This is a genomic window from Pedococcus ginsenosidimutans (genome assembly GCF_039544395.1).
In the GTDB taxonomy this organism is placed as follows: domain Bacteria; phylum Actinomycetota; class Actinomycetes; order Actinomycetales; family Dermatophilaceae; genus Pedococcus; species Pedococcus ginsenosidimutans.
Window position 1 is genome coordinate 336,605 of sequence record NZ_BAABLO010000001.1, and the last position, 56,971, is coordinate 393,575.

Genomic DNA, 56,971 nt, shown 5'->3' on the forward strand with positions numbered 1-56,971 from the left:
TGGACACCACCACGGTGAGGTCGAGGGTGCGCTTGGTCGAGCCGTTGGTCCCGGTGACCGTGAACCCGTCACTGCCGACCGGGGTCGTGGCGGAGGTGGTGACGACCAGGGTCGACGAGACCGCCGAGCCGGTCGTGACCTCGACCGTGGCGGGGGTGAGGGTGGCCGTGGCACCGGCGGCGAGCCCGGTCACGCTGAGGGCGACCGTCCCGGTGAACCCCGACACGGGGGTGACGCTGAGGGCGTAGGTCGCCGGCTGCCCGCGCTGGACCGAGACGCTGAGCGGCTGGGAGGTGACGGTGTAGTCCTTGACCTTCGCGGCCACGACCTTGGCCCGGCCGAAGCCGGTCGTGGCGCCCGCTCCCGCGCCCGGCCACCGGCCGACCGCGACGGCGGCGACCAGCGCGCACAGAGCCAGCAGGGCAGCCGCCCTGGTGATGACTCGAGTGCTCATGAGGTTGCTCCGTTGCAGTCGGCCGGCGCACCGGCATGGGGGTCAGGCGAGGGTCACGCTCGGAATCAGCTGGCGTCGTAGGCCAGGTGCACCGTGGCGCCCTTGCACCCGTCCTGGTTCGCCGCCGTGTTGTTGAAGCCGAGCGTGGCGCCCGAGAAGGTGGTGGAGCCGCCCTTGGCCAGCTCGGCCGCGCCGACCGTCATGATCGGGTTGGACAGCGTGTAGTCGGACGCGTCACACGTGCCGGCCGGGGCGTCGAGCGCCTTCGTGACGGAGGCGATGCTGACGACGACCTGCGACACCATGGCCTTGCTGTCGGCGTTGTTCGTGACGGTGGCGGTGATCGCGGTGGCATCGATGCCGGGCGCCATGCCCGACGGCGCCGACGCCTGGGTGACGGTCAGGTTGGGAGCGCCAGTCGAGGTGGAGGCGGTGCCGCTGCCCATGCCCGTGGAGGACCAGTAGGCGAAGGCGGCGGTGCCGGAGCCGATGAGGACCAGGGCGGTGGCGCTGGCGGCGATCTTCTGACGACGAGAGAGGTGAGCCATGGTGTGTCCTTGTCTGGGTGGTGCCGATGTGGTGGGCGATCCGGCGGCCGACGAGGTCGTCGGTGCGGTCGCGGATCACCATCCGGTGGGACACACCACCGCGACAGGGACATGCGGGGCACCCCGTACGTTCGAGGACAGAAGATCAGCCGTGACGTAGGAACCGTCACCCTTGTGCTGTACGCCACTTGGTGGAGCCGCATCTCCACCACCTGCATGAGACCGGGCTCCGCCCGGCAGCGGGCTCAGTGGTGGACGGCGACCAGTACGCAGGTGCAGGCGACCGCCGAGAGGAGCAGCACGGCCGCAGGTGCGAGCGTCATGCGCAGCACCTCACCCGTACGCCGCGCGGCGCCCACTGCGCTCAGGCCCAGCAGGATCACCACCGGTGCCAGGGAGTTGCCGATGTTCCCCCCGGCGAGCTGGCCGGCCAGCAGGTCGGCCGGCGGCTCCCCGATGAGGTGGGCGACATCGGCCTGGAGCGAGGAGAACAGGGCGTTGGAGCTCGTGGTCGAGCCGGTGATGAACGACCCCAGGGCGCCGACGAGCGGCGCGATGGCCGGGTAGGCGCTCCCCGTCGCCACCGCGGCACCCTGCGCCACCGTGCGGACCATGCCGCTGTCGACGAGCACCCCGGCGACGGAGGCCAGCAGCACCACGGACGGCGAGGACTTCCAGGCCTGCTTGAGTGCCCCGCGCCACACCGGCCCCCAGGCGCCCCGCCTCCAGATGCCCCGGGTCGCCCAGACCGCCACGCTCCCGGCGCAGGCGATGAGCAGGAAGGTCCCCGGGTGCCCCAGCAGGGCGATCGGGTTGTAGACCGGGACCGCGTCGTTGACCGTCCCCTGGTGGGTGATGGTCCGGGGGAAGGACGGGCCGATGAGCAGGTGGCCCTTGGCCCACGACCGCAGCGCAGGTGGCAGGAAGACCGCCAGGGCGACGATGCCGAGCAGGGCGTAGGGCACCGCGGCAGCCCGGGCGCGCATGCGGGTGTACTCCGCGTCCTCCGCGGCCGTCGTGTCCGTGGCCGCCGCGTCCTCCGTGGCCGCCTCGGCCGTCCGGGCGGAGAACCGCCGCAGGACGAACACGACCGCCACACCCGACGCCCCGGCACAGAGGGCAGCGATCCCGGGCTCGAGCCGCGCGGCCCCGGCCTGGACCAGCGCCATCACCGGGCCCGCGGTGGCGAGCAGCCGCCACCCGCTGCGCAACCCGGCGAGCCCCCCGTCCATCAGCGCCACCAGCACCCCGGAGAGCACGCAGTTGACGCCGAGGAGCACTGCCGCCGAGGCGGCGTACGCGGCCCGGCCGGGGCTGTCGAGGTGCGCGGTGAGCGCGCCCATGTAGAAGGACGACCCCATCGAGCCGAAGCCCACCGCCCAGTGGTAGCCGACGAGCGGCAGGGCGACGGCCCGGGCCTTGCCGATGCCGAGGGCCACCAGCAGCGGTGCGGCGACGGCGATCGGGGTGCCGAACCCGGACACCCCCTGGATGAACGACGGCAGCACCCACGCCAGGAGCAGGACGTTCTCGGTGCGTCGCGGGAGCATCGTCGACAGCGCCTGGCCGAGCGCCTTCATCCCGACATGGGTGGCCAGGTGGTGCATGAGCAGTGCCGGCCAGATCACGTAGAGGATCCACAGCCCCACCCAGGCGCCCTTGCCGAGCCCGACCGCCACCGTGAGCCCGCCGGCACCGAACGCGAGGGCGGCCACGGCGACGCTGTAGGCGACGGTCACCGAGGCGTTGACGATCGTCGAGAACCGACCCCACAGGACGAGGGCGAGCAGCAGCACGACCGGGCTGACCGCGAGCGCCCACGTCAGGGGCGGCACGGCGGCGAGCGACTCGGCCTGTGCTGCGAGGGACGGCGAGGTCAGTGGCATAGATTGTCTTTCGTATACGGTCGGGATGGGAAAGCGTCGGCCGGCGAGCGAGGGAGACCGCGATGGCCACCGGGATGGGGCACACCATCGGGAGCCAGCACCTGGCCCTACGCGAGCAGGTGCTCGCCGAGCTGCGACGCAGGATCGTCGACGGCGACTACCCGCCGGGGCAGCGGCTCACGGAGGAGCGCCTCGCGGCGGACTTCGGGGTCTCACGCAACCCGGTGCGGGAGGCGCTGCGGATCGTCGAGGCCGACGGGCTCGTCACGATGATGCCCCGCCGCGGTGCGGTCGTGGCGACGCCCGACGCGTCGACCGTGGCCGACCTGTTCGCCGTGCGGTCCAGCCTCGAGACGGTGGCTGCCCGGATGGCTGCCGAACGCGTCACCCCGCAGGACGTCACCGCGCTGCGGTCACTGCTCGACGACGCGCGGCGCGCGACCGAGCAGGACGACCTGTCCCGCGTCGCCCAGCTCAACAGCGACCTGCACCTGCGGGTCATCGAGATCAGCGGAAACCGTTGGCTCTCCTCGATCTCCGCCGCGCTGTACCTGCACGTGCACTGGATCTTCCGCATCGGTGCAGCACACCGGGCGCCCCACTCGTGGCAGGAGCACATCCGGCTCGTCGACGCGATCGAGGCGGCCGACCCCGACGAGGCCGAGGCAGCCGCCCACGCCCACGTCGCGGCAGCAGCCCAGGCCGCGCTCGACAACCTCGACGCCGGCTGAGGCTCAGCGACCCACGGCATAGCCCTGCATCCCTCGGGGGTTCGCCCCGGCGCGCAGGAGCCCGGTGTCGGCGTCGCGGGTCACGGCACACAGCCGACCGAGGCTCCACGGGTCCGACACGCGCACGGTGTGGCCGCGCGACTCCAGCCCGGCGATGACGTCCCCGCCCAGCCGGTCCTCGGCGACGATGACGCCGGGCTCGCTCTGGCGGGGGAAGAACGAGCCGGGGAAGCTCGTGGTGTGCCAGGACGGGGCGTCGATGGCCTCCTGGAGCTCCTGCCCGCCCACGAGGTGGCGCAGGAGGAAGACGAGCTGCCACTGGTCCTGCTGGTCCCCGCCGGGTGAGCCGCACGCCATGTAGGGAACGCCGTCGCGCAGCACGAGGGTCGGGGTCAGCGTCGTCCGAGGACGGCGACCGGGGGCGAGCGAGGACGCCAGCCCCTCCTCCAGCCAGAACATCTGCATCCGGCTGCCGAGGCAGAAGCCCAGCTCCGGGATCGTCGGCGAGCTCTGCAGCCAGCCACCGCTCGGGGTCGCCGAGACCATGTTCCCCCAGCGGTCGACCACGTCCACGTGGCAGGTGTCGCCGCGCGTCGCCCCGGTGGGGGCGACGGTCGGCTCGCCCGTCGTGGCGTCGCCCTTCGCCTGCGGGGCACCTGCCCCTCTGACGTATGCCGCGACGGCGGGTTCGCGTCCGTCCGGGCTCCCGGGACGCAGGTCGAGCGACGCGGTCTCGCCGACGAGCCTGGCCCGCTCGGCTGAATACTCCTGCGAGAGAAGGGTTTCCAGCGGCACGTCCACGTCGCCGTACCAGGCCTCGCGGTCGGCGAACGAGAGCTTGAGCACCTCTGCGGCCGCGTGGATGCCGGCGACGGTCGAGGGGTCGAGGACCGCGGGGTCGTCGAGCGCGTCGAGGGTGCGCAGGGTCTGGAGCAGCGCGGGCCCCTGGCCCCAGGCGCGGGTCTTGGCGATGGTGTGCCCGTGGAACTCGATCGTCGCCGGTTCCTCCCACGTGGCGCTGAACGCGGCCAGGTCTGCGCCGGTGATGAGGCCGCCGTGCGCCTCGCCGCTGGAGTCGCGGAACGCCTTGCGGGAGAACGCATCCACGGCCTCTGCGACGAATCCCTCACCCCAGGCCCTGCGGGCGCCGTCGATCTGCGCCTCGCGGCTCACCCCGGCTGCCCGGCCCTCGGCGACGAGCCGCTCGAGCGTGTCGGCCCACGTCGGGTTCCTGAAGAGGGCGCCGGGCTCGGGGGCCTTGCCGTTCGCGAGCCACAGGTCGGCGGAGGTGTGCCAGTCCTCCTCGAAGAGGTCGCGCACCGTCTCCACCGTCGAGCTCACCCGGGCCAGGAGGGGGTGCCCGTGGCGGGCGTAGCCGATGGCCGGCGCCAGGACGTCCTCGAGCGAGCGGGTGCCGTGGTCGCGGAGCATGAGCAGCCAGGCGTCGACGGCGCCGGGGACGGCTGCAGCCAGCGGGCCCGACCCGGGCACCAGGTCGAGGCCCTCGGAGCGGTAGTGCTCGATCGTCGCCCCTGCGGGCGCGGGCCCCTGGCCGCACAGCACGCGCGGCGTGGGGTCGTCGGCGGTCGCGATGACGGCCGGCATGTCGCCACCGGGACCGTTGAGGTGCGGCTCGACGACGTGGAGCACGAAGCCGGCACACACCGCCGCGTCGAAGGCGTTGCCGCCCAGCTCCAGCTCGCGCATGGCCGCCTGCGAGGCGATCCAGTGGGTCGAGGAGACCATGCCGAACGTGCCCTCGAGGGTCGGCCTGGTGGTGAAGCTCATGCGGGACGTCCTGTCGTCGTGGCTGTCTTGCGGATGTCGGGACCGGTGCCATCGTCCTCGACGAGGTGGCACGCCACCGTCGCACCCCCGACCTCACGGAGCGCAGGCACCTCCTCGGCACAGCGGGGTACGGCGACGGGGCACCGGGTGTGGAAGCGGCACCCCGAGGGCGGGTCCATTGCCGACGGGAGGTCGTCGCCGAGCAGGACCGGGGTCCGCGCGCGCTGCTTCGCGGGGTCGGCCACCGGAGCCGCCGCGAGCAGGGCCTGGGTGTAGGGGTGGCGGGGGCGGGCGAAGACCTCCTCGCGGGTCCCCTGCTCGACGAGCTGGCCGAGGTACATCACCGCGATGTCGTCGGCGAGGTACTCCACGGCCGACAGGTCGTGGGTGATGAACAGGCACGCGAAGCCGATGTCGCGCTGCAGGTCGGCGAGCAGGTTGAGCACCGACGCCTGCACCGACACGTCCAGCGCGCTGGTCGGTTCGTCAGCCACCAGGAGGGTCGGCTCCGACATCAGGGCCCTGGCGATGCTCACCCGCTGGCGCTGGCCGCCGGACAGCTCGTGGGGGTAGCGCTTGGCCACCTCGGGCCGCAGGCCGACACGTCGCAGCCCATCAGTCACCCGTTGTGCACGGTCCTGTCGCGAGAGTCGGGACCCCTGCAGCCGCAACGGCTCTGCGACGACGTCACCCACGAGCATCCTCGGGTCGAGCGACCCTGCGGGGTCCTGGAAGACGATCGACACGTCGCGGCGGTGCCGGCGCATCTGCGACCGGGACAGGTGCGTGACGTCGGTGCCGGCGAGGCGCACCACTCCCCCGGTCGGCTCGACGAGCCGCACGATGCAGCGACCGACCGTCGACTTGCCCGAGCCGCTCTCGCCGACGAGGGCGGTCACCTGGCCGCGCCGGATCTGCAGGCTCACGCCGTCCACGGCGCGGACGGGTCCGTAGTGCATGGCGAGGTCCTCGAGCTCGAGGACCACCGGCTCTCCCTGCACCTGCTCCGGCACGTCGGGGTGGGGCGCGTCGTGGGTCGGGACGGTGCTCATGCGCGGTCCTCCGGGGTCTGGCGGGGGGTGTCCCCGCGCGGGTGCCAGCAGGCCACCACGTGCTCGAAGCCGTCCGGCCGGCCCTGCACCCGGGCTGCCTCCAGCGCCGGCGCGGAGGTGGTGCACCGCTCCGTCGCCGCCGGGCAGCGGTCGGCGAAGGTGCAGGCGTCGGGCTGTTCCGAGAGCACCGGCACCAGGCCGGGGATCTCCTGCAGGCGGTGCGTGCCCGCGTGCCGCCCGGGCGTGGGCGACGCCGACAGGAGCCCCGATGTGTAGTGGTGCTGTGGCCTGGCGAAGAGCTCGTCGACGCCGGCCCGCTCGACGACGCGACCGGCGTACATGACCACCACCCGGTCGGCGACGTCGGCGATGACGCCGAGGTCGTGGGTGATGACCAGGATGCTGGTCCCGAACCGGTCGCGCAGGCCACGGAGCACGTCGAGGATGCCGGCCTGCACCGTGACGTCGAGGGCTGTGGTCGGCTCGTCGGCGACGAGCACCTTGGGCTGGCAGGCGACCGCCATGGCGATCATGACGCGCTGGCGCATGCCCCCCGACAGCTGGTGGGGGTAGTGCTTCACGCGCTCCCGCGGGGACGGGATGCCGACGACCCCGAGCAGCTCGACGGCGCGCTCGAGCGCGTCCTTGCGGGACAGCTTCTCGTGGACCTGGAGCACCTCGGTGATCTGGCGCCCCACGGTCAGGACGGGGTTCAGCGAGGACATCGGCTCCTGGAAGATGTAGGCGATGTCGCGTCCCCGGGCGGCGCGCAGGACGTTCGGCCTGGCACCGACGAGCTCGGTGCCGAGCAGGCGGACCGAGCCCTCGATCCGGGCGCTGCGCGGCAGCAGGCCGGCCAGGCTCATCGCGGTCACGGACTTCCCGCAGCCGGACTCGCCCACGATGCCGACGATCTCGCCGGGCGCCAGGGTCAGGTCGACGCCGTCGACGGCCGAGACGGTCCCGGACTCGGTGGCGAACCTGACCCCCAGACCGGCGACCTCCAGGACGGGAGCCGTCCCGGTGTCCTGGGTGGGGGTGGTGGCGGTGGCGGTCATCGTCGGCTCGCCTTCGGGTCGAGGGCGTCGCGCAGGCTGTCGCCGAACACGTTGAACGCCAGGGCCAGCAGCATGATCGCGAGGCCGGGCAGGACGGCTGCCCACGGGGCGCGGGCGGCGAACTGCTGGGCGTTGGCGAGCATGGTCCCGAGGCTCGGTGACGGTGGCTGGATACCCAGCCCGAGGAAGGACAGCACGGCCTCGCCGAGGATCGCGGCGGGGATGGCCACGGTGGCCTGCACGAGGACCACGGACGTCGCGTTGGGGAGGATGTGGCGACGCAGCACCCACAGGTCGCTGGCGCCGTCCACCACGGCGGCGGCGACGAAGTCGAGTCCCTTGAGCCGCAACGCATCCGACCGCACGACCCGGATGACACCGGGGATCTGCGCGATGCCGATGGCGACCGCGGCGTTGCCGAGGCTCGCCCCGCGGATGGCCGCGAAGCCGACCGCGAGGATGAGGAACGGGAAGGCCAGCAGCAGGTCGGTCAGCCGGGAGATGACGGCGTCGGCGGCCCGGAAGTAGCCGGCGGCGAGGCCGAGCGGCACACCGATGACGAGCGCCGTGAACACGGCCAGCGCGGCCACCTCCAGCGAGGCCCGGCTCCCGAGGATGATGCGCGACAGCACGTCGCGCCCGAGGTCGTCGGTCCCCAGCAGGTGCCCGGCGGTACCGGGCGGCGCCAGGGTGTTGGCGAAGTCGGTCTGCTCGGGGGCGTACGGCGCGATCCACGGGGCGAGGACCGCGACCACGATCGCGACGGCCAGGACGGCGAAGCTCACCACCGCCAGGGGGTTGCGGCGCAGGCGGCGCAGGACGCGCGACCCCTGCGAGGCCTCGGCACCCGGCGTGGCGACGGGGTCCGGGCCCGCGGGTGGGGCCGCGGGCGGCAGGGCGGTGTCGACGCTCATGAGGCCTCCCCGGTGACGCGGACCCGCGGGTCGATCACGGAGTAGAGCAGGTCGACCGCGAAGTTGATGACGATGTAGGCGGTCGCCGTCACCAGGACCACGGCCTGGATGACGGGGTAGTCGCGCTGGAACACGGCGTCGATCGTCATCTTCCCGAAGCCGGGCAGCCCGAAGATCTGCTCGGTGACGACGGCACCGGAGATCAGGCCGCCGAGCTGGAGGCCGACGATGGTGACAACGACGATGAGGCTGTTGCGCAGCGCGTGGCGGCGCACGACGACGCGGGGGCGCAGCCCCTTGGCCTCGGCGGTGCGCACGTAGTCGGTCGACAGCGAGTCGAGCATCGACGACCGGGTCTGCCGCATGATCACCGCCGACAGCCCGGTGCCGAGGATCAGCGCCGGCAGGATCACGTGGTGCAGGTTGCCCACCGGGTCCTCGCCGAGCGGCACGAACCCCGAGGCGGGGAACAGGCCGGTGGCCACGGACAGGTAGAGGATCGCGACGAGTCCCAGCCAGAAGTGGGGCACCGACAGGCCGAGGAGCGCGAACGCGTTCGCCACCCACTCGGCCGGCCGGCCGCGCCGTACCGCTGCCACGACACCGGCACCCACACCGAGCACCACGGCGATCGCGATGGCGAGCAGGGAGAGCTCGAGGGTCACCGGCAACGCGGTCCGCAGCATGTCGTTGACGCTCTGGCCGGTGCGCACCGAGGTGCCCAGGTCGCCCCGCACGGCGTTGCTCACGAAGTGCCAGAACTGCAGCGGCAGGGGCTGGTCGAGGCCGTAGCGCTCCCGGATGGCGGCCAGGGCCTCCGGGGTCTGGTCCTCACCCGCGAGGGCGAGGGCCGGGTCCCCGGGGAGGGCCCGGACACCGAGGAACACGACCACGGTGGCGAGGACCAGGGTCACCAGCGACTGCCAGGCCCTGTTGAGCAGGTAGCTGCGCACAGCGGCTACTTGGCCATCCCGGCGAAGCCGAGCCGGACCACGCCGTCGGGGAAGACCTGGACGCCCTTGACCGACGTCGAGACCCCGGTGAGGTTGCGCTGGCGGTAGAGGTAGATCAGCGGGTCGTCCTGGTGCAGCTTGTCGATGACCTGCCCGTAGAGGTCCTTGCGCTCGGCCAGGTCATTGGACTCGCGCGCCTTGTCGAGCAGCCCGTCGACGGTCTTGTCGCTGTAGCCGGCGACGTTCTGGCTGCCGCCCGTGCCGACGAAGTTGGTGATGTTGGCGTCCGGGTCGATGCGGCCCGACCAGCCGAGCTGCAGCAGCGAGAACTCACCCCGGTCCTGCTGGTCGAGCAGCGAGGCGTACTCCACCGGCTTGATCTGCAGGTCGAAGCCACCCTCCTTGACCATCGACTGCAGGGCCTGGGCCAGGCGCAGGCTGTCGGGGTTGTTGGAGGTGATCATCTCGATCTTGAGCGGCGTGGTGACGCCGGCCTCCTTGAGCAGCTGCTTCGCCTTGGCGGGGTCGTGCGGGGTGCACTTCTGCGCCGCCTCGGTCGAGAACTCGCTCTTGGGCGAGATCGGCGAGCAGGCGACGGTGTTGAAGTCGTTGAAGACGACCTTCACCAAGCCGGCCCGGTCGATGGCGAGCTCGAACGCCTGCCGGATGCGCGGGTCCTTCGCCTCGGGGTTGTCGAGCTGCTTGAGCGGGTTGCCGATGCCGGAGGAGTTGGCGATGTTGAACGTCACGCCCTGGTAGCCCAGCGACTGTGACTGCAGCACCTGCAGGTCCTTCTCCTTCTGCAGCGCCGGGACGTCCTGCGCCGACAGGGAGTCGGCGACCTGCACGTCACCGGAACGCAGGTTGGCAGCGCGGATGCTGGCGTCGGTGATGATCCGGTAGGTCACCTTGTCGAAGTGGACCTTGTCGGCGTCGTAGAACTTCGGGTCCTTGACGAGCTCGATGGAGTTCTGCGGGACGCGCTTGGAGAACTTGAACGGCCCGACGCACACCGGGGCCGTGGCGAACTTGTCACCGAGCGCCTTCGCCGCCTTCGGGCTGACGATCATGCCGGCGCGGTCGGTGAGCGCGGCGGTCAGCGGCGCGAACGGCTTGGACAGGGTGACCACCACGGTCTTGGAGTCCTTGGCGGTGACGTCGGTGATCGGGCCGAGCTCGCTCTTGCGGCCCGAGCCGTCGATGGTGAGCTCGCGGTCGATGGTGGCCTTGACCGCCTCCGCGTTGAACGGCGTCCCGTCGGCGAACTGGATGTCGTCACGCACGGGGATGGTGACCGTCTTGCCGTCGGCGCTCGTGGTCGGCAGGGCGGTGGCCAGCTGCGGCACGACCTTGGCGTCCTGGTCCACGTCGTAGAGCTTCTGGCACATGGCGTGGAAGACATAGCGGGAGTAGAGGCTTCGAGACAGCGCCGGGTCGAGCTGGTCGGGCTCGGCGGACAGCGCCATGACGAGGTCGCCTCCGTCCTTGACCTGCCCGGCCGCCGCCGGCTCGCCGAACGAGTCCTGACCCGTGGCGCCCCAGGAGGCGGACGAGCCGGAGCCGGAGGACGGCTGGACCGCGCTGCAGCCCGCGGCGGCCAGGGACATCGCCGCGACGAGGGCGACGTGGTGGGCGCGGACCCGTGGCGTCGGGTGCTGGCGGGGATCGGGCGTACGGCGCAGGACGGTGCGGATGGACATGTGCGCTCCCAGGGGGTGTGGGCCGGATTCGCAGGATCGTATCCTGTATACAGTCCACTGGACAGGGATGAGTCGTCACTTTTTCCACGATTCGGACACCCGCGGGCCCCGCCACGGGCCCCGCTGCGCGCCCTCCCCGACCTTCGTCCTCGCCGACCTTCGCCCTCGCGCCTTCAGGCGAGGTGGTCGCGGGCCCAGAGGGCGGCGCTGGTGCGGTCGACGACGCCGATCTGGCGGAAGACCCGGCCGAGGTGGGCCTTGACCGTGCGCTCGCTGATGCCCAGGGCGCGACCGATCTGCTTGTTGGCCAACCCCTGGGCGACGAGCCGGAGGACCTCCCGCTCACGCGGGCTCAGCCCGTCACCGGACTGCTCCCCCGCGGTCGGCAGCAGCACCCGGGCGACGCGGGGGTCGAGCGGGGCGTGCCCCGCCGCGGCGGACCGGACGGCAGCGAGGAGCTCGGCCGGTTCGCCGTCCTTGAGCTGGTAGCCGACCGCCCCCGAGCGCAGAGCGGCGTTGACGCGGTCACGGTCGCTGAACGAGGTCAGCACGACGACCTTGCTGTCGGGGGCGACGGCCAGGACCTCCCGGGTCGCCTCGGCGCCGTCCATGACCGGCATGGACAGGTCCATGAGGACGACGTCGGGCTGGTGGTCCAGCGCTGCGGTCACCGCCTCGCGGCCGTCAGGGGCCTGCCCGACGACCGTGATGTCACCGCTCGCCTCGAGCAGGGCACTGAGCCCGCTGCGCACCATGGCGTGGTCGTCGACGACGAGGACCCGGATCACGCGACACCTCCCGGGACGAGCGCGAGGCGCCAGTGTGTCCCGGCGCCGGGCGCGGACGCCACCTGGAGGGTCGCCCCGGCATCCGTGGCGAGGTCCGCGAGCACCCGCAGCCCGAAGTGGCCATCCACCGGGCGCTGGAGCAGTGCGGTGTCGAACCCCGGGCCGTCGTCGACGACGTCGAGCACCACCTCGCCGCCGTCCCGGGCCAGTGAGACGCTCACGGTGCACGGTGCGGCGTGCTTGGCGGCGTTGCGCAGGCACTCCTGGGCGACGCCGTAGACGAGCCGCTCCTCGCTCTCGCTCAGCCCGAGGTCCCGCTCCGAGTCGGTGTCGAGCTGGACCGCCAGGCCACGGCCGGTGGCGGACTCGGCGAGGTCGGCGAGCGCCGTACCCAGCCCCGCACCCGCGAGGCTCGGCGGGTAGATGTCGACGAGCAGCGAGCGCAGGACGCGGATGTTGCCGCGGACCGAGGCAGCCAGGCCCTGCAGCTCCCCCGCCGTCCTCGCGTCACCGGCCGACTCGGCGCGGGCGGCCGCACCGGCGGCGACGAAGGCCGAGGCGACGAGGTCCTGCACCGGTCCGTCGTGCAGGGTGCCGGCGATGCGGCGGCGCTCGGCGTCCGACGCCGCGACCGTCCGCTCGAGCAGCCGCTCACGATGGCGCTGCGCGTCGGCGAGGCGACGGAGCAGCCGCCACAGGATGGGCGCCATGAGCACGACCAGCAGCAGGAGGCTGCTGAGGGTGACACCCGAGAACCCTCGCCACAGCTGGGAGGAGCGCTGCTGCACCGAGTCGTAGGGCGAGTAGGTCTCGAAGAGCAGCTGGCGGCCGTCGGGGGTCCAGACGGGCCGGTAGACCTCGAGCAGCCGGCCCCCGGTCTCGAACTGGTTCTCCGAGCCGTCGAGGTGGGACACCTCGGCCTTGGTCTGCGGGTGGGCCAGGGCCGCCCGCTGGTCCTCGCTGAGGGGGAAGGTGCGGCCCACGAGCTGCGGCTCGTCGGCGTACACGACCCGCCCGTCCGGCGACCACAGCTTGACCCGGACGATCCGGGGACCGAGCACCCGCTCGCGCACCGTGGCGTCGAACGCGGCCACGGTGGCTGCGTCGCCGTCGGCCAGGGCGTCACTCAGGGCCGGTGAGATGACGGCCTCGGCCAGCACGTCGGCAGTGTTGGCGGCGTCGTTGACGGCCTCGCGTTCGGCAAGACGTTGGGCGGCAAGGGATCCCAGCACACCGACGACGGCGAGCACCGCGACGAGCCCCGCGACCAGCTGGAGCAGGACGCGTCGCGGGCGGACCGGCGCGTCCGTGGCGGCCTGCACCGCCGGGCGGGACACCGTCACCCAGGGCACGGCCGCGGCCGTCTCGGGCGGCGAGGGGTGCGCCGAGACGGTCTGGCTGCTGGGGGTCGTGGTCACTCAGTCGTCGCTTCCGTGGCCGCCGTGGTCGTCGCCGCCGCCGTGGTCGTCGCCGCCGCTGCCGCCGCGGTCGTCACCGGGCTCGGTGCGCTGGTCACGCGGGGTGTCACCACCGTGGTCGTCCGCCGTCGCGGAGGCACTGCTCGAGGTCGAGGTGGACGTGCTGCCGGACGTGGACGTGCCGCTCGAGGAGTGGCCGGAGTGCCGGGTGCTGCTCGAGGACCGGGTGGACGTCGCACTGCCGCCGTGGTCGTCGCCGGGCTCGGTGCGCTGGTCGCGCGGGGTGTCACCACCGTGGTCGTCGACGCGGGTGGTGCTCGTCGCGGTGGGGAGGTGTCGGGTGGTGGTGGACGCCGGGCGGGACGGCGTCGAGTCCTCCGACGTCGGGAGCGTGGCGACCTGGCCGCTGGCGGGGACCCGGACCGGGACCGCCTGGGAGAACGACGCGTTGCCCCACAGGCCCGCTGCGGCCGGGCCGAGGGCCGCGGCGAGGGCGGCGAGGGTGATGAGAGTGCGCTTCATGGGAGTTCCTTCCGGGAACAGTGTGACGGGTGGGTGGTGGCGCGATGGCCCTATCCGGGGAAGACGACGACGGCGGAACAGGTCTCACCGGTCGACGCCGTGCGGGCGGTGGCGGTGATGCGGTCCGTGCCGGCCCGGTTGGTCAGCAGCCGGGCGACCGAGAACGACCCGCTCGGCGCCACGGTCGTGCGGCTGCCCGACCAGACGAGCACGCCGTTGTCGTGGAGGCGGACGGCGAACGCCTGCCCGGCCCGGTTGGTGTCGACCTCGAGCTCGGTCTCGATGCGACCGTTGTCCGCCTTGGCCTTGAGCTTCCAGGCGCTGCCCTGGGAGCAGGTGCCCTGGGCCCGGACCTCGAGTCCCTTGGCGCTGGCGGGCTGGGCGCCGACGGTGGCGGCCAGGGCCAGTCCGAGCGCGACCGCACCGACCTTCACCCCGGTCCTCGTGGAGCTGTTCATCGCTTCGTCCCCTTCGTGGTGGCCACCACCTGTGGCCGTGCGACCACTGTGCGGTCGCGCCATGGACGCGCGGTATTGGGCGATGGTCGTAGTACCTCCCGCGGCCACACGCGAAAGCGCCGGCACCCCGGGTGGGGTGCCGGCGCCGTACCGGTCTCGGACCGCGGGGACGCTCAGGCCTCCTGGCGGTCGGCGTTGGCGTAGATGGCGTCGCGCACGTAGCGGGACATGCCCGGACGGATCTCGTCGTAGGAGGCCTCGTAGCGAGGGTCGCTCGTGTAGAGGTCGGCGAGGTTGCGGTGGAACGCCGGTGAGCAGTCGTAGAACCGGCTCGTGATGTGCTGCCGGTGCATCTCGGCGGCGTCCATCGCGGCCTCGCTCGTGGGCGGCTCCCCCGAGTCCATGGCGTCGGTGAACGCCTTGTGCAGGGCGTCGGTCTCCGCCTTGACCTCGACCCAGTCGGCCTTGGTGAAATGCTTGGTGCGCTCCTGCGACTGCTTCCAGGCGTCGGTGTCACCCCACCGCTGCTCGGCCTCCTGCTGGCCGTCGTGGAACCCCTCCCCGAAGAGCTCCTTCATGTCCTCGGGGGTGGCTGGCTGGTTGTTCATCTCTCGCTCCAGTGCTCGGTCTATGGCCACGACGAGGTCGCGCATCTCGTCCAGCCGGGACATGACCGCTGCGCGTTGGCGACGCAGGTGCTGGGCCACGCTCTCGGGGTGCTCGAGGACGAGGGCGACCTCCTCCAGGGTGAACCCCAGCCGCCGGTAGACCACCACGTGCTGCAGTCGCGCGAGGTCGTCCGGCGTGTAGAGCCGGTAGCCGGCCGGCGAGCGTTCGCTCGGCGTGAGCAGCCCGATCTCGTCGTAGTGGTGCAGGGTGCGCACCGTGAGGTCGAGCTGGTCGGCCACCTGGCCCACGGTGAGGGTGGTCAGCTGCGTGCCATCGGTCATGTCGACCACTGTGGCCCCTCCCGTGGCGTGAGGGTCAAGCCCTGCCCGGCGAGGACCCTCAGACGTCCTCGCGGGAGCGGCGGCGCGAGCGAAGCCAGGCGCCGAGGCCGTTGCGGGCGGTGCCCCAGATGCCGTGGCGGAAGGCGAGCACGATGACCACGAAGATCGCGCCGGTGATGATCCCGATGCCGTTGAACCCCGAGGAGGCCAACCGGTCCTCGAGGAGGACGACGAGCGCCGCACCGACCGGTCCTCCCCACAGCGTGCCGATGCCGCCGAGGACGGTGACGAGCACGACCTTGCCGGAGGTGGTCCAGACCAGCTCCTGGAGCGAGGCGAACCCGTGGCTCACCGAGAAGACACCGCCCGCGAGACCCGCGAGTCCCGCCGACAGGACGAACACCATGATCTTGTAGCGCTCGACGTCGTAGCCGAGGGCACGGGCGCGGGCCGGGTTGTCACGGATGGCGACGAGCACGCGGCCGAACGGGCTGTTGACGATCCGCCAGGCCAGCAGGACCCCGAGCAGGATGATCGGGATGGCCGCGTAGTAGAAGTAGAAGGCGTCGCCGTTGATGAGGTCTGTCATCCCGCCGAGGTTCTTCGGGATGCCCTGCAACCCGTTCTCGCCGCCGGTGACGTCGCGCCACTGGTTGGCGATGAAGTAGACCATCTGCGCGAACGCCAGGGTGACCATGGCGAAGTAGATGCCCGTGCGCCGCACCGCGAGGTAGCCGGTCGGGACGGCGAGCACCATGGCAGCGACCGCGCCCCCGAGCACGGCGACCGGGAACGGCAGGCCGACGTGGGTCGCGATGAGCCCGGTCGTGTATGCCGACGTGCCCCAGAAGGCGGCGTGCCCGAAGGACAGCAGCCCGGTGTAGCCGAGCAGCAGGTCGACCGAGATGGCGAACAGCGCCCAGGCGGCGATGTCCATGGCCACCGGCGGGTAGATGTACCAGGGCAGGGCGAGGACGACGAGAAGCCCCACACCGAGGCCGACCCAGCGCAGGGCCGGGCGGCGGGCGGTCAGCGAGGGCTCCGTGGGAAGCTCGACGTCGACCTTGGACACCAGCTGCTGGCTCATGATGCGGCCTCCTCGCGACCGAACAGGCCCGAGGGCCGGACCAGGATGACCACCGCCATGAGCACGAAGATCAGCACCTGGCTGAACGACCCGGCGTATCCCTGGCCGTAGGCCTCGACGAGTCCGACGAGGAAGCCCGCCACGACTGCTCCGAGGATGGACCCGAGGCCGCCGATGACGACGACCGCGAACAGGATGATGATGAAGAAGCTGCCCATGTCGGCGTTGACCGAGCCGGTCGGCGCCCGCAGCACACCGGCCAGGCCGGCGAGCGCGATACCGAAGCCGAACACCGGGGTGACCCAACGGCCCACGTTGATGCCCAGGGCGCGGGAGCGCTCGGCGTCCTCGGTGGACGCGCGCACGATCATGCCGACGCGGGTCCGGGTGAGCAGCAGCCAGACCGCCAGGCAGAGCACGACGGAGAAGGCTGCGACGAAGATCTGGTAGCTGGACAGCGACACGCTGCCGATATCGACGCGGCCCTCGAGGCCCGCGGGGAGCTCGTAGGCCAGCGACGAGACGCCGTAGCGGCGCTTGACGAGGTCGACGAGGAACAGCGTGATGCCGAACGTCAGCAGGAAGTTGTACAGCGGGTCCAGCCGCAGCAGCCACCGGACGAGCAGGCGCTCCATGAGGACGCCGAACACGAACATCGCCAGCGTGACGATCGGCAGGGCGGCCCAGAAGCCGAGCCCGGTCGCGTCGAGCAGGACCGCGGCGCCGACGGCACCGAGCATGTAGCAGGCGCCGTGGCTGAAGTTGACCACGCCGAGGACACCGAAGATGACCGCCAGGCCGAGCGCGGCGAGCGCGTAGAACCCGCCGAGCGCGAGGCCCTGGAGGGTGTACTGGATGAATGCCGTCATTGCTCTTCCGGTTCGTCGGGGGCGGTCGGCGAGGGTGTGCCTGCGGGGTGGAGCCGGCCCCGGCGGGTGGGGGTCTCCCGCCGGGGCCGGGTCGTCACATCTTGCAGTCGGACGACGGCGGTGCGTAGGCCTCGCTGGCGGGGATCGTCTTGACGACCTGCTCGAGGTCCCACTCCTCCTTGACCTGGTCCTTGCTCTTGACCTTGACCTGGTAGACGTCGTGGATGACGTTGTGGTCGGCCGCACGGACCTCGCCGTTGCGCAGGAACATGTCGTTGATCTTCTTGCCCTCGAGCTGCTTGACCACGGCGTCGCTGTTGTCGGTGCCGGCCGCCTGGACCGCCTCGAGGTAGTTCATCGCGGCGGAGTAGTTGCCGGCGTGGGCGAACGAGGGGCGCACCTGCGTCTTGGCCATGAACTTGTCGGCCCAGTCACGGTTCTGCTTGTCGAAGTTCCAGTACCACGCGTCGGTGAAGGTGGTGCCCTTGAACTGGTCGACCCCCAGGCTGTGGACGTCGGTGATGAACATGAGGCCGACGGCGAGCTTGGTGGTGCTGGCCACCCCGGACTGGTTGAACTGCTTGATGAAGTTCACCAGGTCGCCACCTGCGGCCATGATGCCGATGACGTCCGGCTTGGACGCGGCGGCCTTGGTGATGAACGTGGCGTAGTTGTCGTTGGGGAACGGCGTGGCGATCGACTGCTGCACCGTGCCGCCGGCGCGCTCGACGGCCGCGGTGTAGGACTTGGTCATGTCCTGGCCGAAGGCGTAGTCGGGGTAGACGATCGACCACTTCTTGCCGCCGGACTGCACCGTGGCGGCACCGTTGCCCGAGGCGAGCATGTAGGTGTCGTAGGCCCAGTGGAACGTGTAGTTGTTGCACGACTTGCCGGTCAGCGCGGTGGTGCCTGCGCCGATGTCGATGAAGAGCTTCTTCTTCGCCTTGGCCTGGGTCGCGACCGCGAGCGCCGCCGAGGAGGTGGGGACGTCGAGGATGATGTCGGCCTTGTCGCGGTCGTACATCTCCTGCGCCTTGGTGTTGGCGATGTCGGGCTTGTTCTGGTGGTCGGCCTGCACCACCTCGATGTCCTTGGCCACGGCCTTGTCGCCGTACTTGGCCTTGTAGTCCGCGACGGCCATCTCGATGGCGACCTTGGAGTTGGGGCCGGACAGGTCCTTGTAGACACCGGACTGGTCGTTGAGCAGGCCGAGGACGACCTTGCCGTCGCTGATCTTGCCGCCGCTCGAGGCGGGGCCGCCTGCACCGCAGGCGGCGAGCACGAGGCTGCCGCTGACGGCGGTGGCCATCAAGGCCAGGGTCTTCTTGCGCTGCATGTCCCCTCCTGGGGTGTTGGTCGTGCCGGGTCGTTCGGGTGGCGTGGTCACATGCCGAGGTACTCGAGGAGCTCGGTGGTGCGGGACTGGAAGCTGGCGTTGTCGAGCGACTCCACGACGCGGCCCTGGGCGAGCAGGTAGTGGCGGTCCGCGACGGTCGAGGCGAAGGTGACGTTCTGCTCGACGAGCAGGACCGAGACGCCCTGGGCCTTGATCTGGCGGATGATCTCCCCGATGCGCTGGACGATGACCGGCGCCAGGCCCTCGCTGGGCTCGTCGAGGAGCAGGAGCCTGGAGCCCATCCGCAGCACCCGGGCGATGGCGAGCATCTGCTGCTCGCCGCCGGAGAGCTTGGTGCCGGGGAAGTCGCGGCGCTCGTGCAGGACGGGGAACTGCTCGTAGACCTGGTCGAGGCTCCACGCGTCGGCCTTGCTCGTCACCGGCGGGAGGGTGAGGTTCTCGGCGACGGTCAGGGTGGCGTAGATGCCTCGGTCGTCGGGCACCCAGCCGAGGCCGGCCCGGGCGCGCTTGTCCGGCGAGGCCTTGCCGAGGTCGGCGCCGCCCCAGGTGACGGTGCCCTCGACGTGCCGGTGCAGGCCCATGACCGAGCGCAGGAGCGTGGTCTTGCCGGCGCCGTTGCGGCCCACCAGCGTGACGACCTCGCCGGGCTCGACCCGCAGGTCGACGGCGGACAGGACCTTGGCCTCGCCGTACCAGGCGGAGAGCCCCGAGACCTCCAGGGTGTGGTCAGACATGCTGTTCTCCGGCCTGCCCGAGGTAGGCGGTGATGACCTTCTCGTCGTTGCGGACCTTCTCGTAGGTGCCCTCTGCCAGGACCTGGCCCGACTGCAGGACGGTCACGGTGTCGGCGAGCGAGCCGACCACGTGCATGTTGTGGTCGACGAAGACGACCGTCCGGCCGTCCGACACCTTCTTGACGAGGGCGATGGTGCGGTCGACGTCCTCCAGCCCCATGCCGGCGGTGGGCTCGTCGAGCAGCAGCAGCCGCGGGTCCAGGGCCAGCGCGAGCGCCAGCTCGAGAGCGCGCTTCTGCCCGTAGGCGAGCGAACCCGCGGCCGCACCCGAGCGGTCCGCCAGCCCGACCTGGTCGAGGAGCTCGAGGGCGCGGGGGCGGAACTGGCGCATCTGCTTGGACGAGCGCCAGAACCGGTAGCCGAGGCCCGTCGGCGAGGCGAGCGCGAGCTCGACGTGGTCGACCGCGCTCATCTGGTCGAAGAGGCTGGTGATCTGGAACGAGCGGGCGATGCCGAGGTGCGCGATCTGCTCCGGCTGCATACCGGTGATGTCGCGGCCGCCGAGCAGGATCTCCCCCGAGGTCGGCGCGAGGAACCCCGTGAGCAGGTTGAACAGGGTGGTCTTGCCGGCCCCGTTGGGTCCCACGAGCGCGTGCACGGTGCCCTCGACGACGCTGAGGCTGACGTCGGAGACGGCGCGGAAACCGCGGAACTCCTTGGTCAGGTCGCGGGTCTGGAGCAGCACTCCTGCTGCCCCCGGGACCTCAGGGCTGGCCTGGGTGGGCACCGGCACCTCCTCGTGCGGCTGGGTGCGACGCAGCGGACGCCGTCGCGGTTCTGCAGAACCCTAGGCCCGGGCCGGAGCCGCTGACATGGCCCCCATCGACACAGACTCCCCACCAACCATGTCCGGACGGCACATAGGACGAACCGGGTCATCACCCCCGCACCCCGGCGTTTGCCCCTGGTCAGAGGTAGGGCGCCCAGCCCCTGCTGACGGTCACGGCGCTGCTGAACGTGCCGTTGCCCCAGCCCTTGTAGACCCGCAGCGTGCCGTCCATGGTGATCGCACCGAGGTCGACCCGCCCGTCGCCGGTGACGTCCCGCGCCGAGAACAGCGCGCCGAGCCCTCCCCAGCCCGAGCCGACCTTCCGCTTCGGGGTGAAGGTGCCCTTGCCCGTACCGGGGAAGATCCACAGCACGCCGGCGGAGTCGACACCGAGCAGGTCCGCACGACGGTCGCCGGTGACGTCCGTCGCCGCGAAGACCGTCTGCATCGTGCTCCAGCCGGTGGCGATCCGGGTGCCGTAGGAGTAGCCGCCCGCACCGTCGCCCCGGTAGAGGTAGGCGGTCCCGCCCGGCGTCACCGCGACGATGTCGGCCTTGCCGTCACCGGTGAAGTCCGAGCTCCCGTCGATGAACCGCATGTTCCAGCCGGGGCCGACCGGCGTGATCCCGACGTACGTGACGTTCCAGGCGAGGTGCATGGCTTGGAGGTTGGTGTCCGAGGACACGGTGAGGAAGGTCGCGTGGCCGTCCAGGCGCGTACCCGGGAACGGCCGCTGGTCGCCGACATCGACGACGGACTTCCCCGCCCCGAAGGTGGCTGGTCCGGTGGCCCGGTAGATCCGCACCAGTCCGTCGGGCAGGTGGGCGACCAGGTCGGGCCGCCCGTCGTTGTTGACGTCTCCGGCGCTGAAGACGTTGCCGCTGAGCACGGGCGTGACCGTGCGGGCCAGCGCCTTGCCGTCACCCGCGCTGCTCTCCGGTGTCACCGAGACGCGGTAGGTGGTGCCGTTGCGCAGCCCGGGCACAACGAGCCTGCCTTCGGCGCCCGATCCCCGGACGGTGGTGACCTTCGTGTTGCCGGAGGTGACGTCAACCCGCACCCCGGCCGTGCCCGCGGAGGTCGCGGTCCAGGCGACCTCGGCCGACTGAGGGCGAGGACGCACCCGGACGTCGGGGGCAGCTGGTACGACCCGGACATCGGCCGCGGCGAAGTCGACCGTGTGGGTACCACTGACCTTGGTCACCGAGTTGTAGGTCGACCCGTCCCGCCGGTACTCCACGGGGTTCGACATCTTGTCGCTGAGCGCGACGCGCGTCAGGCGGTACACGCCAACCGACGGGATGGGGAGGACCGCCGACCCGGACAGCGGGAGCACACGCGGGTAGCCCGTCACCTCCTGGGCCCGGCAGGTCTCGACGGCGTTGGGACCCGTGTAGCAGAGGTAGGCCGTGTACAGGCCGTCGGCGGAGTCGGTGGCGGTGTACGCCACGGCCACGGCGGAGGTCGCACCCTGCACGACCTTGGTCGAGCCAGGGACGACGCTGCGCAGCTGCGGCGGGTCGATGTCCATGGTCGAGCCACTCGCTGTGAACGTCATCGTGGAGAAGTCGAGGGAATGCTTCCTCGGCCCGGTGGCGGAGCCCCCCAAGCTGACCCAACCGTCCGGCCGGTAGGTGGCCTGGTTGCCCACCGAGTCGACGGCGACGAGCCCTCGCAGTCGGTAGGTGGAGTCGTAGGCGGTCGGAACCGCCACGCTCGCCCGCCCGGCTGCGAGCTGGGCGGCGTCCTTGACGACGGCCGTCAGGAGCCGGCCCTGCGCCGCGGCGGCATCGGGGCCGAACTGGAACTCGAGTCGTGCGAGCGGGTGGACGTCGGTGGCCTCGAAGGTGAGATCGAGAGTCTGGTCAGGCACGTGGACCGCTGGCGAGGCGACCGCGGCCGCCGTGACGACCGGGGCCTCGGGGTCGAACACCGAGCCGGAGACATCGACACCGACGGCGGAGAAGTCCTGGTGGCCCGTGCAGTAGCTCTCCTGCACGGTGCTGTCGCACACGATCGTGCCGAGGTAGGGCGTCGGGACGTAGACCTGCCGCACCCTCCAGTGCCCGTTCTCCGCCCCGTCCTTGATCGCGTAGGCGGTCGTGCCGGTGTACTGCCCGGGACCGTCGTCGGCCATCTCGAGCTGCACGGTCCTGGGTCGCCCGGACGGCTCGACGAATGTGACCTGGGCGTACGAGGGGCGGTCCGGCCCGGCGACCCGGATCTGGAGGCTCGTGGTGCCCGGGACGGTGACGGCGGAGGGCGTCGTCGACAGCGAGACCACGGTGGGGGGCACCGGGTCGGCTGCCTGCGCGGACCCGGGCACCAGCAGCGCGGCGGTCAGCGCTCCGACGACGACCGCCACGAGGTGGCGGCGCGGGCGCGGTGTACTGAAGGAGGTGGTCATGACGCGTCCTCAGAGGTAGGGGGCCCAGCCGGAGCTGACCGCGACGGCGCTGGAGAAGGTGCCGTCGCCGCGGCCCTTGTAGATGCGAAGGGTCCCGGTGCTCGTGATCGCGCCGAGGTCGACCCGCCCGTCTCCGGTGACGTCCCGCGCCGAGAACAGCGCGCCGAGCCCTCCCCAGCCCGAGCCGACCTTCCGCTTCGGGGTGAAGGTGCCCTTGCCCGTACCCGGGAAGATCCACAGCACGCCGGCGGAGTCGACACCGAGCAGGTCCGCACGACGGTCCCCGGTGACGTCCGTCGCCGCGAAGACGACCCGCATCGTCGCCCAGCCCGACGCGATCCGCGTCCCGTGGGTGAAGCTCGCGTTGGCGTCGCCCCGTCCCCGGTACAGGTAGCCGTAGCCGCTCGACGTCACGCCGACCGCGTCGGCGATGCCGTCACCGGTGAAGTCGGCATGGCCATCGAGGAAGCGCAGACCCCACCCGGGCGCCACCGGTCCGCAACAGCTCTCGTCACCGGCGCGGTCGAGCCCGTACCCGTAGAGCCAGCTGTCGCTGTTGACGACCGCGAGGAAGCCCGGTCGGGAGTAGTAGGTCCCGCCGGGGAAGATGCGCGCCTCCGGGTCGGAGGTGATCAGGGTGGCCAGCCTGCCGTACCCGAACGTCGCGGCGCCGGTACCCCGGTAGAGCCGCACCTCGTCCGTGGCCGGGTTGAAGGCCAGCAGGTCGTTGCGGCCGTCGCCGTTGACGTCCCCGGCGGAGCTGACGTTGGTCGACATGACCGACGTGCTGCTGGCCGCCGGTGCGACACGCACGTGGCGCACCACGTGGACACGCGGGTCGGCCGCGCCCGTCGAGGCGACGAACGCCCCCACCACCGCGACCACCCCGACGAGCCGATGCCTGATCGACCGCACGGAACTCCCCCTCACCGCCGACACGACCCTGCCCACACGACGGCCGAAGAATAGGACGAATCGCCCCACGCAGGAGGCCGATCACCACAACCTGCTCGATCACGCAGCGGCGGGTGAGGTCGAGCGCCAGCCCGAGCTGTCCGCCCGCTCAGTGCCAGCGGTCGGGGTGGACGTCTCCCGGCACGTCGGAGGCGGGGTCGTACGGCGTGCGGCTGAAGCGGAACGACCCCAGGTCGAGGTGACCCACGCGGCCGTCCGCGTCACGGACCGCGACGAGCGGCTCGCCCTCGTGGTAGCCGTCGAGGCCGACCCACCCCGCACCGATCGGGCGGAAGCGCGAGCCGCGGTGCATCCCGGGCTCGCCCAGCACGAGGACCCCGTCGGAGGCCAGCCGCAGGGTGTACGCCGTCGTGCCCCAGTACCAGTCGCCGACCAGCTCCAGCCCGCTCACCTGCTCGGCGTCGGCGGTCCACGGCGTCGGCAGGTGGGGCTCGTGCTCGGCCAGCAGGGCGACCAGGTCGCCGGCGACGCCGACGGGACCCATGCCGGAGGTGGCGTTGGCGAAGGCGACGGCCCCGTCACCGGTCGCCCGATCGACCCGCAGCCCTGCGAGGAACCCCGGCATGGAGCCACCGTGACCTGCGAACCGGCGCCCGTCGACGTTCCACACCTGGAAGCCGAGGCCGTGCGCGCCGGTCCACGCCGCACCGGGGGTGTCGTTGACCGCGATCGGCAGGCACATCTCGTCGAGCGTCTCGGTGGAGAGCAGACCGGCGGTCTCGCCGGCGAGGAAGACGGCCCACCGGGACAGGTCCTCGACGGTCGACCACAGCTGGCCGGCGGGGGCCATGGAGACGGCGTCGTGCTCGGGCTCGACGTGGACCAGGTCGGCGAGCGGGTGGACACCCCAGCCGGGGGCGCTGGGGGCCTGCGGCCGGGTGGTCGTCCGGGTCATGCCCAGTGGCTCGAGCAGCTGGCTGCGCACCGCCTCGTCCCAGGCGACGCCCCGCAGGCGGGCCACGAGCTCGCCGAGCACGGCATACCCCACGTTGGAGTAGTGGAACCGCGCCCCGGGCCGGAACCGCAGCTGTGGCCGGCTGGCCAGCAGGTCCGACCACTCGCCGCCCTGCGTGCGCTCCCACCAGGGGCCGCTGGTCTCGGCCTGCAGGCCCGAGGAATGCGACAGGAGCTGGGCGACGGTGACGTGCCCGAACTCGGACGAGGACGCCTCCGGCAGGTGCGTGTCGACCCGGTCCGACAGGTCGAGGGCACCCGCGTCGCGCAGGCGCATGACCTCGACCGCGACGAACGTCTTGGTGATGGACCCGATGCGGTACTGAGTCCCCGTCGTCGCGGGCTCGCCGTCGGAGCGCCCGGAGAGCGTGCCCACCGCGTCGGACCAGACCAGCCCACCCGCGCGGACCAGTCCCGCGGCGACGGAGGGGAGGCGGCCGGTCGACTGCTCCTGCACCAGGCGGCGGCGCAGGGCGGCGGTGGTCGCGGGCTGCAGGGTCACTGCGTCAGGCACTGGGCTCACGCCTTCTTGGTGGTCGCCTTCTTGGCGGTGGTCTTCTTGGCCGTGGTCTTCTTGGTGGTCTTCTTGGCCGTGGTCTTCTTGGCGGTCTTCTTGGCCGGGGCCTTCTTCGCCGCGCGCTTGCGGGTGGTGGGGCCCTTCGCCCGCTTCTCGGCGAGCAGCTCGGCTCCGCGCTCGGGGGTGATCGACTCGGGGTCGTCGCCCTTGCGCAGCGTCGAGTTGGTCTCGCCGTCGGTGACGTAGGGGCCGAAGCGCCCGTCCTTGACCACCATCGGGCGACCCGAGACCGGGTCGTTGCCGAGCTCCTTCAGGGGCGCGGACGCCGCACGGCCCCGCTGCTTGGGCTGCGCGTAGATCGCCAGCGCCTCCTCGAGCGTGATGTCGAAGAGCTGCTGCTCGGTGGTCAGCGAGCGGGAGTCGGTGCCCTTCTTGAGGTAGGGCCCGTACCGTCCGTTCTGCGCGGTGATCTCGACCACGGTGCCGTCCTCCTCGGTCGTCGTGCCGACGACCCGGGGGAGGCTGAGCAGCTTGAGCGCGGTCTCGAGGTCCATGGTCGCGAGGTCCATGTCCTTGAACAGCGAGGCGGTGCGCGGCTTGACCTTGTTCTTGCCCTTGAGCGCCGCCGTCTCCTCGTCGAGGACCTCGGTGACGTAGGGGCCGTAGCGACCCGCCTTGGCGACGATGTCACGCCCGGTCTCGGGGTCCTGGCCGAGGACCTTGCCGTCGTCGGCCGACTGCTCGAGCAGCTCACGGGCCTTGGCCGGAGTCATCTCGTCCGGGGCCACGTCGTCGTTGATCGTCGCGCGGCGCGGGGTGGTCGAGGCGTCGTCGGTCATCTCACCGGTCGACAGGTCGACACCCTGCGGCACGGTCTCCTCGACGTACGGTCCGTAGCGCCCGACGCGCACGACGATGCCCTCGCCGATCGGGATGGTCGAGATCTCCCGGGCGTCGATCTCCCCGAGGTCCTCGACGAGCTGCTTGAGGCCGAGGTGCGAGCCGCTGGCGTCGGGCAGGCCGGGCTTGCGGCCGGCAACAGCGCCCTCGCCCTCACCGCCATCACCCTCACCGAAGTAGAACCGCTTGAGCCACTCGGCGCGCTGGGCGTCGCCACCGGCGATGCGGTCGAGGTCCTCCTCCATGGAGGCGGTGAAGTCGTAGTCGACGAGCTCGGTGAAGTGCTCCTCGAGCAGCCGGGTGACGGCGAACGCCAGCCAGGTCGGGATGAGTGCCGACCCGCGGGTGTTGACGTAGCCGCGGTCCTGGATCGTGCCGACGGTGGAGGCATAGGTCGACGGGCGACCGATTCCCTTCTCCTCCATGGCCTTCACGAGCGTGGCCTCGGTGTAGCGCGGCGGCGGGGTGGTCTCGTGGCCGTCGGCCTCGGCGCGCACCACGGTGAGGGAGACGCCCTCGCTGAGCTTGGGGAGGCGGCGCTCCTCCTCCGCCTCCGCGGCCTTGGAGGCGCGCTCCTCGTCGCGGCCCTCCTCGTACGCCGCGAGGAACCCGCGGAAGGTGATGACGGTGCCGGACGCGCTGAACTCGACGACCCTGCCGTCCTCGAGCGTGCCGCCGAGCCTGACCGTCGCGGTCGAGCCGCGGGCGTCGGCCATCTGCGAGGCGACGGTGCGCTTCCAGATCAGCTCGTACAGGGCGAACTCGTCACCACGCAGCTCGCCGGCCACCTGGGCCGGGGTGCGGAAGCGGTCACCGGCGGGACGGATGGCCTCGTGGGCCTCCTGCGCGTTCTTGACCTTCTTCTCGTAGAGGCGCGGCGACTGCGGCACGTACTCCGCGCCGTACAGGTCACGGGCCTGCTGGCGGGCCGCGGTGAGGGCGGCCTCCGACAGCGTGGTGCTGTCGGTACGCATGTAGGTGATGTAGCCGTTCTCGTAGAGGCGCTGCGCGACGCGCATGGCGTTCTTCGAGGACAGGCGCAGCTTGCGGGAGGCCTCCTGCTGCAGGGTGCTGGTCGTGAAGGGGGCGCTGGGACGCCGGGTGTACGGCTTCTCCTGGACGCTGGTCACGGCGACCTGGCAGGTGAGCACCTGGTTGGCGATGGAGGTCGCGGTGGCCTCGTCGAGGTGGACGACGGACTTGCCCTTGAGGGAGCCGTCGTCGTTGAAGTCGCGGCCCATCGCCACGCGGCTGCCGTCGACGGAGGTCAGCCGCGCGGTGAACTGGTTGGAGGCGCCGTCGGGGGTGAAGTCGCCCTCGACGTCCCAGTAGGAGGCGCGGACGAACGCCATCCGCTCGCGCTCACGCTCCACGACGATGCGGGTCGCGACGGACTGCACGCGACCGGCGGACAGGCCGGCCTTGACCTTGCGCCACAGGACCGGGCTGACCTCGTAGCCGTAGAGGCGGTCGAGGATGCGGCGGGTCTCCTGGGCGTCGACGAGTGCGACGTCGAGGTCACGGGTGTTGGTGGAGGCGCGCTGGATGGCCTCCTTGGTGATCTCGTGGAACACCATGCGCTTGACCGGGACCTTGGGCTTGAGGACCTCGAGCAGGTGCCAGGCGATCGCCTCGCCCTCGCGGTCCTCATCGGTGGCCAGGTAGAGCTCGTCGGCGTTCTTGAGGAGCCGCTTGAGCTCGGAGACCTTCTTCTTCTTGTCGCTGTCGACGACGTAGTAGGCCTCGAAGCCGTTGTCGACGTCGACCCCGAAGCGGCCGAACGGGCCCTTCTTGATCTCGGCGGGCATCTCCGACGGGGTCGGGATGTCGCGGATGTGGCCCACGGACGCCTCGACGTCCCAGTCCTTGCCCAGGTAGCCGCCGATCGTCTTCGCCTTGGCCGGCGACTCGACGATGACGAGCTTGCGCCCTTCAGTCACTTCTCTTCCTCGGTTCCTGCTCCCATGTGCTGCGGATTCGTCGCAGCGTGGACATGGCAACGCGCACGACGGTAGCCGGTCGCGTCAAGTCCTTGGCGAGAGGTCTCGTCAACAGGTCTGCCACCGACCAATTGATTGAATGTTCAAGTAGATGTATGCTCTGGTCATGAACCCGCCGTCCGTGCCCGCCCGCCAGCCCGTGCTGTACCTCAGCCACGGGGCGCCCCCGCTGGCCGACGACCCGGTGTGGACGCAGCAGCTGGCCGACTGGTCGGGCGCCTTCGGCAAGCCGGCCAACGTGCTCATGGTCTCCGCCCACTGGGAGGAGGCGCCCCTGTCGCTCAGCGCCACCTCGGGCCAGGTGCCCCTCGTCTACGACTTCTGGGGCTTCCCGCAGCGCTACTACGACGTCACGTATGCCGCCCCGGGTGCGCCAGAGCTCGCCGCCTCGGTGGAGCGGCTCGTGCACACCGCGGACAACCCCGTGCAGCGCGACGAGTCCCGCGGCCTCGACCACGGCGCCTACGTGCCTCTTGTCGAGATGTACCCCGACGCCGACGTCCCGGTGCTCCAGATGTCGATGCCGACGCTCGACCCGAGGGCGCTGTTCGAGATCGGCCGCAAGCTGGCGCCGCTGCGCGACGAGGGCACCCTCATCGTCGGCTCGGGCTTCACGACCCACAACCTGCGCTGGTTCAACCCGTCCGCCGGCCCCGACGGCACTCCCCCGGCGGCGTCCAGCGAGTTCGACCACTGGGCCGCCGAGGCCCTCGAGCGCCAGGACGTCGACGCCATCCTCGACTTCGTGCACAAGGCGCCTGCCGCGCGGGAGGCCCACCCCCGCACCGAGCACTGGGCGCCGCTCTACGTCAGCCTCGGCGCTGCGTACGAGTCCGGCTCCCTGGAGAACCAGAGCGTCATCGACGGCTTCTGGTTCGGCCTGAGCAAGCGGTCCTGGCAGTTCGCCTGACCCAGTCTCACCACTCCCCTTCCCACCCTCCCTCCTCTTGACTTTGGGTGCTGCTGCGCTCGCGTTGACGAGCGCAGCAGCACCCAATGTCCGTGTCAGCCGGCGCGGCGCAGGGTCAGCTGCCGGTATGCCGTCAGGACCTGGTCCATGAACGCCTCGGGCTGGAGGCGCAGGCCGACGAGGTCGATCGTGAGCACGAGGTCGCCGGCCGTCAACAGGTGGTTGCGGCGGAGGTTGTCCGAGGTCACGGCGAGGCCCTGCCGGTGCTGTGCCCCGTCGATCTCGACGACCAGGCCTGCCTCGTCCCAGCGGACGTCGAGGTAGATCCTTCCCTGCGGTCCGCGCCGTACGACCTGGCGGCTCGGAGTGGGCAGGCCGCGGAGCCTGCAGAAGCGGGCGAAGTCGAGCTCGCCCAGCGAGTGCGCCCCGTCCTCGAGATCCGCGACCAGCTGGCGGACCAGGGCCGTGCGGCCGTAGTGGGCGCCCGGCCAGCGCACGTGGCAGAGGTCCTTGGCGCGGACCAGTCCCTGTTGGACCGGGAGGCACAGCAGGAGCGCGGCCTGCCGGTCGGTCACAGCCCACTGCGCTGCTCGGACCGTGGCGACCGCCGGTCGGACCCGCGGAGGCCCTGGGCCCACCGAGTCGGCCTCGAGCGCGTCGCGCACCCGGTGGATGCGGACGCCCTCGATTGGACCGGGCGTGCACAGGTGGTCGACGGACACGTGCACGCGCGCCTCGTCGAAACCCTTCATCCCGGATGCGTGCAGGGCGGTGACCCCGTCGAGCACTGCGCCCTGCCCCACCTCCCACACAGCACGCCACCACTGCGCCAGGTCGGAGAGCCGGCCGGTGTGCAGCGCCACCGTCCTCGCCCCGTGCAGCCGCCACCGTTCTGCCCGCACCTCTCGCGCCACGACGTTGCGGTCTGCGCCAAGCTCGGCCAGCCGGTGACGGGACAGCACCCCACCGAACTCCTCGGCCGCCCCCACGAGGCGGGCCCGGCGCTCTCGTGGCGTCTCACCCATACCCGGCAGCGTGGATCGACCACATCACCAGCGACCACCACGTCGCCTGAGGCTGTGGACAGCCTCTGGCGAGCGGGCCGGCGGTGGACACACTCCTACAGACACACCGGAAGGCCATCCGCTGTCCACGTTTGGGTGCTGCAGCGCTTGGAAATGCGAGCGCTGCGGCACCCAAACGCCGGAGTCGTCGGGGATCGGGGGCGGGGTGGGGTCGGTGGGACCTGACAGGATGCCTGGCGTGCGCGAACTCCCGGGGTGGGTGCGGTGGCTGCTGGTCGGCCGGTTCGTCAACGCGCTCGGGTCGATGGCCTGGGTCTTCGTTCCCCTCTACCTCGTCTCGGACCGCGGCCTCGACGAGGCGACAGCCGGCTCCGTGGCCGCCGTCTGGGGCGTCGGCACGATCCTGGGCAACCTCGCCGGCGGCTCCGTGGGCGACCGCTGGGGACTACGGCCGACGCTCGCCTTCGCCTCGCTCGCCTCGGCCCTGGGCTGCGCCGTCGTCCCGATCACCCCGACGGGTGCCCTGGCGGTCGTCCTGTTCGTCATGGGAGCGCTCGGGGGTATCGGGCGGCCCGTGTCCTTCGCGCTCGTCACCAGCGCCCTCCCGAGCGAGGACCGACGCCGCGCCAGCGCCTGGATGCGGTCGGTCAACAACGCGGGCACCGTGCTCGGGCCGCCGCTCGGGGGCCTGCTGGCCGTCCACCACTTCGGCGCCGTCTTCGTCATCGACGCCCTGGCGAGCCTGCTCATGCTCGGCGTCGTCCTCCTCGTCGTCCCCGCGACCGCCCGCGCCACCGCACCCGAGGGCACGCCCACGCGGGTGCTGACCGCGCTGCGCGCCGACCCCCGGTTCGTGCTGCTGCTGCTCACGGTCGTGGTCGCCGACACGGCCTACCGCTTCGCCTACTCGGCCGTGCCCTGGCAGCTGGAGGCCCTCGGCGCCGCACCGTGGGTCTACGGCACGACGATCTCGCTCAACTGCGCGCTGATCGTGCTCTTCGAGCCCTGGCTGGCCCACCGCCTGCGGGCCCGCAGCCCCGAGCCGCTCATCGTCGCCGGGTTCGCCCTGGTCGGCCTCGGGTGGCTCGTCGTCGCGCCCTCCCCCGCGGTGGCCACCGTCCTGGCCGCCCTCGTGGTCGTCACCGCCGGCGAGATGCTCTACAAGCCCACCGCCACGGCCCACGCCGCCGACCGGGCCCCGGACGGCATGCACGGGCGCTACCAGAGCCTCTACGGCGCGGCCTCGATCGGAGGCACCGTCGTGGCGCCACCGCTGGCCGGTGCCCTCTTCAGCGCCTCCCCCCGGCTCATGTGGGTGGTGGGGGGCCTCCTCGCCCTGGCTGCCGCCGCGACCTTGGGGCTCACCGGCGCCGGCAACGACGGAGCGGTACGCCGCGTGGTGACCACGCGGCGTGCCGCTCCGTGACGTGCTGCGGGAAGGGGCTCAGTGGCCGCCGGCGCGGCGCCGCGGGGCCGGACGGGTCGGGTCGTCGCCCGCCTTCTCGACCTCCTCGGGGACGACGATCGGCTTGAGCCGCGCCCACCCCAGGAAGACCACGGCGGCGACGGCGAGCGCGAGGCCGGTCCACAGGTTGGCGTTGACCCCACCGGTCTTGTCCAGGGACTTGTCGGCGAAGAGGCCCGCGAGCAGCAGGATGACGCCGTAGGTGCCGAGGAGCAGGCCGATGATGTTGCGGATGTCGAAGGCCCCGGCCGTCTTCTTGCCGGTTCCGGTCGTCTGGTCTGGCATGGCAGCTGCTCCTAGAAGGCGAAGTTGAGGACGAGGACCATGAGCAGCGCGATACCGGCGAGCGGCATCGTCCGCTGGTACCAGGGCTGGCTGGCCTCCTCCGGGTCGACGAGGTCCTCCTTGGGCGTCTCGGAGTAGACGAGGCCCTTGAGCTCGGAGGCCGGCTTGGGCTCGGTCACCATGGTCACCAGGACGCTGACCACGATGTCGACGACGAAGGCGGTCGAGGCGGCGACGAAGCTGGCGCCCTGGCCGGACAGCGGCAGGACCCCGAGGCTGGCCGAGCCGAACGCGTCCTCGGACAGGAACGCCACGACGACCGCCGAGATCGTGCCGCTGGACAGGCCGACCCAGCCGGCGGTGGCCGTCATGCGCTTCCAGAACATCCCGAGGATGAAGGTCGCGAACAGCGGCGCGTTGAAGAACCCGAACAGCGTCTGGAGGTAGTCCATGACGTTGGAGAAGCTCGACGCGATCGTGGCGGTGAAGATCGCGATGATGGTGGCGGCCACGGTCGCGAGCCGGCCGATGCGCAGGTAGTAGTCGTCGCTGTGGTCCTTGCGGATGTAGCGCTGCCACAGGTCGTAGCTGAAGACGGTGTTGAAGGCGGAGATGTTGGCCGCCATGCCCGCCATGAACGCCGCGAGGAGTCCCGCGATGGCCAGGCCCAGCAGGCCGTTGGGGAGGATGTCACGCATCAGGAGCAGGAGCGCGTCGTTGTACTTCACACCCTCGCCGGACGCCCCACCCGCCGGGTGGCCCCCGCCCTTGAGGTCGATCATCTCCTTGACGAGGACGGCCGAGACCATGCCGGGCAGGATGACGATGAACGGCACGAACATCTTCGGGAAGGCGCCGATGATGGGCGTCTTGCGGGCCGCCGAGATGGACTTGGAGGCCATCGCGCGCTGCACCTCGACGAAGTTGGTCGTCCAGTAGCCGAACGAGAGCACGAACCCGAGGCCGAACACGATGCCGATGACCGACAGGGCACCGGAGGTGAAGCCGGACAGCGCCTGGCCGGGCCAGGACTCGAGCTGCTGGGCCGCAGGGGCGACCTTCGCGGCGGCCGGGGCCGAGTCCGCGAACGCGGCGATCTTGTCCTTGAGGCCGCCGTAGCCGCCGACGCGGTGCAGGCCGATCAGGGTGAGCGGCAGCAGCGACGCCACGATGACGAAGAACTGCAGCACCTCGTTGTAGATCGCGGCCGACAGGCCACCGAGGGTGATGTAGGAGAGCACGATCGCGGCGGCGACGATCAGTGCCACCCACAGCGGCCAGCCGAGCAGCGCGTGGACGATCGAGCCGAGCAGGTAGAGGTTGACGCCGGCGATGAGGAGCTGGGCGACCGCGAAGCTGATCGCGTTGACGAGGTGGGCCCCGGTGCCGAACCGGCGGAACATGAACTCCGGGACCGACCGCACCTTCGACCCGTAGTAGAAGGGCATCATCACGACGCCGAGGAACAGCATCGCCGGGATGGCGCCGACCCAGAAGTAGTGCACCGTCGGCAGCCCGATCTCGGCGCCGTTGGCGGACATGCCCATGATCTCGACGGCACCGAGGTTGGCCGAGATGAACGCCAGGCCCGTGACCCACGCGGGCAGCGATCGCCCGGAGAGGAAGAAGTCGATCGAGTCGGAGACTGACCGGCGCGCCAGGAACCCGATGCCCAGGACGAACCCGAAGTAGATGACGACCAGGAGGTAGTCGAGCCAGTTCGCGTCGATCAGTGGGGTGGCGGCGGGCACCGCAAGGGCAAGGTGAGACATCAGCGGCTCCTCGGTGACGTGTGGACCACGACAAACCTAGGGCGTACGGGGTGTTTAGGCACCCGGGGGGCAGGGCCTCAGGCGGCCCAGTGGGAGGGCGGCGGCAGGTCAGGGGGGAGCACGGTCGAGCCGTCGCCGAGGGCCGCACCGACCTGCGGACGGGTGAGGAACAGCGCCCCGGACAGGTCGGCACCGTGCAGCCTCGAGCCGCGCAGGTCGGCCCCGAGCAGGTCGGTGCGGTCCAGCACGCACCCTCGCAGATCGGCCCCGAGGAGCAGGGCGCCGCGCAACGTCGCCGAGCGCAGGTCGCGCACCCGCAGGTCGGCACCCACGAGGTCGGCACGCGCCAGGTCCTGGCCACCCGGCGCCCGTACGGCTGCACTCACGCGCCCGAGCAGCTCGCCGGTCCGGCCACCCAGGGAGGCGAGGTCGACGCGGGCCAGCTCGTCCGGCGCACCCCCCGCGGCCGCCTCGACCTCGGCGTCCAGGAGCTCGGCCTCGCGGCCCAGTGGGGTCCCTGCCACGAGCCTCCGCGCCTCGCCCAGGTGGCTGCGCAGCTCGTGCAGCTCGCGCACGACGGTGAACGCCGCGAACAGTGCCGGGGCGCGGTCCGGGGCAGCGCGCCAGTCCACTCCCCCGAAGGTCACCTGCGAGACGCGCTGGCCGGCTCCGAAGCAGTCGTACGCCGTGCAGCCGGCGAACCCGCGCGGGCGCAGCTCGGCGTGGATCCGGCAGCCGAACCCCTCGCCGAGGTTGGGGCACGGGGTCGCGGCCGGCTTGTCGATCGCGAAGTCCGCCGAGGCGGAGAACGCAGGGACCACGCAGCACAGCCCGGAGCAGCGGGAGCAGTCGGCGACGAGCTCGACCTCCGGGACCGCGCCCCTCGCCGTGGGCGCTGCGTCCCTCGCCGTGGGCGCTGCGCCCCTCGCCTCAGGCACGCGCTGGGGTCAGCTCGGCGGCGGGCGCCTCCCCGGTGTCGATGTCGACCGCGGCACCGCTGAACTGGGCTGCGTACAGCTCGGCGTAGGCGCCGTCGAGCGCGAGCAGCTGGTCGTGCGAGCCCTTCTCGACGATGGCCCCGTCGCGCATCACGAGGATGACGTCGGCGTCCCGGATCGTCGAGAGGCGGTGGGCGATGACGAAGCTCGTGCGGTCCTGGCGCAGCGCCGACATCGCCTGCTGCACGAGCAGCTCGGTCCGGGTGTCGACCGAGCTGGTGGCCTCGTCGAGGATCAGCAGGGCGGGGTTGGACAGGAAGGCCCGGGCGATCGTCAGCAGCTGCTTCTCGCCGGCACTGATGTTGCCGCCCTCGGCGTCCAGCACCGTGTCGTAGCCGTCGGGCAGGGAGTGCACGAACCGGTCGACGTAGGTGGCTCGCGCCGCGGCCAGCACCTCCTCCTCCGGGGCGCCCGGCTTGCCGTAGGCGATGTTGTCGCGGATGGTGCCGCCGAAGAGCCAGGTGTCCTGCAGGACCATCCCGATCTCGCTGCGCAGGGTGTGCCTCGTGAGGTCGGTGATGTCGACGCCGTCGAGCGTGATGCGCCCGCCGTCGAGCTCGTAGAACCGCATGATGAGGTTGACCAGCGTCGTCTTGCCGGCACCGGTCGGACCCACGATGGCGACCGTCTGCCCCGGCTCCACGACGAGGTCGAGGTGCTCGATGAGCGGGGACTCGGGGTCGTAGGAGAACGAGACGTCCTCGAACGCCACGCGACCGCGGGGGTTGTCCAGTGCCGTGGCCGCAGCCGGGTCGGGTCGCTGCTCGGGTGCGTCGAGCACCTCGAAGACGCGCTCGGCCGAGGCGACGCCCGACTGGAGGAGGTTGGCCATCGAGGCCACCTGGGTCAGCGGCTGGGTGAACTGGCGGGAGTACTGGATGAAGGCCTGCACGTCACCGAGGGTCATGGTGCCGCTCGCCACCCGCAGGCCGCCCACGACGGCGATGATGACGTAGTTGAGGTTCCCGATGAACATCATCGTCGGCATGATGATGCCGCTGATGAACTGGGCGCCGAACCCGGCCTCGAACAGGTCGTCGTTCTTGGCGCGGAAGGCCGCCCGCACCTCGTCCTGGCGGCCGAACACCTTCACGAGCTCGTGCCCGGTGAACGACTCCTCGACCACCGCGTTGAGCTCCCCCGTGCTCTTCCACTGCTGGATGAAGTGCTTCTGGGAGCGCTTGCCGATCGTGGCCGTGACGGCCATCGACACCGGGATCGTGACCAGCGCGATGATGGCCAGCAGCGGCGAGATGTAGATCATCATCGCCACCATCGCCACCACCGTGAGCAGCGACGTGAGCAGCTGGCTCAGGGTCTGCTGCAGGCTCTGGGCGACGTTGTCGATGTCGTTGGTGACCCGGCTGAGCAGCTCACCGCGCGGCTGGCCGTCGAAGTACGGCAGCGGCAGCCGGTTGAGCTTGTCCTCGACGTCGCGGCGCAGGGCGAAGATGGTGCGGTTCACGGCGCCCACCAGCACGTGGGACTGCGCCCACGACAGCAGGCTGGCGACGACGTAGATGCCGAGCACGAGCAGCAGCACCCGGCCGACGGCGCCGAAGTCGATGCCCTGCCCCGGGACGAGGTGGGGCAGCCCGGCGACGAGGTCGGCGAGGGTGCCCTGGCCGCCGGCGCGCAGGCTCTCCACGACCTGCTCCCGCGTGGCACCCGCCGGCAGCTTCGAGCCCACGAACCCGGCGAAGATGTAGTCGGTGGCGCGACCCAGCACCTTGGGCCCGACCGCCGTCAGCCCGACGCTGACCACTGCGAGGGCGAGCACGGCGTACAGCTGGACGCGCTCGGGTCGCAGCAGTCCGAGGAGTCGCTTGGCAGAGGGGACGAAGTTCTGGGACTTCTCCGCAGGCAGCCCAGCGCCCATCATCGGACCGTGCCGCTGCCCAGCCCGGGCCGCTGGTCCGCGGCGTGCCTCCGCCGCCTTCTCCTCGGCCGTCTTCACGCCCTCGGCAGTCATGCCGCCTCCTCCATGCTCTGCTGGGACTCGACGATCTCCAGGTAGGTGGGACAGGTCGCCAGCAGCTCGTCGTGGGTGCCGGTGCCCACGACCATGCCGTCGTCCACGACGACGATGTGGTCGGCGTCGACGATGGTCGAGACCCGCTGGGCGACGACGATGACCGTCGCCTCCCTCGTGACCGGCCGCAGCGCCGAGCGCAGCCGCGCGTCGGTGGACAGGTCCAGCGCCGACAAGCTGTCGTCGAACAGGTAGATCTCGGGCTTGGCGACCAGGGCCCGCGCGATCGCGAGCCGCTGCCGCTGGCCGCCGGAGACGTTGGTACCGCCCTGGACGATCGGCGAGTCCAGGCCCTCCGGCATGGCCCGGACGAAGTCCTCGGCCTGGGCGATGCGCAGCGCCTCCCACAGGTCGTCGTCGGTGGCGTGCTCGTCGCCGTAGCGAAGGTTCGACGCGACGGTGCCGGTGAACAGGTAGGGCTTCTGGGGCACCAGGCCGATCCGACCCCAGACGTCCTCCAGGGCCGCGTCGCGGACGTCGACGCCGCCGATGAGCACCGCGCCGCCCGTGACGTCGTAGAGCCGCGGGATGAGAGACAGCAGCGTGGACTTGCCGGCGCCCGTGCTGCCGATGATCGCCGTGGTGCGGCCCGGCTCGGCCACGAGCGAGATGCCCTGCAGCACAGGCACGTCCGCCCCGGGGTAGGTGAACAGCACGTCGCGCAGCTCGACGCCGGCGCGGCTGCGCGGGAGGGCCACGGGCTGGGCCGGCGGGACCACGGTGGAGCCGGTCTCCAGCACCTCACCGATACGCCCGGCCGAGACGGTGGCGCGCGGGATCATCATCGACATGAAGGTCGCCATCATCACCGACATGAGGATCTGCATGAGGTAGCTCATGAAGGCCGTCAGCTCACCGATCTGCATCTGCCCGCTGGCCACCCGGTGCGACCCGAACCACAGCACCGCCACGGTCGAGGAGTTGAAGATCAGCATGACGACCGGGAAGACCATGGCCATGAGCCGCCCGACCGCGAGGGCCGTGCCCGTGTACTGCGTGTTGGCCTCGGCGAAGCGCGCGCGCTCGTGGTCCTCGCGCACGAACGCCCGCACCACCCGGATGCCGGTGATCTGCTCGCGCAGCACCCGGTTGACCCAGTCGACCGACTCCTGCATGAGGCGGAACTGCGGGATCATCCGACGGATCACGAGGCTGACCGACAGCGCCAGCAGGGGGACGGCGACCGCGACGAGCCACGACAGGCCCACGTCCTCGCGCAGCGCCATGACGATGCCGCCGACCATCATGATCGGCGCCGACACCATCATCGCCGCGCCCATGAAGACGACCTGCTGCACCTGCGTCACGTCGTTGGTGTTGCGCGAGATCAGCGTCGGCGCACCGAACCGGGAGACCTCCTGGGCGGAGAAGTCACCGACCCGCGCGAAGACCTCGGCCCGCAGGTCGCGACCGAGCCCGGCCGCGGACCGCGCCCCGAGGTAGGTGGCCCAGACGGTGGCGGCGATCTGGACGAGGGACACCGCGAGCATCCAGCCACCGGTGCGCAGGATGTAGCCGGTGTCGCCCTTGGCGACGCCCTCGTCGATGATCCGGCCGTTCAGGCTCGGCAGGTAGAGCGAGGCGATGGTGCCGACGAGCTGGAGCCCGATGAGCACGGCGACCAGCCCGCGGTAGGGGCGCAGGTAGTCGCGGATGATCCTGATGAGCACTACTTCTCCCCCTGGCTGGCGCGTCCGGCGCCCTCGTGGTCGACGGGATCTGCTGTGGTGGGGCGCGCGAGCGTGCCCTCGAGGACGACGTCCACCAGCTCCTGCGCCGTGGCGCCCTGGTGGCCGAGCATCGGGTGCACGCTCGAGAGCGTGAGCATGCGCAGGTAGGTGACGACCTCGACCGGGGGCAGGCGCAGCCGGTCGGCGTCGTCGCCGACGAGGTCGACGAAGGCTGCGTCGATGGCAGAGCTCGCCTGCTCGCGCCCCGGGTGGTGGCTGCCACGGGGCCGCCGCACCGGCTCGCCCGAGGCGTGCAGCACCGACATCAGGGTGAAGATGTCGCGCAGGTAGTCCTGCATCAGGGCGACCGCCACGGCGAGCCGCTCGCGCAGGGGCAGGTCGCGGTCGACGCGGGCCAGGGCGGCCTGCAGGGCCGCGGTCTCGAACGTGTCGTGGACACAGGCGGCCACGAGCTCGCCCTTGGACTCGAAGACCCGGAAGATCGTCCCCTCCGCGACACCGGCGGCCTTGGCGATCTCCCGCGTGCTGACGGCCGACCCCTTGTCGCGCAGCAGGGGGACCGTCGCCGCGATGATGGCGGCGCGTCGGTCCTCGGGGGCCATGGCGGGGGCGCGGGGGGTCACCGCACCAGAGTAAGTGAGTGAGCACTCACTCACAACACCTTTACCGACCTGCGCGGACACCCACGGTCGGGCCGGGCGACGGGTCCCTGCTCACTCCCCGACTGCCGCGGCGACCACCGACGCCGCGACCACTGCTGCGGCGTCCGCCGGCGGCAGCACCCCGGTGTCGACCTCGAGGTCGTAGCCGATCCCCTCGTGCACGACCTCGGCCTGCGCCCGGGCCATGCCCACGGCGCGGTCCCCGCGCGCCCGCTCGCGCGCCTCGGCGACGGCGGCCTCGCACCGTACCCCGACCCACAGCACGTCGAGCCCGGCCAGCGCCTCGCGCCAGCGCTGCTGGGCCGCCGGCCCACTCAGGAAGTTGTCCTCGACCACCACCGGGACGTCGGCCGCAATGGCGGCGACCCCGCGCATCCAGGCACGTTCCACCCGGGTGAACGCCGGCCCGACGACCACCTCACCGTCCGCGCCGATGACCAGGCCGACGTCGGCCTCCTCCTCCGGGGACGGGGCCAGCGCGTCGATGAGCGTGTCGACGCCCAGGCGCAGCCAGGTGCCCGGGAGCAGGCGGACGAGCTCGCGGGCCATCGACGACTTGCCCGAGCTCGAACCCCCGTTGAGCACCACGACCTGTGTCCCCACCGACGACACCCTCAGACGAGCAGGCCGTCGGCGACGAGCCCCCGGACGAGCGGCACGAGGTCGGCGCGCAGGTCGGCGGCTGGGACCTCGAGCAGCTGGGCGATCGCGTCGACCGCGGCCACCGCCGGCAGGCTGCCGTCGCAGACGCTGACCAGGGCCGCACCGGCCGTGTCGAGCCGCACCACCCTGCGCAGCCCTCCGCCCTGCCGGAGCAGGATGACGCTGGGGTCCGGGTCGCCGGGGCGGGAGTGCCGCTCCTCGGTGACGTCCTGGGCGCAGCTCCACGCCACGGCCAGGAGCTCGTCGTCGTCGTGCTCGGCCAGCCAGGTGCGCGCCCGGATGCCGGCGAGGACGTGCGGCCCCATCGGGGAGGCGACCGGCCCGCTCACCTCGTCGAGGTCGACGAACGGCTCACGCTCCGTGGCCGGGCGCTGCAGCGTCACCACGCCGAACCCCACCGCCGTGACGTCGCGCGAGGCGAAGTCGTCGAGCCAGGCGGCATACATCGTCGCGAACTCCGCCGTGGCGCTGTGGTGGCCGCCGTCGCGGGCCCACGTCTCGGCGTACTGTGCGGGGTCCTGCACCTCGCGCTGCACCACCCAGGCGTCGAGGCCGGTGCCCTCGACCCAGCCACGGACGCGGTCGCGCCAGTCGGCGTCGCCGACGACCTCCCAGTTGCCGAGGAACTGGGCGATGCCGCCGGGTTCGAGGTGGTCACCGATGGAGCGCACCAGCCCGGCCACGACGGCGTCTCCTGCGGCGCCGCCGTCGCGGTACTCGAACAGCGGGACGTCGGGGGTGCGCGGGGTGATGACGAACGGCGGGTTGCTCACGATGAGCTCGAAGCGCCGACCGGCCACGGGGTCGAACATCGAGCCGCCGACGACCTCCCACTCGCACCGGTTGAGCGCCGCGTTGAAGCGGGCGTACCCCAGGGCTCGCTCGGAGATGTCGGTGACGGTCACGTGCTCGGCGTGGGCGCCCAGGTGCAGCGCCTGCACCCCGCACCCCGTACCGATGTCGAGGGCCCGGCCCACCTGTGGCCGGGGCGTCCACGACGCGAGGGTCGTCGAGGCGCCCCCCAGGCCCAGGACGTGGTCCTCGCGCAGCGGCTCGCGGGTGGCGAGCTCGGTGAGGTCGGAGGCCACCCACCAGTGGTGCTGCTCGTCGCCGTACGGCCGCAGGTCACAGGTGGCGACCACCCCCGGACCCTGGTCGGTGACCAGCCCCAGGCGGTGCGCGCCGTCGAGGCCGAGCGTCGGCAGCGCCAGCGCGACGTCGTCGGCGTCGACCGCGTCGCCGAGGACGAACAGCCGCACGAGGGTCGCGACCGGGGTGCCGGCATCGGCCGTGGCCCGCTGCGCCGGCAGCGCCTGCTCCCGGCCGAGGGCGGCGTTGGCGAGCGGGCCGATGAGCGCGTCGACGCCGTCGAGGGTGTAGTGCGCGTGCTCGAGGTCGGCGCGCAGCCGGGACACGAGCTCGGGGTCGGCCCCCGGAGGAGGGGTGGAGGTCATCGGTGCCGTCATCCCGGGGTCAGCCGTCGAGCAGTCCGCCGAGGTTGAACCCTCCGCCACCGCCGCTGCCCTGGCTCGGCGGGGGCGTCCACTCGCTGGGCTGCACGATGACGAAGCCCTGGCCGTGGAAAGCGTACTGGAAGGCCTCGCCCGAGCCGCCGCGCAGCATCGAGCGGACGTTCATGCTCGACACGACCTGCGGCACGAGGTTCGCCGACCACCCGACGCACGCCTGGACGTCGACGAACGTCGGCTGCGTGCTGCAGTCGAGGATGACCGGCTGGCCGACGGTGTGGATGGCCACGGTGCCGGTGCCCTGCAGGGTCGTGTTGAACAGGCCACCACTGAGCATGCCCGCGCCCTGCACGCGCTTGATGTCCCAGGCCACGGAGGAGTCGAACGCCAGCAGGTTGCGCGCGTTGACGCTCAGGGCGTCGCCGGTGAGGTCGACGAGGAACACGAACCCGGCCTCGGACGCGAAGAAGACGTCGCCCTCGCCGGACACCCGCATGAGCGAGACGTCCTCGCCGGTGACGACCTTCTTGAAGAGCTTGCCGACGCTGCCGGCCTTCTCGTGGTCGAAGCGGATGTTGCCCTGGTAGGACACCATCGCGCCCTTGACGGCCAGGACGTCACCACCGAGGTGGACGCGCAGCATCTGGGGGTTCTGGAGGGCGAAGCGCTGCTCCGCCTGGACCTCGAGGTTCGCCTGCTCGAACAGTGGGCTCTGCATGGGCACAGCGTATGCCGCGCCGGTCCGCCTGCCGTTCCCGCGCGCGGCCTAGGACGAGGGCGGCCTAGGACCAGGGCGGCCTAGGACGAGGACGGCCCGGTGGGGATGCGGTAGGTCAACCACGGCGAGCGGTCACCGCCCATGCTGTCGTAGAGCCGCTGCGCGACGGTGTTGTCCGGCGCCGTCTGCCACTGCAGCCAGCGACAGCCGCGGTCGGCGGCGAGCGCCCGGCACGCCACCAGCAGTGCGCGCCCGACGCCGAGGCTGCGGGCGTCCGGACGCACGAACAGGTCCTCCATCACCGCCAGCGGCAGGCCGAGGGTGGTGTCCCAGCTCCACAGCACCGTCGCGTGCCCGACCACCTCGCCGGCCCCGTCACGGGCGAGGAGCTGGGTGCCGGCACCGGTGGCGACGAACGCCGAGGCCATCGCCACCAGGTCGTCGGGGTCCGGGTCCTCGCCGTAGAACCTCGCGTACGCGAGCAGCGACGGGGCGAGGTCGAGGATGTCCGCCTCGCCGACCTCGGTGACGGTCGGCCCGGGTGCGGTGTCCATCCCCGGAGCGTACGGGTCGCGCCCCTCACCTCCCAGGGCTCGTGCGGAACGACGAACGGCCGGCCCCTTCGCAGGGACCGGCCGTTCGTGGTGCGCGTGGAGCTAGTGGCGCAGGTGGTCCTGCTCCAGCTCGCTGCCGCGAGCCTCGTCGCCGGGCTCGACATCGGTGTCGGTGGGGGCGCCGGTGTGCGCGTGCACACGGGCCGCCTCCTCCTGGCCGAGCTCCTCGGGGGTCTCGCCACCGATGGCCAGGTCACGCGACTTGGACACGGCGACGGCCGCGATGACGATGACCAGCGCCGCACCGGCGATGCCGTAGCGGACGGCGGAGTTCTTGCCGTCACCGATCGAGAGCGTGACGATCGCCGGGGCGACCAGCACCGAGACGAGGTTCATCACCTTGATCAGTGGGTTGATCGACGGGCCGGCGGTGTCCTTGAACGGGTCGCCGACCGTGTCGCCGATGACCGTGGCCGCGTGGGCGTCGCTGCCCTTGCCGCCGTGGTGGCCGTCCTCGACGATCTTCTTCGCGTTGTCCCACGAGCCACCGGAGTTGGCGAGGAACACGGCCATGAGGCAGCCGGTGCCGATCGCGCCGGCGAGGAAGCCGGCGAGCGGCCCGATACCGAGGCCGAAGCCGACCGCGACGGGCATGAGCGCCGCGAGGAGGCCGGGCGTGGCGAGCTCGCGCAGCGAGTCCTTCGTGCAGATGTCGACGACCTTGCCGTACTCCGGCTTGGACGTGCCCTCCATGATCCCGGGGATCTCGCGGAACTGGCGACGCACCTCGAACACGATGGCGCCAGCGGCCCGGGTGACGGCGTTGATGGCCAGGCCGGAGAACAAGAACACCGTGGCCGCACCGATGAGCAGGCCGACGAGGACGCTGGGCGTGACGATCGACAGGTCGAACGCCGTGAGCTGCGACTGGATCTCGGTGATCTGGTCGCGGCTCAGTGCCCCCGACTGCGCCTGCTGCTGCAGGCCCTGGATGATCGGCTCGTAGACCGACCGCCACGCGTCGCTGTAGGAGCCGAACAGCGCGGTCGCCGCGAGCACCGCCGTGGCGATGGCGATGCCCTTGGTGATGGCCTTGGTCGTGTTGCCCACCGCGTCGAGGTCGGTGAGGATCTGCGCGCCCTCGCCGTCGACGTCACCGGACATCTCCGCGATGCCCTGGGCGTTGTCGGAGACCGGGCCGAAGGTGTCCATGGCCACGATGACGCCGACCGTGGTGAGCAGGCCGCAGCCGGCCAGCGCGATGAGGAACAGCGACAGGACGACCGAGCCGCCACCGAGCAGGAACGCGAGGTAGACGGCGCCGGCGATGATGACGGCGGTGTAGACCGCGGACTCGAGGCCGACACCGATACCGGACAGCACCACGGTGGCCGCGCCCGTCAGCGAGGTGCGGGCGACGTCCTTGGTCGGACGCTTGTCGGTGCCGGTGAAGTAGCCCGTGAGCCAGAGGATGATCGCCGCGAGGACGATGCCGATGACGACCGCCATGACCGCCGTACGGCGCGGGTCACCGGCCAGCTGGGTCACCGACTGGTCGCTCGAGCCGAGCCCGGCGAAGGTGTCGGGCAGGTAGAGGTAGGCGGCGACCGCGGACAGGACGGCCGCGATGACGGCAGAGATGTAGAAGCCGCGGTTGATGGCGGACAGGGCGTTCTCGCCGGGCCGGACACGGGTGATGAAGACGCCGATGAGGGCGGTCACCGCACCGATGGCCGGGACGATGAGCGGGAAGACCAGGCCGTAGGCGCCGAAGGCCGCGGACCCGAGGATCAGGGCGGCGACGAGCATGACGGCGTAGGACTCGAACAGGTCGGCGGCCATGCCCGCACAGTCACCCACGTTGTCACCGACGTTGTCGGCGATGGTCGCGGCGTTGCGCGGGTCGTCCTCGGGGATCCCGGCCTCGACCTTGCCGACGAGGTCGGCGCCCACGTCGGCGGCCTTGGTGAAGATGCCGCCGCCGACACGCATGAACATGGCGAGCAGGGCCGCGCCGAAGCCGAAGCCCTCGAGCACCTTCGGGGCGTCGCCCTTGTAGAGGAGCACCACGACGGAGGCGCCGAGCAGGCCGAGGCCGACCGTCGCCATACCGACGGTGCCGCCGGTGCGGAACGCGATGCGCATGCCGGAGTCCCGGTCGCCGTCACGGGCGGCCGAGGCCACGCGGACGTTGGCCTTCACCGCCAGGCTCATGCCGAAGTAGCCGATGGCCGCGGAGAACAGGGCGCCGAGCACGAAGAAGCCCGACCGTCCCCACCTGACGCCGGCGGTGTCGGCAGGCAGCAGGAGCAGCAGGCCGAAGACGAGGACCACGAAGACGGACAGGGTCTTGAACTGGCGGGCGAGGAACGCCTGGGCACCTTCCTCCACGGCCGCGCCGATGTCCTGCATCTTCTCGGTGCCGGGGTCGGCCGCCAGGACCTGCTGGCGGAAGAAGACACCCATGACCAGTGCGATGGCCGCGATCACGGCCACGCCGATCACCAGGGTGAGATTGGTGCCGTCGAGCTGCAGGTCTGCAGCTGCGGCGGGCGCTAGGCGCGTCATTCCATCCTCCTCGATGGGGAAACCTGCTGGATCGCCCACGGGCACGTCAGGACGACGAGCCTCCCGAGGGGACGATGTTCGCGAGGGTAATGCACGTCACATCATTTGTGATGGCCGGTGAGCAGGGTCACAGTGAATTCGTCGTCGAAGCGCGACAAGTCGACTGCAGATCACCCCGGGCACGGGTGTGCGGCGAGTCGCCGCAGGTCAGACCGCCGGTCAGGCGTGGGAGGCCGCCGTGGCCTCGTCGACGCTGGGGTAGATGTGGAACACCTTGTCCAGGCCGGTGATCTTGAAGACCTTGAGGATGCGGTCCTGCGCGCTGACGATCCGCAGGGAGCCGTTCTGGCCGCGGACGAGCTTGAGCCGGCCGACGAGGACGCCGAGCCCGGTCGAGTCCATGAAGGTGACGTTCTCGAGGTCGACGACCAGGTTGGTGCGACCGGCGGCGACCTGCTTGTCGAGCACCTCGCGCAGGAGGGGTGCGGTGTAGACGTCGATCTCGCCCGCCACGTGGACGATCGTCACGGCGCCCTGCTCGCTGCTGGAGACCGACAGGTCCACGGTCACCCTTTCCCTCGACGTCATCTCGCGGGCGACCGCCGACGCCGTCTGCCCTCGGGATTACCGTAGCGGCAATGTCCATCCCCGCCCGCACCGCGTCCGCCACCCGCCCGGGCTTCGACCCGGACGCGGCCCTGGCGCGCCTCGCGGCCGGTGACCGTGCCCCACGGCTGCGCCACGTCCACGAGGTGCCGGCCCGCGCGGCGCAGCTCGCCGACTGGCCCGAGTGGGTGGACCCCTCCGTGTACGCCGCGTGCGCCGGGTCCGGCGTCACCTCGCTGTGGTCCCACCAGCGTGCGGCCGCCGACCTCGCCCACGCCGGTGCGCACGTGGTCATGGCCACCGGCACCGCGTCCGGCAAGAGCCTCGGCTACCTCCTGCCGGTCCTCACCGCGCTGGTCGAGGGCTCGACGGCTCCCACCGGGCGCGGAGCCACCGCCCTCTACCTGTCCCCCACCAAGGCGCTCGCCGCCGACCAGCTCGCGCGCGTGCAGGCGCTGGCCGTGCCCGGGGTGCGGGCCGCGACGTACGACGGCGACACCCCCACGGAGGAGCGTCGCTGGATACGCGACCACGCCCAGCTCGTGCTCACCAACCCCGACCTCGTGCACCACTCCCTCCTGCCCCTGCACGAGCGCTGGGCACCGTTCCTACGACGGCTTCGCTACGTCGTCATCGACGAGTGCCACGTGTACCGCGGGGTCTTCGGCTCCCACCTCGCGGCGTTGCTGCGGCGGCTGCGCCGCGTGTGCGCGCGGTACGGCGCCTCCCCGACGTTCGTCCTCGCCTCGGCCACCGTCCGCGACCCGGGCGAGCACGCCACGCGCCTCGTCGGCCTCCCGGTGACCCCGGTGACCGGCGACGGCTCCCCACGGGAGGCGATGACGTTCGCCCTGTGGGAGCCCGGCACGCTCGAGCCCCGGATTCCGACCGATGGCCCCGTTCCTGCCCGTTCCAGCGTCGTCGGCGAGGTCGACATGTCCGGGGAGACCCCCGCGCGGCGCTCGGCCACCTCCGAGGCTGCCGACCTGCTGGCCGAGCTGGTGGAGGCAGGCGTGCAGTCGGTGGCGTTCGCCCGGTCGCGCGCGGGGGTGGAGGCGCTCGCGTCGAGCGCCCGCCGCACCCTCGAGGAGGTGCAGCCACACCTCGCCGGCGCCGTCGCCGCCTACCGGGGCGGCTACCTCCCCGAGGAGCGCCGCGAGCTCGAACGCGCGCTGCGCTCCGGCCGCATCATCGGTCTCGCCGCCACCAACGCCCTCGAGCTGGGCATCGACATCAGCGGCCTGGACGCGGTGCTCCTGGCCGGCTGGCCGGGCACGCGGGCGAGCCTGTGGCAGCAGGCAGGCCGGGCGGGGCGGGCCGGCACCCGGTCGCTGGCCGTGTTCGTGGCCGCCGACGACCCGCTGGACACCTACGTCGTCAACCACCCCGAGGTGGTCTTCGGCCAGCCCGTGGAGAGCACCGTCCTCGACCCCGGCAACCCGCACGTCCTGGCCCCGCACCTCGCCGCGGCAGCAGCCGAGCTGCCCCTGCGTGAGGAGGACCTGCCCATGTTCGGGCCCGGTGCCCGCGGGCTGCTCGATGCCCTCGTGGCCCGGGGCATCCTGCGCCGGAGGCCGCACGGGTGGTTCTGGGCCCGCAGCGACCGCGCGAGCGACCACGTCTCCCTGCGGGGCGCGGGCGAGGTCGTGGGGATCGTCGAGAAGCGGACGGGCCGCGTGCTCGGGACGGTGGACGAGGCGTCCGCGCACTCCCAGGTCCACACCGGCGCGGTCCACGTCCACCAGGGCGACACCTACGTCGTCACCGAACTCGACCTCACCACCGGCACCGCGACCGCGGTCCGCGGCGACCCGGGGTGGAGCACGTTCGCCCAGTCCGTGAGCGCGTTCGACATCGTGGGCGCCCAGAGGTCGGTGCAGTGGGGTCCGGTCGAGGTGTCCTTCGGGACGGTGCGGGTGCACACCCAGGTCACCAGCTTCCTGCGGCGGCTGCCCGGCGGGGAGGTCCTCGGCACCCACCCCCTCGACCTGCCGCAGCGCACCCTCGCCACCAAGGCGGTCTGGTGGACCATGCCGGTGGACTGGCTGGCCGCGGCCGGGGTGGCCGAGGTCGACATCCCGGGGGCCGCCCACGCCGCCGAGCACGCGGGCATCGGCATGATGCCGCTCGTGGCGACCTCCGACCGCTGGGACATCGGCGGGGTCTCGACGGCGCTGCACCCCGACACCGGGCTGCCGACGATCATGGTCTACGACGGCCACCCGGGCGGTGCGGGCTTCGCCGAGCGGGCCTACGAGGCCTTCGGGACCTGGCTCACCGCCACCCGTGACACCGTGCAGGCCTGCCGATGCGAGACCGGCTGCCCGGCATGCGTCCAGTCACCCAAGTGCGGCAACGGCAACGAGCCGCTCGACAAGGCTGCCGCGATGCGCCTGCTGACGGCCTTGCTGCAGCACGCGCCCTCCCCCACGCCCGCCTCGGGCTGAGCACTGCGAGGCCCCGTCTCGAGGCTTCCGACGACGTCTCCTACCACCGTCGCAGCGACGTCGCGAAACGGGCATACCCGCAGGTTGAGGGCTAGTGTCGAAACGCGACGGCGCAACAGTGCGCCCGGATCTGGAGGTATTCACGTGGTTCTCATCGGACTGCTGTTCGTGTTGGTGGCCATCGCCGCCGCGGTCCTGCTCGTCATGGGCGCCCTGCCCATCGACACCACTTCCAGCCTCGAGCCCGGCATCTTCAAGTTCGAGCTGACCCCGCTCGCCCTGCTCATCGCCGGCGCGGCCGTCATGCTGCTGCTCTGGCTCGGCCTGGGGATGATCCGCGGCAGCGTGAAGCGCCGTCGTCGTCCTGCCCGTGAGGCCAAGGAGGCGCAGCGCCGCGCGGAGCTCGAGGAGAGCATCCGCGCCGACGAGCGGGCCCGGGCCGAGGAGACCCACCAGGGAGCCCTGGCCGAGCGTGACCGCCTCCACGGTGAGGAGCTGGAGACCAGGCTCGCGGAGCGCGACCGCCAGCGTGAGGACGAGTTCCGCACCCGGGAGCGCGAGATCGAGGACCGTGTCCGGGCCGAGGAGCGCACGAAGCTCGAGCGTGAGTTCGCCGGGCGACAGGCCACCGGTGCGGGTGCACCCGTCGCCGGCGCAGCAGCCGGGGCCGGTGTCGGCGCCGGAGCCGGATATGCCGCGCACGAGCACTCCACTCGCGTCGACGACGGTTCGGCGGACGAGCGCAGGTACACCGGTGACGACGCGACCGCGGGCGACCTGCGCCAGGACGGCACCGACCGCACCGCCGAGGGCGACCGGCTCGCAGAGAACGGCGCCGTTGCCGAGGAGGACCGCCCGGCCCACCGCACCATGGCCGACAGGCTCATGGGACGGGACCCCGAGCGCCGCGACTGACGCAGTCGGCCCACGCCGCCCGGCCGCGTCGCCTCGACGCCACCGGCACTTGGCCCCGTGCACCGGGTAGCAGGCCACACAGAGCACGAGATGGATCACGGCGCGGGCCCTGCCCGCGCCGTGATCTGTGCCGTGGCCGGCGTGACACCCGACAGCGTCAGCCCCACCCGGCTCTGCGCGACCACGGTCACCGAGCCGTCGGCAGCCACCGCGCAGGAGACCTGTCGGGCGGAGTTCCGGGCGACGACGTCCGCACCGCGGGCACAGGCCAGTCCCGCATCACCCGTCGCCTGCACGGAGGACGCAGCAGCCAAGGCGCCGAGGTCGGCCGCCGCGCGCGCACGATGAGCCGCCCCTGAAGCCGAGGCGAGCGCCAGGGCCGCACCGAGCAGCATCACGAGCACCCCGACGCCACCGAGGGTCGCGACCGTCGCGCTGCCGGCTTCCCGGGCCCGCGGCCGGTGGAGCCGGCGCCCTGAGCCGGCCGACCATCGAGGCGTGCTGGGTCTCACCGGGCCACCGCTTGGTCGTCGGCGTCCTCACGGGCGGCCACCGCCGAGGACCTCGGTGTCGCCGCGGGCCCCAACCAACCCAGAGCCGCGGGCGCCGCGCCACGCACGGACACCTGCACGACGTCCGCCGTCCCGCCCAGGTCGAACTCGGCCCCAGGCGGTGCCAGCGGTCGACCCAGGTCGAGGGCTGCCGCGTCGGAGTCCCCCCGGGCCAGCGACCGGGCGGTCGCCCGGGCGGCGTCGACGCAGCGCACCTGGTCCATGGCAGCCCTCACGGCGGACAGCGCCAGCACGAGCACGAGGACGAGGACCGGGATGGCGACGGCAAACTCGGCCGTCGCCATCCCGCGCTCTCCCCTCAACCAGCCGCGCCCAGGGCCGCCGTGATGACCACGGCGAGCGCCGACTTCACGCCGCCGGAACGCACAACCGCCAGCAGCACCGCAGCGAAGGCGCAGGCCGCCAGGGTGCCGACCGCGTACTCCGCCGTGGTCATGCCTGCCTCGGCGCCCTGCCGGACCCGGGTGAACCGTCGTGCCAGGTTGCATTTCACGTTGCACTCCTCCAGTTGGTGACTGTTCGGGGACAGGTGCGCCCCCACTGGTCCCAGTCCAGCCGGGGAGGAGTGGCCGGGCCAGATCAGGCGCCGGGGCTGTGGACGGGGTGGACGGAACGCGCCGGGTGTGGACGCCGCGTGGTGCCGGGTCCGCGCCGGTCACCGCGCCGGTCACCGTGCCCCCTCGACGACCGTCCGGGCGAGGGCCAGCACCACGGGGACGACGGCCGTGCACGCGAAGGCCGGGAGGAATCCCAGCCCCAGGGGCAGCACCAGCAGGACCCCGGCCCGCGCGGCACGCTGCTCCCGGCGCCGCTCCAGCTCCTCCCGCAGGCGGACTGCGGCCTGCTCGACGAGGGCGGCCGGCGCGGCCCCCGTCTCCTCGGCCACCACCCAGGCCAGCTCGGCCGGCCGCCACACGTCGCCCGCGTAGGACCAGGCCTCACGAGCCGGCCGCCCCCACCGCAGGGCGGCCACGACCGCGGCGAGGTCGCGCGCCACCTCCTCGCCGGCTCCGGGGCGCACCTCGTCGAGAGCCTCGGTCAGGCCGAGCCCCGCCCGCATCGCGAGGGCGAGCAGGACCAGGGTGTCGGCGACCTGGTCGGCCGGTGCCTGCCCTCGGGCGCGGCTGCGCGGGCGGAGCCGCTCGCCGATCCGTGCCCGGCTCGCGACTTCCCGTGCCCGGTGCGGGGTGCGCGCAGGCGGGCGCCCCGGCCACACGACCACCGCCAGGACGGCGAGGGCGGCCACGGCGACGCCGAGGGTCACGCGGCCGCCCTGGCGAGGATTGCCCGGCTCCAGGTCCAGGCGACGCCAGCGAGCAGCAGGCCGAGCCCCAGGCTGGCCAGGGCCAGGGGCGACTGGAGGTAGAGCTCTCGCAGGGAGATCCCACAGGCCAGCCCGACGACCGGTCCGCTGAGCGGCAGGAGCGCCAGGACCACCATCGAGGCGCGCGGACCGGCAGCGGCGCTGTCCAGCCGCTGCCGGGTTCGGCGCCGCGCGCGCAGCACCTGCTCGGCGGCACCCAGCGCATCGGCCAGCGGTGCCCCGGTGCGCTCGCTGAGGGCCCAGGCCCGCGCCACGAACGCCGCCGCGTCACCACCGGGGCCGTAGCCGCGCCACACCTCGGCCACGTCGTCGCCGGCTCGGCCGGCGGCGGCGAGCCTGCGGGTGAGGTCACCCACCACCCGGTCACCTGCGACGGCGCTGGCTGCCGCGGCGACGCTTGACGACGGCGAGACCCCCGCTCGGAGCGGCGCAGCCACGAGGGCCAGGAGCTCGGCGAGCCCTGCCTCCACCTCCTCGGGCGACGGACCCGACGCACGGCGGCGGCGCCGTACCGGTCTCGAGGCGTCGTCGGGCGTCGCCGTCGAGCCCTGGGCTGGGAGCCGGACGTTCGAGGCACCGGGCCAGAGGACCGCCACCACCACTGCCAGGGCGGTGACGAGCACGGTCGGCACGGTCACCGTCCAGACCCTTCGGTGAGGCGCTCGAGGAGCGGCCACCCCGGGCCCCGGGCGCCGGTGACGGCGTCGAGGGCCTGCTCGCTGACGACCTCACTTCCGGTCCACCGCAGCACCGAGACCGACGACACCCGTCTGCCGGTCGGGCCGCGTTCGACATGGACCCCGACCTGCAGGGCGCTCGCGAGCTGGCGTTGCACGGCCTCCCTCGGCAGCCCGGCCAAGGCGCCGAGGGCGTCGAACCGGGAAGGGACGTCTGCCGGTGAGTTGGCGTGCAGGGTGCCGCAGCCACCCTCGTGGCCGGTGTTGAGCGCAGCCAGCATCTCGCGGACCTCCGGCCCACGGACCTCGCCCACGACCAGGCGGTCGGGCCTCATCCGCAGCGCCTGCCGGACCAGGTCGACCAGGCCCACCGCACCGTGGCCCTCGACGTTGGCGCCCCGGCCCTGGAGCCTGACGACGTGCGGGTGGGCGATGCACAGCTCGCGGACGTCCTCGACGACCACGAGCCTCTCCCCCGGCGGCACCTCCGCCAGCATGGCGGCCAGCAGCGTCGTCTTGCCGCAGCCGGTGCCGCCGGTGACGACGTAGGACAGACGCCGGCCGACCACCGCCCGCAGCACTCCCTCCACCTCGGGCGTGAACATCCCGGTGAGCGCGAGGGAGGCCAGGCCGTCGGCCCGGGCGCGAGCCGCGCGGAGGCTGACGTGGGCGCCCCCGTCGACCAGCGGCGGCAGGATGGCGTGGAGCCGCAGGCCGCCCGGCAGCAGCCCGTCCACCCAGGGCTGGCTCTCGTCGAGACGGCGGCCGGCCAGACCCGCCAGCCTGACGGCCAGGCGTCGAGCGGCTGCCTGGTCCGGGAGGTCGAGCCCCGAGCGCTCGAGACCGGCTCCGCGGTCGGCCCACACCGAGCCGTCGCCGTTGACGAGCACATCGGTCACCGCCTCGTCGCGGACGAGCTCCTCGAGCGGGCCGAGGCCGAGCACCTCGGCGGCAAGCGCGTCGTGTGCCGCGCGCGCTCCTTCGGAGCCGAGGTGGACGGCGCCGGTCGTGGCGACCGCTTCGACGCGCCCCTCGTCAGGAGCCTCACCGCGTCGGATCCTTGCGGCGATCCGGTCCTGCTGTGCGACGCCGACGCCACCACCCGGCCCGCCCGGCCCGCCGATCACGTCTCCGTAGGACGTCATGCCGGCACCCCGAGGAGACCGCAGTCGCGCAGCACCCGGTCGGCCGTGGAGCTGGCGGCGCCACCGGACCGGACGCCGGGAGCCAGGCCGCGGTCGGCGTCCGCCACCGCCCTGGCGTCGTCCCGGAGCACCGCGGCCAACGGCAGGTCGAGGTGGGCGGCGACCTCCTCCGGAGCCACCACCTCACGGCGTGCCGAGCGCAGCACGAGGCTCACCGCAGGCCCGCCCGCCCGCCTGAGGGCGGAGGCGCAGGCGCCCGCGTCGGCGAGCTGCCGGGCGGACGAGCCGGAGACCAGCACCACGTCCGTGCACAGCGAGGCCCACCGGGAGGAGGTGCCGAGGTCGAGCACCGTCAGCGAGCACACCGTCGACAGGGCGGCGACGCAGTCGACGACGACGGCGTCTGGCGGCACCCCGGCTCCAGTCCCAGGCAACCCCCGGTCGCCCTGCACCCACCCGTCGCCCTGCACCCGCCCGTCGCCCTCCGCCTGCCAGTCGCCCCGGCTGCCGGCGGCAAGGACCCGGACCGGACCCTCGGCAGGCAGGGCCGCGAGCAGGTCCGCCCCGTCGAGCCGACCCCGGGCGCCGGCCAGGTCGGGCCAGCGCAGCCCGGGAAGGTGCTCGACGCAGGCGGTCACGTCGAGGCCGCCCCCCTGCAGGACCAGGTCGACACACGTCACCGCCCCCACCGCCGGCGTGGCGCGCAGAGCGAGCGCGACGGCGAGGGTCGAGGTGCCGACTCCCCCTGATGCTCCGATCACTCCGACGACCCGGTGGCTCATGGCACCCACCGTCGCCCGCGCCCCGCCCCGGCGTCAGCGCCCGCCCGAGGCCCTGTGGACGCCCTCTGCCCAGGGCGACGGCTGTGGACAGCCGGACACCAGCTCACAATCGAGGGGCGGCACCAGGAGGACGGCGCCGGGACCCTGCGGCACCAGGAGGACGGCACCGGGACCATGCGCCAGCAGCGGCCGAACCGCCCGAGAAAAGGGGACGGCCCCGGTCGGGGGGACAACCGGGGCCGTCGACGCGCCGTGCTCCGGGGGGGAGGAGCAGGTGCGCCGGTCCGCTCTACCCTTGCGGGGAACGAACACGATCATCGTGGACCATCAAGCCTTCAACCGCAACTCGTCCCGGCAACTTCGGCGGGTCGGCTCTCAGGCGTTCCTCAGGTGGCTCGTGCCAACTCCGTCGAACGCCACCAAACAAGCCCTACCGACACGACGATGGCACCCCGCGGTGCGGGGTGCCATCAACCGTGACCCTCCTCGGGTGACCAGGCGTGCTTCCTGTAGTTGTCGCACCGGGACGAGCCCGTCACGATCGGTCCACCAGTGGACTGCCCGCGCGTGGGTACCCGAGTCGGATCACGGTGGTCGTCGGACTCTCGTGCGTCGACGTCACCTCAGGTTTACCGCGGCTCCCGGCCAAAGTGAACCCTTGACTTTCCCGCCGCTTCGGGCGTTCACGGCGGCTCAGGGAAGCAGGCCCGGACTACCCGCCGGTACGCGTCGGCGTCAGCCCAGCCGGCCTGCGCGGACCGCGTCACAGACCTCCACACCCTGCCCGGCGGCGGCGACGAGCGCGGCCGCGCAGTGCTCCAGCCAGAGCGTCACGCCTTCGCGGGAGCCGGTGCCGTATGCCGCGAGCGCACCGAGGTAGGCGGGTCCGCCCTGGGCGGCGTGGCCCGCCTCGGTGACCGCGACGCCGGTCGGGTCCAGGCCTCGGGCCTGCACGATGGACCGCTCCAGCGCACGGGCGACGACGCCGTTGCCACGCACGAACGGCCGCAGCACGGCCACCTCGGCGTGGGCGACCGCGGCGACCACGAGGGCGGGCACGCCGTCGGCGGCCGCGACGGTCAGCACCTGCACCAGCCCGTCCAGCCGGGCCCGCAGCTGCTCGGGCTCGGGGGCTGGCCCGAGGTCTGCGAGCTCGGAGCTCGTCTCCCCCGCCGTGCGCGGGCGACCCAGCTGCGCGTCGTCGACCAGACCCGCGGCGGCGGCGACGTGCAGGCGGGCCAGCGCCTGCAACGGTGCGGTCGCCACCAGCGGCCGGACGTGCTCGCTCTCGGCCGTGGCCTGGACGGCCCCGCGGGCCACCTGCTCGACCGGGTCGGGGTCGAGCGGCCAACGGGCGGCACCCCGCATGACGTCGCGCACCAGGTCGAGGGGCACGGTCGCCCCCTCGAGGGCGGCGCTGGCCTGGGCTCCCCGCACGCGGGACTCGGCCGCGGCCTCCGGGATCCGGCGGCGCAGCGCCTCGTGCCAGCGCAGCTGCTCGCAGGCGGTGCGGGCGGCGGCGATCCGGTCGCCCACCCCCGGCAGGTCAGCGAGGGCGCGGAGGGCATCTGCGGCGTCAGGCACGACCAGCAGCCTAGGGACCGCCCTAGGCTGCGCATGTGTCGGGCAGCTTCCACCTCCCCACCGCCATCGTGGTCGCCGGCGGGATGCTGCTCACCTACGCCCTCGTGCGGCTGCTGCGCCACGGCCGGGGCGCCTCACGCGGGTTCGTCTCCGACATCGACCAGGCCACGCACGCCACCCTCCACACGGCGTCCCTGGCCGCGCGCCACCTGCAGGACGGCCTGACGCCGGACGGCACGGCGAAGGCCGCCCGCCACCTCCGGCAGCTCCTGGGGTCGCCGGCGGTCGCGGTGACCGACGCGACGTCGCTGCTGGCCTGGGACGGTGCGGCCGACCACCACGCGGCCCACGCGCGGCAGGACGCCGAGGAGGTGCTGCGCACCGGGCACACGATCGTCCTCGGACCGGGTGAGGTCACCTGCTCCGACCCCGACTGCCCGGTCCGCGGTGCGGTGGTGGCGCCGGTCGTGGCGGGCGACCGCGTCGTGGCGGCCATCGCGGCATACGGGCCCCATGCTTCTGCGGGCCTCGCCCGCGCCACCGAGGAGGTGGCCGGCTGGATGGCCACTCAGGCCGAGCTCGCCGACCTCGGGCACCAGCGCACGCGCACGATGGAGGCCGAGCTGCGGGCCCTGCGCGCGCAGATCAGCCCCCACTTCATCTACAACTCCCTCGCCGCGATCGCCTCGTTCGTGCGCACCGACCCCGACCGCGCGCGCGACCTGCTGCTGGAGTTCGCCGACTTCACCCGGTACGCCCTGCGTCGCGGCGGCGCCTTCACGACGCTCGCCGAGGAGCTGCGCAACGTGGAGCGCTACCTGGTGCTGGAGCAGGCGCGGTTCGGTGACCGGCTGCGCATCTCCCTGCTGGTGGCTCCCGAGGTGCTGCCGGTGACGGTGCCCTACCTCGCGATCCAGCCCCTCGTGGAGAACGCCGTGCGCCACGGCCTGGCCGGCAAGGAGGGCGGCGGCCACATCAGCATCGTCGCCACCGACGAGGGGGCCGAGGCGGGGATCAGCATCGAGGACGACGGCGTCGGCTCCGACCCGCAGGCCATCCGGACGGTGCTCGACGGGCGTTCCGACTCCGACCACGTGGGACTCGGCAACGTCGACGCGCGGCTGCGCCAGGTGTACGGCGACGACTTCGGGCTCGTCGTCGAGACGGCTCCCGGTGCGGGCACCAAGGTGAGCTTCCGGGTGCCCAAGTACGCCCCGGGTGTGCACGCCACGACGTAGGCTCGGGCCCATGGCTGGCGCCCCCTCCGGCGAGCCGGAGCCCCGCCGCCCGCGTGACGCCACCGTCGGCCCCGCGGGCACGGCGCTGCGCGCCCTGGTGGTCGACGACGAGCAGCCCGCCCTCGAGGAGCTGAGCTGGCTGCTGGGCCAGGACGAGCGCATCGGACTGGTGCGCACGGCCGGCAGCGGCGCGGAGGCGCTGCGGGCCCTGGAGGCCGGCGACATCGACGTGGTGTTCTCCGACATCTCGATGCCCGGCCTCGACGGCATGGACCTCGCCCGCGTCATCGCGCGCTTCACCGAGCGCCCCCAGGTCGTCTTCGTCACCGCGCACGACCAGCACGCGGTCGACGCCTTCGCCGTCGACGCGGTGGACTACGTGATGAAACCCGTGCGCGCGGACCGGCTCTCCGAGGCCGTACGCCGCGTGGTCGCCTCCGTGGAGCCGGCCACCGCCGCGGCAGGACGGGGGTCGGGGGCGCAGGCCGACGCGGACGAGACCATCCCCGTGGAGCTGGGCGGGGTCACGCGGTTCATCACCCGCAGCCAGGTGCGCTACGCGCAGGCCCAGGGCGACTACGCCCGGCTCCACACGCCGGCGGGTTCGCACCTGGTCCGGATCCCGCTCAGCACGCTGGAGGAGCGGTGGGGCCCTGCCGGCTTCGTCCGCATCCACCGGAGCACGCTGGTCTCGCTGGCCCACGTCCGCGAGGTGCGGATGGAGCACGGCCGGTGCAGCGTCGTCTTGGACGACGTCGAGCTGCAGGTGAGCCGCCGCCACACCCGCGAGCTGCGCGACCGGCTGCTGCGCCCGGCAGCCCGCGAGTCCTGAGCCGGTGGCGCCCCGAGGTCCCGGCGACCCGACCGTGGACGCCGACCCTGCCGCCACCCCCGCCACTCCACCGCCCCGCGTGCGGGTCACCAGCAGCCGCCGGGACGCCCCGCTGCGAGGTGACGTACGGCCCCTGACCCGCGAGATCGACGAGCAGAGCAACCTCGGCGAGGTCTACATGTCGGGCC

52 protein-coding genes (2 of these 52 cut by a window edge) are annotated in these 56,971 nt (G+C 72.3%); 8 read left to right on the top strand and 44 right to left on the bottom strand.

Annotation, left to right across the window (positions count from 1 at the left end):
* The 3 genes from ABEA42_RS01700 to ABEA42_RS01710 form a co-directional block, all read right to left on the bottom strand.
* On the bottom strand, nt 1–454 hold the 5' portion of the coding sequence (locus tag ABEA42_RS01700; RefSeq protein WP_345500715.1) for a COG1470 family protein. Its footprint begins 710 nt before the window's first position; 454 of the gene's 1,164 nt are visible here — the first part of the coding sequence; it begins with the start codon at nt 452–454; its stop codon lies beyond the left edge, outside the window.
* Between the two features lie 65 nt (nt 455–519).
* Entirely contained in the window at nt 520–1,002 is a 483-nt protein-coding gene (locus ABEA42_RS01705) for a hypothetical protein (RefSeq protein WP_345500716.1), read from the bottom strand.
* A 245-nt stretch (nt 1,003–1,247) separates the two neighbouring features.
* A complete protein-coding gene (locus ABEA42_RS01710) occupies nt 1,248–2,888 on the bottom strand; it encodes an L-lactate permease (protein WP_345500718.1) in 1,641 nt (546 codons plus the stop codon).
* 62 nt (nt 2,889–2,950) lie between these two features.
* On the opposite strand from ABEA42_RS01710, the gene ABEA42_RS01715 reads away from it, so the two are divergent.
* Nucleotides 2,951–3,619, top strand: coding sequence for a GntR family transcriptional regulator (locus tag ABEA42_RS01715; protein ID WP_345500719.1), 669 nt, complete (start codon nt 2,951–2,953; stop codon nt 3,617–3,619).
* Nucleotides 3,620–3,622: 3 nt separating this feature from the next.
* Here ABEA42_RS01715 and ABEA42_RS01720 read toward each other — a convergent pair whose 3' ends face one another.
* The 20 genes from ABEA42_RS01720 to topA all read right to left on the bottom strand — a co-directional run bounded on the left by ABEA42_RS01720 (nt 3,623) and on the right by topA (nt 27,789).
* Nucleotides 3,623–5,407, bottom strand: coding sequence for a gamma-glutamyltransferase family protein (locus ABEA42_RS01720; protein WP_345500720.1), 1,785 nt, complete (start codon nt 5,405–5,407; stop codon nt 3,623–3,625).
* Nucleotides 5,404–6,459 carry an ABC transporter ATP-binding protein gene (locus tag ABEA42_RS01725; protein ID WP_345500721.1) on the bottom strand — a complete coding sequence of 352 codons (1,056 nt, stop codon included), beginning with the start codon at nt 6,457–6,459 and terminating at the stop codon, nt 5,404–5,406. Before ABEA42_RS01725 ends, ABEA42_RS01720 begins: the two co-directional genes overlap by 4 nt.
* Nucleotides 6,456–7,517: an ABC transporter ATP-binding protein gene (locus ABEA42_RS01730; protein WP_345500722.1), complete on the bottom strand. Its 1,062-nt coding sequence runs from the start codon at nt 7,515–7,517 to the stop codon at nt 6,456–6,458. Before ABEA42_RS01730 ends, ABEA42_RS01725 begins: the two co-directional genes overlap by 4 nt.
* Complete coding sequence (locus tag ABEA42_RS01735) at nt 7,514–8,431, bottom strand: ABC transporter permease (protein WP_345500724.1); 918 nt, start codon at nt 8,429–8,431, stop codon at nt 7,514–7,516. The genes ABEA42_RS01730 and ABEA42_RS01735 overlap by 4 nt, the downstream gene beginning before the upstream one ends.
* Entirely contained in the window at nt 8,428–9,384 is a 957-nt protein-coding gene (locus ABEA42_RS01740) for an ABC transporter permease (protein ID WP_345500726.1), read from the bottom strand. Before ABEA42_RS01740 ends, ABEA42_RS01735 begins: the two co-directional genes overlap by 4 nt.
* 5 nt (nt 9,385–9,389) lie before the next feature.
* Nucleotides 9,390–11,084, bottom strand: coding sequence for an ABC transporter substrate-binding protein (locus tag ABEA42_RS01745; protein WP_345500727.1), 1,695 nt, complete (start codon nt 11,082–11,084; stop codon nt 9,390–9,392).
* Between the two features lie 173 nt (nt 11,085–11,257).
* Nucleotides 11,258–11,872 (bottom strand): response regulator transcription factor, encoded by a 615-nt coding sequence (locus ABEA42_RS01750; protein WP_345500729.1) that lies wholly within the window; start codon nt 11,870–11,872, stop codon nt 11,258–11,260.
* Nucleotides 11,869–13,290: a sensor histidine kinase gene (locus ABEA42_RS01755; RefSeq protein ID WP_345500731.1), complete on the bottom strand. Its 1,422-nt coding sequence runs from the start codon at nt 13,288–13,290 to the stop codon at nt 11,869–11,871. The genes ABEA42_RS01750 and ABEA42_RS01755 overlap by 4 nt, the downstream gene beginning before the upstream one ends.
* Nucleotides 13,291–13,812, bottom strand: a complete 522-nt coding sequence (locus tag ABEA42_RS01760; protein WP_345500733.1) for a hypothetical protein — start codon at nt 13,810–13,812, stop codon at nt 13,291–13,293.
* A gap of 50 nt (nt 13,813–13,862) precedes the next feature.
* Nucleotides 13,863–14,270 (bottom strand): hypothetical protein, encoded by a 408-nt coding sequence (locus ABEA42_RS01765; RefSeq protein WP_345500735.1) that lies wholly within the window; start codon nt 14,268–14,270, stop codon nt 13,863–13,865.
* Between the two features lie 173 nt (nt 14,271–14,443).
* Complete coding sequence (locus tag ABEA42_RS01770; RefSeq protein WP_345500737.1) at nt 14,444–15,220, bottom strand: MerR family transcriptional regulator; 777 nt, start codon at nt 15,218–15,220, stop codon at nt 14,444–14,446.
* A 58-nt stretch (nt 15,221–15,278) separates the two neighbouring features.
* Entirely contained in the window at nt 15,279–16,307 is a 1,029-nt protein-coding gene (locus ABEA42_RS01775) for a branched-chain amino acid ABC transporter permease (RefSeq protein ID WP_345500738.1), read from the bottom strand.
* Nucleotides 16,304–17,176 (bottom strand): branched-chain amino acid ABC transporter permease, encoded by an 873-nt coding sequence (locus ABEA42_RS01780; RefSeq protein WP_345500740.1) that lies wholly within the window; start codon nt 17,174–17,176, stop codon nt 16,304–16,306. The genes ABEA42_RS01775 and ABEA42_RS01780 overlap by 4 nt, the downstream gene beginning before the upstream one ends.
* A 94-nt stretch (nt 17,177–17,270) precedes the next feature.
* A complete protein-coding gene (locus ABEA42_RS01785; RefSeq protein WP_345500742.1) occupies nt 17,271–18,512 on the bottom strand; it encodes an ABC transporter substrate-binding protein in 1,242 nt (413 codons plus the stop codon).
* 47 nt (nt 18,513–18,559) lie between these two features.
* On the bottom strand, nt 18,560–19,267 hold the full coding sequence (locus tag ABEA42_RS01790) for an ABC transporter ATP-binding protein (RefSeq protein ID WP_345500744.1): 708 nt from the start codon (nt 19,265–19,267) through the stop codon (nt 18,560–18,562).
* A complete protein-coding gene (locus ABEA42_RS01795) occupies nt 19,260–20,054 on the bottom strand; it encodes an ABC transporter ATP-binding protein (RefSeq protein WP_345500745.1) in 795 nt (264 codons plus the stop codon). The genes ABEA42_RS01790 and ABEA42_RS01795 overlap by 8 nt, the downstream gene beginning before the upstream one ends.
* Before the next feature lie 181 nt (nt 20,055–20,235).
* Nucleotides 20,236–22,503 (bottom strand): FG-GAP-like repeat-containing protein, encoded by a 2,268-nt coding sequence (locus ABEA42_RS01800; RefSeq protein ID WP_345500746.1) that lies wholly within the window; start codon nt 22,501–22,503, stop codon nt 20,236–20,238.
* 9 nt (nt 22,504–22,512) lie between these two features.
* Nucleotides 22,513–23,418 carry an FG-GAP repeat domain-containing protein gene (locus ABEA42_RS01805; protein ID WP_345500747.1) on the bottom strand — a complete coding sequence of 302 codons (906 nt, stop codon included), beginning with the start codon at nt 23,416–23,418 and terminating at the stop codon, nt 22,513–22,515.
* Nucleotides 23,419–23,566: 148 nt separating this feature from the next.
* Nucleotides 23,567–24,946, bottom strand: coding sequence for a serine hydrolase domain-containing protein (locus tag ABEA42_RS01810; protein WP_345500748.1), 1,380 nt, complete (start codon nt 24,944–24,946; stop codon nt 23,567–23,569).
* Nucleotides 24,947–24,951: 5 nt separating this feature from the next.
* Nucleotides 24,952–27,789, bottom strand: coding sequence for a type I DNA topoisomerase (topA, locus tag ABEA42_RS01815; RefSeq protein ID WP_345500749.1), 2,838 nt, complete (start codon nt 27,787–27,789; stop codon nt 24,952–24,954).
* 166 nt (nt 27,790–27,955) lie between these two features.
* On the opposite strand from topA, the gene ABEA42_RS01820 reads away from it, so the two are divergent.
* The gene (locus ABEA42_RS01820) at nt 27,956–28,759 is read left to right on the top strand and encodes a dioxygenase family protein (RefSeq protein WP_345500750.1); all 804 of its coding nucleotides are present in this window, start codon (nt 27,956–27,958) and stop codon (nt 28,757–28,759) included.
* 95 nt (nt 28,760–28,854) lie between these two features.
* Here the strand turns inward: ABEA42_RS01820 and ABEA42_RS01825 are convergent, their stop codons facing one another.
* Nucleotides 28,855–29,784 carry a hypothetical protein gene (locus ABEA42_RS01825; protein WP_345500751.1) on the bottom strand — a complete coding sequence of 310 codons (930 nt, stop codon included), beginning with the start codon at nt 29,782–29,784 and terminating at the stop codon, nt 28,855–28,857.
* A gap of 238 nt (nt 29,785–30,022) precedes the next feature.
* Between ABEA42_RS01825 and ABEA42_RS01830 the strand changes: the two genes are divergently transcribed.
* Nucleotides 30,023–31,210 carry an MFS transporter gene (locus ABEA42_RS01830; protein WP_345500753.1) on the top strand — a complete coding sequence of 396 codons (1,188 nt, stop codon included), beginning with the start codon at nt 30,023–30,025 and terminating at the stop codon, nt 31,208–31,210.
* 18 nt (nt 31,211–31,228) lie between these two features.
* On the opposite strand, the gene ABEA42_RS01835 is transcribed toward ABEA42_RS01830, so the two are convergent.
* From ABEA42_RS01835 to ABEA42_RS01890, 12 genes are all read right to left on the bottom strand, one after another.
* Nucleotides 31,229–31,534: a hypothetical protein gene (locus tag ABEA42_RS01835; RefSeq protein WP_345500755.1), complete on the bottom strand. Its 306-nt coding sequence runs from the start codon at nt 31,532–31,534 to the stop codon at nt 31,229–31,231.
* 11 nt (nt 31,535–31,545) lie between these two features.
* Entirely contained in the window at nt 31,546–33,306 is a 1,761-nt protein-coding gene (locus tag ABEA42_RS01840) for a sodium:solute symporter family protein (RefSeq protein ID WP_345500757.1), read from the bottom strand.
* Nucleotides 33,307–33,383: 77 nt separating this feature from the next.
* Nucleotides 33,384–34,244 carry a pentapeptide repeat-containing protein gene (locus tag ABEA42_RS01845; RefSeq protein WP_345500758.1) on the bottom strand — a complete coding sequence of 287 codons (861 nt, stop codon included), beginning with the start codon at nt 34,242–34,244 and terminating at the stop codon, nt 33,384–33,386.
* A complete protein-coding gene (locus ABEA42_RS01850; RefSeq protein WP_345500760.1) occupies nt 34,237–36,276 on the bottom strand; it encodes an ABC transporter ATP-binding protein in 2,040 nt (679 codons plus the stop codon). Before ABEA42_RS01850 ends, ABEA42_RS01845 begins: the two co-directional genes overlap by 8 nt.
* Nucleotides 36,273–38,006, bottom strand: a complete 1,734-nt coding sequence (locus ABEA42_RS01855) for an ABC transporter ATP-binding protein (RefSeq protein ID WP_345500762.1) — start codon at nt 38,004–38,006, stop codon at nt 36,273–36,275. Before ABEA42_RS01855 ends, ABEA42_RS01850 begins: the two co-directional genes overlap by 4 nt.
* A complete protein-coding gene (locus ABEA42_RS01860; RefSeq protein ID WP_345500764.1) occupies nt 38,006–38,650 on the bottom strand; it encodes a TetR/AcrR family transcriptional regulator in 645 nt (214 codons plus the stop codon). Before ABEA42_RS01860 ends, ABEA42_RS01855 begins: the two co-directional genes overlap by 1 nt.
* Before the next feature lie 90 nt (nt 38,651–38,740).
* Nucleotides 38,741–39,292 (bottom strand): phosphotransferase-like protein, encoded by a 552-nt coding sequence (locus ABEA42_RS01865; protein ID WP_345500766.1) that lies wholly within the window; start codon nt 39,290–39,292, stop codon nt 38,741–38,743.
* 11 nt (nt 39,293–39,303) lie between these two features.
* The gene (locus ABEA42_RS01870; RefSeq protein ID WP_345500767.1) at nt 39,304–40,806 is read right to left on the bottom strand and encodes a DUF7059 domain-containing protein; all 1,503 of its coding nucleotides are present in this window, start codon (nt 40,804–40,806) and stop codon (nt 39,304–39,306) included.
* Nucleotides 40,807–40,825: 19 nt separating this feature from the next.
* Nucleotides 40,826–41,539, bottom strand: coding sequence for an AIM24 family protein (locus ABEA42_RS01875; RefSeq protein WP_345500768.1), 714 nt, complete (start codon nt 41,537–41,539; stop codon nt 40,826–40,828).
* A gap of 80 nt (nt 41,540–41,619) precedes the next feature.
* Nucleotides 41,620–42,093, bottom strand: a complete 474-nt coding sequence (locus ABEA42_RS01880) for a GNAT family N-acetyltransferase (RefSeq protein ID WP_345500769.1) — start codon at nt 42,091–42,093, stop codon at nt 41,620–41,622.
* 102 nt (nt 42,094–42,195) lie between these two features.
* A complete protein-coding gene (locus ABEA42_RS01885) occupies nt 42,196–44,661 on the bottom strand; it encodes a sodium-translocating pyrophosphatase (RefSeq protein WP_345500770.1) in 2,466 nt (821 codons plus the stop codon).
* 219 nt (nt 44,662–44,880) lie between these two features.
* Nucleotides 44,881–45,225, bottom strand: coding sequence for an anti-sigma factor antagonist (locus tag ABEA42_RS01890; protein ID WP_345500771.1), 345 nt, complete (start codon nt 45,223–45,225; stop codon nt 44,881–44,883).
* A gap of 74 nt (nt 45,226–45,299) precedes the next feature.
* Between ABEA42_RS01890 and ABEA42_RS01895 the strand changes: the two genes are divergently transcribed.
* Nucleotides 45,300–47,714, top strand: coding sequence for a DEAD/DEAH box helicase (locus tag ABEA42_RS01895; RefSeq protein ID WP_345500772.1), 2,415 nt, complete (start codon nt 45,300–45,302; stop codon nt 47,712–47,714).
* A gap of 144 nt (nt 47,715–47,858) precedes the next feature.
* Nucleotides 47,859–48,629, top strand: a complete 771-nt coding sequence (locus ABEA42_RS01900; protein ID WP_345500774.1) for a hypothetical protein — start codon at nt 47,859–47,861, stop codon at nt 48,627–48,629.
* A 95-nt stretch (nt 48,630–48,724) separates the two neighbouring features.
* Here ABEA42_RS01900 and ABEA42_RS01905 read toward each other — a convergent pair whose 3' ends face one another.
* The 8 genes from ABEA42_RS01905 to ABEA42_RS01940 form a co-directional block, all read right to left on the bottom strand.
* On the bottom strand, nt 48,725–49,141 hold the full coding sequence (locus ABEA42_RS01905) for an Rv3654c family TadE-like protein (RefSeq protein WP_345500775.1): 417 nt from the start codon (nt 49,139–49,141) through the stop codon (nt 48,725–48,727).
* Nucleotides 49,138–49,485 (bottom strand): TadE family type IV pilus minor pilin, encoded by a 348-nt coding sequence (locus ABEA42_RS01910; RefSeq protein ID WP_345500776.1) that lies wholly within the window; start codon nt 49,483–49,485, stop codon nt 49,138–49,140. Before ABEA42_RS01910 ends, ABEA42_RS01905 begins: the two co-directional genes overlap by 4 nt.
* Nucleotides 49,486–49,499: 14 nt before the next feature.
* Nucleotides 49,500–49,694, bottom strand: a complete 195-nt coding sequence (locus ABEA42_RS01915; protein ID WP_345500778.1) for a DUF4244 domain-containing protein — start codon at nt 49,692–49,694, stop codon at nt 49,500–49,502.
* A 174-nt stretch (nt 49,695–49,868) separates the two neighbouring features.
* Complete coding sequence (locus ABEA42_RS01920) at nt 49,869–50,465, bottom strand: type II secretion system F family protein (RefSeq protein ID WP_345500780.1); 597 nt, start codon at nt 50,463–50,465, stop codon at nt 49,869–49,871.
* Nucleotides 50,462–51,163, bottom strand: coding sequence for a type II secretion system F family protein (locus ABEA42_RS01925; RefSeq protein WP_345500781.1), 702 nt, complete (start codon nt 51,161–51,163; stop codon nt 50,462–50,464). The genes ABEA42_RS01920 and ABEA42_RS01925 overlap by 4 nt, the downstream gene beginning before the upstream one ends.
* Nucleotides 51,160–52,347 carry a TadA family conjugal transfer-associated ATPase gene (locus ABEA42_RS01930; protein WP_345500782.1) on the bottom strand — a complete coding sequence of 396 codons (1,188 nt, stop codon included), beginning with the start codon at nt 52,345–52,347 and terminating at the stop codon, nt 51,160–51,162. The genes ABEA42_RS01925 and ABEA42_RS01930 overlap by 4 nt, the downstream gene beginning before the upstream one ends.
* The gene (locus ABEA42_RS01935) at nt 52,344–53,129 is read right to left on the bottom strand and encodes a CpaE-like family protein (protein ID WP_345500783.1); all 786 of its coding nucleotides are present in this window, start codon (nt 53,127–53,129) and stop codon (nt 52,344–52,346) included. Before ABEA42_RS01935 ends, ABEA42_RS01930 begins: the two co-directional genes overlap by 4 nt.
* Nucleotides 53,130–53,864: 735 nt before the next feature.
* On the bottom strand, nt 53,865–54,713 hold the full coding sequence (locus ABEA42_RS01940; RefSeq protein WP_345500784.1) for a Fic family protein: 849 nt from the start codon (nt 54,711–54,713) through the stop codon (nt 53,865–53,867).
* A gap of 35 nt (nt 54,714–54,748) precedes the next feature.
* Here ABEA42_RS01940 and ABEA42_RS01945 point away from each other — a divergent pair, with 35 nt between their 5' ends.
* The 3 genes from ABEA42_RS01945 to ABEA42_RS01955 all read left to right on the top strand — a co-directional run.
* Nucleotides 54,749–55,951 carry a sensor histidine kinase gene (locus ABEA42_RS01945; RefSeq protein ID WP_345500785.1) on the top strand — a complete coding sequence of 401 codons (1,203 nt, stop codon included), beginning with the start codon at nt 54,749–54,751 and terminating at the stop codon, nt 55,949–55,951.
* Between the two features lie 10 nt (nt 55,952–55,961).
* On the top strand, nt 55,962–56,783 hold the full coding sequence (locus ABEA42_RS01950; protein ID WP_345500786.1) for a LytR/AlgR family response regulator transcription factor: 822 nt from the start codon (nt 55,962–55,964) through the stop codon (nt 56,781–56,783).
* A 79-nt stretch (nt 56,784–56,862) separates the two neighbouring features.
* Nucleotides 56,863–56,971, top strand: partial view of a hypothetical protein gene (locus ABEA42_RS01955; protein WP_345500787.1) — the 5' end (the start) only. 245 nt of this gene lie beyond the right edge of the window; only the first 109 of its 354 coding nucleotides appear in the window; the start codon lies at nt 56,863–56,865; the stop codon falls past the right edge of the window.

Bases quoted from the DNA above. Each gene is read 5' to 3' on its own strand.
- ABEA42_RS01705 (WP_345500716.1), bottom strand. From the start codon at position 1,002: ATGGCTCACCTCTCTCGTCGTCAGAAGATCGCCGCCAGCGCCACCGCC.
- ABEA42_RS01710 (WP_345500718.1), bottom strand. From the start codon at position 2,888: ATGCCACTGACCTCGCCGTCCCTCGCAGCACAGGCCGAGTCGCTCGCC.
- ABEA42_RS01715 (WP_345500719.1), top strand. From the start codon at position 2,951: ATGGCCACCGGGATGGGGCACACCATCGGGAGCCAGCACCTGGCCCTA.
- ABEA42_RS01720 (WP_345500720.1), bottom strand. From the start codon at position 5,407: ATGAGCTTCACCACCAGGCCGACCCTCGAGGGCACGTTCGGCATGGTC.
- ABEA42_RS01725 (WP_345500721.1), bottom strand. From the start codon at position 6,459: ATGAGCACCGTCCCGACCCACGACGCGCCCCACCCCGACGTGCCGGAG.
- ABEA42_RS01730 (WP_345500722.1), bottom strand. From the start codon at position 7,517: ATGACCGCCACCGCCACCACCCCCACCCAGGACACCGGGACGGCTCCC.
- ABEA42_RS01735 (WP_345500724.1), bottom strand. From the start codon at position 8,431: ATGAGCGTCGACACCGCCCTGCCGCCCGCGGCCCCACCCGCGGGCCCG.
- ABEA42_RS01745 (WP_345500727.1), bottom strand. From the start codon at position 11,084: ATGTCCATCCGCACCGTCCTGCGCCGTACGCCCGATCCCCGCCAGCAC.
- ABEA42_RS01760 (WP_345500733.1), bottom strand. From the start codon at position 13,812: ATGAAGCGCACTCTCATCACCCTCGCCGCCCTCGCCGCGGCCCTCGGC.
- ABEA42_RS01765 (WP_345500735.1), bottom strand. From the start codon at position 14,270: ATGAACAGCTCCACGAGGACCGGGGTGAAGGTCGGTGCGGTCGCGCTC.
- ABEA42_RS01770 (WP_345500737.1), bottom strand. From the start codon at position 15,220: ATGACCGATGGCACGCAGCTGACCACCCTCACCGTGGGCCAGGTGGCC.
- ABEA42_RS01775 (WP_345500738.1), bottom strand. From the start codon at position 16,307: ATGAGCCAGCAGCTGGTGTCCAAGGTCGACGTCGAGCTTCCCACGGAG.
- ABEA42_RS01780 (WP_345500740.1), bottom strand. From the start codon at position 17,176: ATGACGGCATTCATCCAGTACACCCTCCAGGGCCTCGCGCTCGGCGGG.
- ABEA42_RS01785 (WP_345500742.1), bottom strand. From the start codon at position 18,512: ATGCAGCGCAAGAAGACCCTGGCCTTGATGGCCACCGCCGTCAGCGGC.
- ABEA42_RS01790 (WP_345500744.1), bottom strand. From the start codon at position 19,267: ATGTCTGACCACACCCTGGAGGTCTCGGGGCTCTCCGCCTGGTACGGC.
- ABEA42_RS01800 (WP_345500746.1), bottom strand. From the start codon at position 22,503: ATGACCACCTCCTTCAGTACACCGCGCCCGCGCCGCCACCTCGTGGCG.
- ABEA42_RS01820 (WP_345500750.1), top strand. From the start codon at position 27,956: ATGAACCCGCCGTCCGTGCCCGCCCGCCAGCCCGTGCTGTACCTCAGC.
- ABEA42_RS01825 (WP_345500751.1), bottom strand. From the start codon at position 29,784: ATGGGTGAGACGCCACGAGAGCGCCGGGCCCGCCTCGTGGGGGCGGCC.
- ABEA42_RS01835 (WP_345500755.1), bottom strand. From the start codon at position 31,534: ATGCCAGACCAGACGACCGGAACCGGCAAGAAGACGGCCGGGGCCTTC.
- ABEA42_RS01840 (WP_345500757.1), bottom strand. From the start codon at position 33,306: ATGTCTCACCTTGCCCTTGCGGTGCCCGCCGCCACCCCACTGATCGAC.
- ABEA42_RS01850 (WP_345500760.1), bottom strand. From the start codon at position 36,276: ATGACTGCCGAGGGCGTGAAGACGGCCGAGGAGAAGGCGGCGGAGGCA.
- ABEA42_RS01870 (WP_345500767.1), bottom strand. From the start codon at position 40,806: ATGACCTCCACCCCTCCTCCGGGGGCCGACCCCGAGCTCGTGTCCCGG.
- ABEA42_RS01875 (WP_345500768.1), bottom strand. From the start codon at position 41,539: ATGCAGAGCCCACTGTTCGAGCAGGCGAACCTCGAGGTCCAGGCGGAG.
- ABEA42_RS01880 (WP_345500769.1), bottom strand. From the start codon at position 42,093: ATGGACACCGCACCCGGGCCGACCGTCACCGAGGTCGGCGAGGCGGAC.
- ABEA42_RS01885 (WP_345500770.1), bottom strand. From the start codon at position 44,661: ATGACGCGCCTAGCGCCCGCCGCAGCTGCAGACCTGCAGCTCGACGGC.
- ABEA42_RS01895 (WP_345500772.1), top strand. From the start codon at position 45,300: ATGTCCATCCCCGCCCGCACCGCGTCCGCCACCCGCCCGGGCTTCGAC.
- ABEA42_RS01910 (WP_345500776.1), bottom strand. From the start codon at position 49,485: ATGGCGACGGCCGAGTTTGCCGTCGCCATCCCGGTCCTCGTCCTCGTG.
- ABEA42_RS01930 (WP_345500782.1), bottom strand. From the start codon at position 52,347: ATGACGTCCTACGGAGACGTGATCGGCGGGCCGGGCGGGCCGGGTGGT.
- ABEA42_RS01935 (WP_345500783.1), bottom strand. From the start codon at position 53,129: ATGAGCCACCGGGTCGTCGGAGTGATCGGAGCATCAGGGGGAGTCGGC.
- ABEA42_RS01950 (WP_345500786.1), top strand. From the start codon at position 55,962: ATGGCTGGCGCCCCCTCCGGCGAGCCGGAGCCCCGCCGCCCGCGTGAC.